This is a genomic window from Rhodanobacter fulvus Jip2, from assembly GCF_000264315.1.
Taxonomy (GTDB): domain Bacteria; phylum Pseudomonadota; class Gammaproteobacteria; order Xanthomonadales; family Rhodanobacteraceae; genus Rhodanobacter; species Rhodanobacter fulvus.
Window position 1 is genome coordinate 1 of the sequence record NZ_AJXU01000027.1, and the last position, 55865, is coordinate 55865.

Sequence of the window (55865 nt, forward strand, 5' to 3'; positions counted from 1 at the left end):
GTCAAACCCGGGCCATCTCAAAGTGACCCCGGACTCTAAACCGCCCCGCTACTCAATGCGGGGGGACGTCGGTAGTGCAACGGTTTCGTGTCTGGCGCCCTCAGCTGCTTGAAAAATGTGTCACCAACATTTTCTTGCGCCTGAGGCCTTTTCCACGACTGCCGCTACAATCGTGCCCCGTCTCTCACGCCAGCTGTGTATCCAATCCCCCATGAAACATCCATTGACTCCCGACAAGCGCTATCTGGTGGTTCGAGGACGGCTGTGGCGTGCGGCCAATCCGGCACTGTCGCCCGAGGTGCGCAAGGCTTGCGTTGATCGACTCATGACGGCGCGCAGGGCGGTGCGCGATGCGCTCCGATCCGCCGACGACGAAGCGCTGGCGCACGCGCGGACCGAGGTCGACCAGGCCAAGGTGGCGCTGGGCGAGCGCGGCCCCGTGTGGTGGACCGACGGGGCGCCCGATCTCAATCGCCAGCATGTGAAAAAAAGCCCGTACGCAGACTGGCTTGAGCGCCACAAGAACGAGCAGGGATAGCTGGCGGACTATTGTGGGGCAGCCTCAAAAAAGTCGACTCTGAACTTAATAGTGGGCCCAGGCTTCGCTCATTTCGCCGGTCTCTGCGAAAGCGTGACCCAGATGGACGAAATCGTTCACGGCGTGCGTGAGCCGTCGCGTGAGTTCCCTATCGATGCCATCGGCGTCACCAATATCCGCAAAGCCACGGGCTTGTCCCAGGCCAAGTGCGCCATGCTCATTGACGTCCAGGTCGCCACGTTGCGGAGCTGGGAGCAGAGGCGACATGAACCTACCGGGCCGGCCAAGGCGTTGTTGCGGGCTATCGGCAAAGATCCCGAGAATATGCTTCAGGCGTTGGCTGGGGGATGATGGGGCGATGAGCTGGATAGGCGAAAGTGCGCTCTGCCCCCGGCTTCGTTCTACCGTGAGTGAAGCTGGATCTCCGCCGCGAAATCCCGGAACGCCTGCGTCACGGCTTCTGGATTTTCGATCCACGGAAAATGGCCGGCACCGGCGATCTCGCAAGCGATGTGGTTGGGCGTGTGGTATGCGGGGTCGCGCCAGCCGTGCTGGCTGACGATGCGGTCACTGCCGCCGTATAGCCGAAGTACGGGGATGTCGGACGGCCACCACCGTGCTTGGTAGGCATGGTCGAAATGCGTGTCCGACCACGTAACCGCGGCGATGTTGTAGGGCAGGCGCGCCAGCAACTTGCGGCCGGCCGTGAGGGCGGACGGAGTGAAGTTCCACGCGGTTGCGGCAACAACCATGGCGGTGAATTTTTCGAGGGTGGGCTGCTGGCTGTAGGCGGCGACCGCAAGGTCGAATTCGGGCAGCGGATGTCGACGCGTCATTGCCACATAGTCCGCATGCCATGCACTGTTCGGTGCGCTGTCGAGCAACGCCAGTCCACGCAGTCTTCCTTGCAGCGCGGGCGTGGCAAGCAGGTACATGCCACCGGTCGAATGACCAACGAAGATGGCTTCCGGTAACGTGTCGACGGCCTCGATCAGCACGTCGGGCCAGTTCGCAAACGGGTCTGGCGAATGTGCGACGGTGTTGGATCCGTCGCCCGGGAGATCGACGAGCCAGATGGAGCCGGGCACATCCAGTGCGTCGGCCAATTCGAGCAGGCTTTCGGAGCCAAGCCCCGGTCCGCCAGGCAACAGCAGCCAGTTGAGCGGGCCTTCGCGCGTTGAGTGCAGTTGAAGTCTGACGCCTGAGGGTGTGTATCGGGTTTGCATGGGGAAGAAGATTACGCCAATGCGTTTTTCCGGATCGGCAAACAAAAAGCGTACGGACGGAATCAAATGGAAATAGTTGCCTCCGTTCCCTTTGTCGGTCGGGATCGCGTGGCTGAGCTTGCGTTGTGTTGTGGTCGCCTTCCTCAAGTCCGAGCACAAGCTGGGTCACGGACACGCCAATGCGCTCGTGGCCTATTTCAGGGCTCGTGGCGGGGCATGAGGAATAAAGGGGACGTGGCAAATTAAATTGTGTCTGGATAAAGGGTGTCGATGCCGACCCTGGCTGACGAATGACTACGTTCGCGCATGTCGATTCACTGCTGCCTCGTTCGTCTGGTAGTCAGGGTCAGGTCAAGTCCGCCGTGGTGGCGGGCGACCTGATCCGACTCAACCGGAGCAGATCGATGGCTATCGTCATTACCGCCTTTGAGAAGTCGCCTGATGGTGGCCTGGGCCTTGCGCGCGATACGCGCGTTCGCTGGGCGCTGGAAGAAGTGAACCAGCCCTACGAGGTCCGTCTTGTTTCGTTCCGGGCGTTGAAGCAACGCGCGCATCTCGCCATCCAGCCGTTTGGCCAGATTCCCACGTATGAGGATGGCGACCTTGTGCTGTTCGAGACCGGTGCGATTGTCTTGCATATCGCCGAGCGTCACCCGGGCCTGTTGCCGGTGGATGCCGGTGCGCGGGCGCGTGCCATCACCTGGATGTTTGCTGCGCTCAATACCGTGGAGCCGCCGATCCTTGAGCTCGTTGTAGTCAAGTTTCTGGAGGGCGACAGGCCATGGAAGGCGGGCCGCTTGCCTTTGGTTGAGGCGCGGATCCGCCATCGGCTGGGCCAGTTATCTGACTGGTTGGGCGATGCCGACTGGCTTGATGGTGCATTTGGCGTGGGCGATCTCATGATGGTGTCGGTGCTGCTCAGGGTGAGGCCATCGGGCCTTCTAGGCGAATATCCGAATCTGGCTGCGTATGTCGCCCGCGGCGAGGCGCGACCTGCGTACAAGCGTGCGTTCGCCGCCCAATGGGCGGTCAACAATCCAGCCTTGCCACCGGCCTGACGGCAGCAACGAAGGTACCACTGCGCGTGCGGGGCGCCGTGTCTGTCGGCGCGGTGTCCGATGTCCGCGAGCAAGTGTCCGCGGACGGCTATTCATTTTTCGGCGATGGGCGAAAACAGCGCGGGAGCGCGGTTTTCAAGGTGTATTGGCGTTGGCACGACGTTTGCCATATCGAGCCTGAAAGCTTCATTCCCTCATTCGATGGAGAGCCGCCATGAACCTCAATCGCGAAACCATGCTGTTGCAGAGCCTGTTCGGCGCCTGCGTCCTGATTTGCACGATGACCCTCGGCAGCATGCTGCTGATGTAGGCGGTCGATCGCGCGAAATGCCGGCTACACGCCGGCGTGGGTCGGCCTCGTCCGTCCCCCGTTTCACAGCCGTGGCCAAACCCCTGGTATGCCCGTGCTTTTTCTCCTCCACAAACCATAGGACATGACCCATGAACAAGATTCTCTCGTTCCGTTCTTCCTTGCATCGCGCCGCCCGTGGTCTGGCGTTGGCCGGTGTGATTGGCGCGTGCGCCGTCGCCGGTATCTCGACGGCCAGCGCACAGGCCACGGCAGGCCGGGTGTTCGGCAAGGCGCCGGCGGGCTACAGCATCACCGTGCACAGCGATGCGACGGGCATTGGCCGAACGGTGAAGTCGGATGCTGACGGCCGCTACTCCGCAGCCCAGCTGCAACCGGGTACGTACACGGTCACGCTGAAGCAGGACGATCAGCCCGTGGCCAAGCATCTCAACGTACCGGTGACGGTAGGCCGCGGCATCGAAGTGGATTTCAAGTGTGGCGAAATCAGGTGCGACCAGCCTGTCGCCACGAAGTGAGTCCTGGCGCACCAAGGCGCGCCTGGTGAAGAAGAGAGGCGCGGGAACCGCCGGGCCTCTTTCCGTTGTCATGCTCAGTACATCTGCACTTCCACCATCGCCTGCGGCGCCTGATAGACATCGGGGAACAGGTCTTTCAGGTGTCGGACCATCGGCGCGTCGTTGTACATGATGTACAGATTGTCCGGATGCCGCTCGGCGTAATGCTGGTGGTAGGCCTCGGCGCGATAGAAGCGTTTCAGCGGCACCACCTGGGTGACGATGGGCGCGGCATACGACCTGGCCGCAGTCAGCTGCGCAATGTAATCGGTGGCGATTTTCTTCTGTTCGGGGCTGTTGTAGAAAATGACCGAACGATACTGCGTGCCGCTGTCCGGGCCCTGCCGATTCAGCTCGGTGGGGTCGAAGGCCACCGAGAAGAACACCTGCAGCAACTGGCCGTAGGTGACCTGGCTGGGGTCGTATTTCACCTGCACCGATTCGGCGTGGCCGGTGCCGCCTCCACTGACGATGTTGTAGCGGGCGGTGTCGGCGCTGCCGCCGGCATAGCCTGCGGTGACCTGGCGCACGCCCTTGACGTGCTCGAACACCGAGGACACGCCCCAGAAGCAGCCACCGGCGATCACGGCGGTGGCCTCGCCGGGAACGGCAGCCTTGCTGGCGTCGACGGTGGGAGCCGGTTGACGGGTGGCGGTGATGGTGGCGGAAGCGCTCTGGCACGCGCTGAGGGCGAGCATCACGGTGGCGGCAAAAGGGGCCAGTCGAAAAGCAGTGCGACGAATCATGGTGAACCTCGCTGGCGGGGAGTCAGGTGGACTTGCTCCGGGCGGAGCACCTCCGTTACCTGTCATTCGTCGCGGCGGTGGTGGTGGTTACGCGTGATCGTGGGAACCCATCCGGAACGTTGCGCCTTGGCTATTGGCTGCGCGGCGGGATAGGCTCGGGATTCCTCCGTTTCCTGTTTGCACATGACTACGACACCACTGCAGTGGGGCATCCTGTCCGCCGGGCACATCGCCCGGAAATTCGCCGTCGATCTTCAATCCTCCCGCAGCAATCGCCTCGTGGCCGTGGCTTCGCGGCATGAGGCCGATGCCGCGGCCTTTGCCGGCGAGTTCGGCGGTGTCCGCGCCCACGGCAGCTATGCGGCGTTGCTGGCCGATCCCGAGGTGCAGGCCGTCTACATCGGCACGCTGCATCCCTGGCATGCCGAGTGGGCGATCGAGGCGGCGCGCGCGGGCAAGCATGTCCTCTGTGAGAAACCGCTGGCGCTGAACCTGGCTGATGCCCAGCGCATGATCGAGGCCGCGCGCGACCACGGCGTGTTGCTGATGGAAGCCTTCATGTACCGGTTCCATCCGCAGACGCTGAAAATCGCGGAGCTGGTGCGGACAGGCCAGGTGGGCGAAGTGCGGGTGATCCGCGCGTCGTTCAATTTTGCCGCCGACTTCGATCCGGGCCATCGCCTGTTCAACAAGGGCCTCGGTGGTGGCGCGATTCTCGATGTCGGCTGTTATCCGATGTCGTTCGCGCGACTCATCGCCGGCCAGGCCAGCGGGCGGACTTTCGCCAACCCGACGACCCTCCACGGGGTGGGCCGGATTCACCCCGTCGCGCAAACGGATGAGTTTGCCTCCGCCGTGGCGCGCTTTCCCGGCGGCGTGCTGGCCGAGCTTTCCTGCGGCACGACGATCCTCGACGACCAGTCCGCGCAGATCTACGGCACCGACGGCTGGATCGATGTACCCACGCCGTTCCTGCCCGGGCAGGGTGGCCGCGACGAGGTGATCTGGCTGCATAAACGGGGCAACGCCGTGCCGGAAAAAATCGCCATCGACCATCTCGCACACGGCCTCTACACCTACGAGGCCGATGCGGTCGCCGAGGCCGTCGCGCGCGGCGCCACTGAAGTCCCGGCGATGACGTGGGCCGACACGCTCGGCAATATCGCCGCCCTGGATACGTGGCGCCAGGCGGTCGGTGTGCGTTACGAGGGGGAATGAAAGCCCGGCCCGGGCTAGATGAAGTTGGCCACGGCCAGCAGCGCCAGGCTGCGTGCCACCTTGTAGCGCTGGCGCACGGAATGCATCAGGAGGCGTTTGGCGAAGCGGCGATGGTGGGTGCGCAGCAGGCACCGGGCCATCCAGTACTGCGCGTCGTTGAGGGCATCCTTGTGCAGGGTCGCATAGGCGGCCAAACGCGCGGGAAAACGTCGCGCCAGCGTCCGCAGGATGTACACGTGGCGTCGCGGCATGGCGGTGGCGGGGCGTGCCCTCGATATCTGATCCACTCGTCCGGCATCGCGCCGGAAGCCGTCGTAGTCGATATAGCCGCCGATGCCCTGCAGGCACATGCGGGCGAAGAATTCCCAGTCGTTGTAAAACCTGAAGTGCTCGGTGAACGGCCCGGCGCGCACGATGGCATCGCGGCGAATGATCAGGCCGCTCAGCAAAAACAGGTCGCCGCGGATGATCGCCGGGAAGTAATCGCCGTAGAGCAGGGTGGCGTTGCGTTGCGGGCCATCCAGGGTCAGCGACTGGTGGACGAGCGCGGTGCTGCGAAAGCCGGCATGCGACCAGCCGGGCGCGTCTTCCGCCACCACGCGTGAGATCAACGGATGCGCCGGTGATGGCAGGGTGCTGCCCTCGATGCTGAGAAAGGCCAGCTCCGGGTGTTCCGCGAAAATCTGTTCGACCACCGTCAGCGTGTGCGCCATCCACAGGTCGTCGGAGTCCAGAAAACAGACCAGTTCACCGCACGACGCCCTGAAGCCGGTGTTGCGCGCGGCGTTGGTGTACTCGCGCGCGGTGGTGATCACGCGGACGCTGTCGTTGCCGGCATGGTGCTGATGGATGGCTTCGGCCAGGCCATCCGTGGAGCCATCGTCGACGACGATGATCTCGATGCGGCGCGGGTGATGCTGTTCAAGGACCGAGTTGATGGCCCGCAGCGCAAGTTCGCGGCGGTTGTGGGCCGGAATGACGACGCTCAGCCAGCACGGCGGCGCCTCTGCGGCATCGGCAGTGGTGGGGGCGGACGTCGTGTGCGTCGTCATGGCTGGTACCTGGCTGGAACTCAACGCGTCATCGTCGATCGGCGTCGCCGACGCCGTGAAAAATGCGAAGCTCGTGCGGTGCCTGTTTCCGCTGGCTGCACTCAGGGGGCCGACACCTGGCGATTCTCTGTTCGCCATGTGGGGTTTCGGGGGTGCACCATCGTACGGATCGTACACCGCAAAAAGTGTTTGTTCGCGCAGACTTAAGCTCTAGAACCGGCATGGCCGAACGACATAGGGCGCCGTTGCGGGGCGACCTGCGGAACGTCCGCGAGCGCGGCAAGCACGAGACGCAACGAATCGGCGAGAATGCCGTTCGCGACTTTTTTTCAGGAAAGGAGAGTGACGTAAATGAAAACCCGGATACTGGGAAACACCGGCTTTGCCGTCAGCGAAGTCGGCCTTGGTTGCTGGCAGTTTGGTGGCGACTTCGGCCCCATCAACGAAGCCACCGTCGACGGGATCATCGACGCCGCGCAGGAAACAGGCATCAATTTCTTCGATACCGCCGACGTCTACGGTGACGGGGCGAGCGAGCGTTTTCTGGGTGAACGATTGGCCTCGAGCAAGCCGCGCCCGTTCATCGCCACCAAGTACGGCCGCGCCGCGGACACCTATCCGAACGGCTATTCGCTCTCCAGCCTGCGCGACCGGATCAGGACCGCGCAGGATCGGTTGCGCTGCGACAGCATCGACCTGCTGCAGTTGCATTGCGTGCCGCTGGCGCTGCTGCAGCGTGGCGAGATCTTCGACTGGCTGCGTACCGTGCAGCAGGAAAAGTTGATCAAGTTCTTTGGTGCCAGCGTCGAGACGGTGGAAGAAGGGCTGGTCTGCGCGCAGCACGACGACGTCAGCTCGCTGCAGGTCATCTTCAATGTGTTCCGGCAGAAGTTGCTGGACGAGTTGCTGCCCAAGGCGCAGGAAAAAAACATCGGCATCATCGTGCGGCTGCCGCTGGCCAGCGGCATGCTGAGCGGCAAGTACAACAGCAAGACCCGCTTCGCGAGCACGGATCACCGCAACTACAACAAGGACGGCCAGGCGTTCAGCGTGGGCGAAACCTTTGCGGGCATCCCGTTCGAGAAAGGCATCCAGCTTGCCGACGCCGTCACGGCGAAAACGCCCGCGGGCTACACCACGGCGCAAATGGCCATGCGCTGGATCCTCGACCATCCCGCCGTCACCACGATCATCCCTGGCGCCAGCCGCGCCGAGCAGGTGCGCGAAAACGCCAAGGTCAGCGCGTTGCCGTCATTGCCGCAGACCTTGCATGACGACCTGGCCGCGTTCTATCGGAACGAGGTGGCGCAGCATATTCGCGGCGCCTATTGATCGGAAAACCCGTGCCGGCGGCTTGAATGCGCATCTTCAAGCCGCCGCCGCTCTGGCCTCGATGTAGGCACGCAAGCGCTGCGCATCTCTCGCCTTCACCGGGTTGAACACGATCATGCCCAGGTCCGGTCGCCCGTCGACGCCAAAGGCGGAAAACTCGAGCTCCAGCAGACCCAGCTCCGCATGGCGCAGGCGCTTTACGCCTTCGCCATAGGCGTGGACATCGTTGGCCAGCCACAGCTTTTCGAATTCGGGGCTGAGCCGGGACATCTCCTCCACGAAACGGGTGATCTCCGCGCCCGCACCGGCGCGGGTCGCATCCGCACGAAAGGCGCCCACGACGAAACGGGCCACGCGTTGCCAGTCCGGCTGCGCGGCGCGTACGCGTGAATCGGAAAAAAGCAGGCGCAGGATATTGCGCTCCGATGGCGGCAGCTTGCTGTAGTCGGTAAGCACAACGGCGGCGGCGCGGTTCCAGGCCACCACATCCCACAGCGCGGTCTTGACGATGGCCGGGCTCACCTCCAGCGCGTCCAGCACGCGTTGCAGGCGCGGCGTCACGCCCGCAGTGGCCTTGTAGCGAACTCCGGGCGGATGGCCGAGGCCGAGCATGAACAGGTGCTCGCGCTCGGACTCGGTCAGCATCAACCCGTCCGCGATGCGGCCCAGCACCTCGGCCGACGGTGCGCCGCCGCGGCCTTGTTCCAGCCAGGTGTACCAGGTGGCGCTGATGTTGGCGCGCTGGGCGACTTCCTCCCGGCGCAGGCCCGGCGTGCGCCGGCGGCCGCCAACAAAGCCGAAGGTGGCCGGGTCGAGGCGGGTGCGCCGATCCTTCAGATAGGTGCCGAGCTGGCTGACGGTGGTGGCGGGCATGGCCGTTCCTGTTGGTTTTTATACCAGGATAATGCAACTACTTTACCCGTATATTTTACGGCATAGGATCGTTCCCACAACTCGACGGGAGACGATTCCATGCGTATTTTCCTCACCGGCGCGACCGGTTTCATCGGCTCCAGGATCGTGCCGGAATTGCTGGCGGCCGGTCACCAGGTGCTGGGCATGACCCGATCGGACGCGGGTGCCAAGGCGCTCGTTGCCGCCGGCGCGGAGGCTCACTTCGGTCTGCTGGAGGACCTGGACAGCGTGCGGCGTGGGGCGGCGGATGCCGACGCGGTGATCCATACCGCGTTCGATCACGATTTCGCCCATTTCGTGGCCAACTGCGAAAAGGACGCGCGGGTGATCAAGGCCCTGGGTTCGGTGCTGGCGGGATCCGCGCGGCCGCTATTGCTGACGTCGGGGACGGGCGCGGGAATCGCGGCCGATGGGCAGCCGGCGATGGAAGATGTCTTCAACCCGGAACATCGCAACCCGCGCATAGCATCGGAACTGGCCGGTGCGGACATGCTGGCCGCTGGCGTGGCCGTGTCCGTGATGCGGTTGCCGCAGGTGCACGACACCAACCGCCAAGGCCTCATCAGCCCGCTGATCGACATTGCCCGCGAGAAGGGTGTCTCGGCGTATGTCGGCGAGGGGTTGAACCGCTGGCCCGCCGCGCATGTGCTCGACGTGGCCAGGCTTTACCGGCTGGCGATCGAGAAATGCCAGCCCGGCGAGCGCTATCACGCCGTTGACGAAGAGGGCGTGTGCGTTCGCGACATTGCGCAGGTGATTGGTGCGGGCCTGAATGTGCCGGTCAAATCGATCGACGCCAGTGAGGCGCCGGATCATTTCGGCTGGTTGGGTGGCTTCATGGACCTCGATCTGACCGCGTCGAGTGCGTGGACGCGTCGCGTGCTGGACTGGCATCCGACCGGGCCGAGCCTGATGGACGACCTCGAGCACATGGACTATTCGCGTCGGGACTGAGCGGCTTCAACGGGTGCAGTCCTCATCCGTGCGCCAGCCGCTTCGCTTGAGAAAGCTGGCCGCATTGTCGTTGTCGACGTTGAGGATGTCCTGGATCGCGCGCGGCTTGTCGCTGGCGTGCGCGTAGTAGGCACGGGCGATGCGGTAACCCACCCAGTAACCGAGGTCGCCCGGCGCTTCGGGCGTACCGGGGCCGTTGTACAGCCAGCGGGACATGTCGGTGTCCATGGCATGCGCCTGGAAATCGCGCTCGATGCGGCAAGCCTTGTCCCGCGTCCAGCGTTGCAGGTGGACGTTCAGGACTTCGCCGGAGGTCAGTTCGCCGACGAACTCGGCGCCGCCTTCCACCAGCGAGGCAAACAGCACGGTGGCGTTCGCCGGCGGGGCCACCTGCGCCGCCGGCTGCTGCACGTGCACGTATTCGTGGGCGATCAGGTGCACCAGCCGCTGGGTGATGTCGGGGGCCAACCAGTTCGATCGGCAGATCACTTCGAGGCCGATCGTGACACCGCTCGCGGTGGTGGTGCCGCCGGTGTTGTTGCGTCCGATGACGATCGTCACCGGCGGAAACGTCGCCTGCGGATCGAGTGTGGTCAACGCGGAAAACACCTGCCGCAGTTGATCGCGTGCCGCCGGGAGCATCGGTACGCAGCGGCGTGCGTTACGGAAATCCTGCGGTGACCTGGCGATGGCATCGGCCAGTTTTTCGGCGGAGGAAATCCGCGCCGTCACAAATTGCTGCAGGCCCGGCGAGCCGCTGTCGAGATAACCCGCCTGGAGCGCGGCAGCCGAGGGTTTGCCGTCGGCCTGGTCGTAGACGGCGTAAAAGCGCGCAACATCGTCGATGCGTACGACGGGTTGCCGCGAGCTGTTGGAGGGTGGTTCGGGCGGGGTCGCGGCCTGTGCAAAGGCGCTGAACAGCGCAAGCAAGAGCATGAGAATCGATCGGCGCACGTGGGGTCCTGGTGGCGGGGATTTATTCGCCGCCATGGTATCCGCAACAAATCCCCACGCTGATTCCTTCCCCCGCGCAGCGGGGGAAGGTGCCGAAGGCGGAAGGGGCTACGCGGCATAGCCGCGCTGCTGCTTTTTGCACCGGCGGAAAAGCGCCCCCATCCGCCCTCCGGGCACCTTCCCCCGCAGGCAGGAATGGCCCTGTTTCAATACGGATGTTGTCGATAGAACAGCTCAAGCTGGCGGTACACCTTGGGCAGATGCTGGCGCAGCGCGGCGGGCGTTTCGAAGAACTGCTCGCTCGCCACCGCGAAGAATTCGGCCGGGTTTTCCAGGGCGTAAGGATCGATCGGCAACTCGGCGCCGTTGCGGTGCTCATCCTTCAGGCGATCCCAGGCGCTGGAGAAGACCTTCCACCACACGCGGTGATCCATCCGCCGATGCATCGGCGGGAAGCCGTTGGCGTCGCCATTGAGCATGTCGAGCTTGTGTGCCATTTCGTGGATGACCACGTTGTGGCCAGGCGTTTCCCCGATGTGCAACACGTCCTCCCACGACAGGATCACCGGGCCGCGGCCCCACGCCTCGCCCAACAGCACGGCATCGGATTGGTGGACCACGCCCGCGTCGTCGGTATGCGAGCGGCGTGGGATGAAGGCGGCCGGGTAAACGATGACGCTGTGCCAGCCGTCGTACCAGTCCAGGCCCAGCTTCAGGATGGGCAGGCATGCGTGCGTCGCCAGCAGCACGCGATCGGCGTCGTCCAGTTCAACCCCTTCGACCGGCTCGATGGATTTGCGGTGCAGAAACAGCGTGGCCAGCACCCGCAGCGTCGCCTGGTCGGAAGCGCCCAGCCGACGCGCCGGCGCACAACGCCGCAGCGCCTTGTGCCAGAGGTCTTCGGCAATCGGACGCTGCGCGACGACGCGCCGCTCGCGCCAGTTTCGGATGAGCTTGAACATGGATACCGCCAACGTGTTCGATCAGACACTCATGGCTTCGGCGCAATGCTTTTGCAAGCCCGCGCACGGATCGCCGCACCCTGACGCCCTGCGTCGAGGATGGAGCCGTGTGTCGTGGTGGAAACGCGATGCGGAGAGTCCGCCTCGGGATGCGTGGCTGGTGCCTCTGCAGCCGATGGTCAGCCGCGCGTGGCGCCGCCTCGCATCCCCCGCATGAAACATGGGGTGAACCGGCTCAGGTCGAGTGGTTCACCGCGTGACGCTAGATCACGCGAAATGCCTGCTGTCGCGCAAGACCATTGCGGTAGACGGGACGGCTGGCGTAGGTGCCCGTGGTGTAGCTGCTGTCGCGCATGCGTGAGCGACGGTGCGGGCGGTGGATGAAAAAGCCCTCGGGCAGGTGGACTGCGCGATTGACGGGTGAATCAGAGGTCGTGCCAGACCGCTTGGCCCGTGGGCTACGGTAGAACAATGACATGATTGAAGTTTTGATGGTGTGCCTCCTTTTTTTCCTTTATTTACAGTTGTTTGCGGCGAGATTGTAACATGTTTGGCCGGCCGGGGCCCGGTTGTCGGGGTGAAACCGCGCGGGTGCGACAAAAGGCCCGAAGCACGGACATGTCAGGTCGGCACCGTGGGGTGGCGAAAAGCGCGCAGCACGCCCGCGACGGCGAAGAACAGCCACACCGCCAGGCTCACATACACGCCCACGTCCGGGATGACCTGCAGGAAATCCAGCTGCAGCGCCTGCGCCAATTCGTAGGTCGCCACGGTGTACATCCCCACCGGGAAAACGATGTCCCAGTCGTCGGCCTCATAGCGCAGCGGCACATGCCGCCAGGCGTAGCGCCAGCCTTCCAGAAGCAGCAGCAACGGTATCCACCACGTGGCGGTCGCCCAGAAGAACAGCGTGAAACCTTTCACGAACGGCAGCAGCTGCGCCAGCGAACCCGATGCCGGGATGTGCTGCACCAACAGGCTGCCGGCCAGCGCAGTGATTGCCAGCGCACCCATGTTGATCCAGTACGGCGGGGTGAAATCGCGGGCGCGCAGGGGGAAGAACACCAGGCGATACACCACCAGCGTGATGATCAACAGGTACAGCGCCGCACCCAGCAGATACAGGCACAGCGCCGTGAACAGCCACGCGGCATTGGGCGGCGACACGCTCGCCGTGCGCAGCACCAGCAACACGGCCAGCGCCTGCGTCGCCACCACGGCCACCAGCCAGCCACCGTTGATGCTGCGGGTGAAGCCGGGCTTGATGCGCGCGGTGATGGTGGCGGCGAGGAACAGGTAGACAAGACCGACCCAGCTCACTGCACCCGCCAGCAGCAAGCCATCGGCAAGCCGGCGCAGCGGCACCACCAGCAGGCATTGGCTGCCGAGTACGCAGGTGCCCGCCGCCAGGGTGAGAAAACCCGCGCCCCGGCCGGGGCTGACGAAATCGGCCAGCAGCTCGCGCGGAAAGTGCAGCAGGCGCAGCGTCGTCATCACCAGCAACACGGCATACGCCAGCAGATTCAGGCCGAACAACGCCTGCGCCAGCAACGTCATGCCGTGCTGGCTGACGTCGATCGACACGATGCCGGTCGCCATCACCAGCGCGAAGCAGCCGGGATTCAGATGGCGGATTCGCGAGCGCACGATCATCGACAACGCATTCTGATGCATGGGCTTCTGTGCCATGGGGCCGGGCAGGTCGATCGGGAAAGCCGTTCCACGATGCCACGGTCTTCTTCAACGTGGCGCGATGGAGACCCCACGGCTCGACGGTGCCCATGATCCGTCTTGACATGGTAACGTTATCTACCGTGATCGCGGCGGAAGGTGGTTGGGGTTGGGCCGTCGGGCGATCGCACAAGCGCTGCTACCTTTTGCAGGCTCTTGATCGGGCCGGCGCCGACTTTCTGGGGAATGTTCCATGTCTTTCTTCCTGCGATTCCTGTGGCTGGTCGTCCTTGGCGGCTGCATCGTGCCGGCCGCGCTGGCCGCTGACGGAACGGTGGTTTTCCAGCAGCCCGGTTTTCCCGCGGCCGATACGTCGCCGGTTTCGTCCGCGGCGCTGGCGGCGGGATTTCCCGACGCACGCATGGTGAATGCGGCGCAGCTCGATGCGGCGCTCGGCTCGGCGCAGACGAAGTTGCTGGTGCTGCCTTATGGCTCGACCTATCCCGAGGCGGCTTGGCCGTCCATCCTGCGTTACCTCGACCGTGGCGGAAACCTGATCGTGCTGGGCGGCAAGCCGTTCACGCGGGCGGCGTATCGCGACGGCAACACGTGGCGGTTGCGCGAGTCCAGCGTGGCCGCATCGCTGGAGCTTTTCATCCAGGGTTGGCAGGCCACGCCCGGCTCGAAGACGCTGCAGTTCGAGCCGAATGCGGATGTGGCGCCGACGCTGCCTGCGTTCGGCTGGACGCAGGCGTGGAGCCCGGTGATCCGGCTTTCGGTGGTGATGGACCCCAAGGACACGGCGGCCAACAATGGCAGTGAGGATGCTTTCCTGACCACGCTGGCCTGGGGCACGCGCGATGGCCACAAGCTGGCCGCGCCGGCGGTGCTGGTCGATCACGTGCAGCATCGTTTCGTGGGCGGGCGCTGGATCTTCCTGGCCTGCGATCCGGACGGCAACGCCTTTGCCAATCCCCCCTTGCTGCAGCGGCTGCAGGCGCTGGCGTTGCGCCAGCACGACCGCTTCACCTTCCGCCCGCGGATGCCGCTGTTCGTGCAGGGCGAGGCACTGCAGTTCCGGTTCGAGCCCGCGCGCGGGACCACGGTCGAGGCTGGCGATACGCTCAAGGTCAGCGTGCACGCGGACACCGGCGCCGCGCAGCACTACAGCTTCAAGGCCGATCCCACGCAGCCGGTGACCCTGCCGAAACAGGCGGCCGAAGGTTCCGGCCTGCATGTGGTCGAGGCCACGCTGGAGCGCAACGGCGCGCCGGCGTGGACGTATCGCTCAGGCTTCTGGATGCGCGACCTGGCGTATCTGCGCAGCGGCCCGAAGCTCACCGTCAACGGCGACTATTTCCAGCTCGACGGCAAGCCGCTGCCGGTGGTCGGCACCACCTACATGGCCGGTGATGTCGATCGCGACTACCTGCGCAAGCCCAACGTGTGGGTGTGGGACCGGGACCTGAAGCAGATCCGCGCCGGCGGGTTGAACATGATCCGCACCGGCATCTGGTCGGCCTGGAACCGGCTGGTCGACCCCGACAAGTCGGCCAGCGAGGCGACCTTGCGCGCGGTCGAGGCGATGCTGATGACGGCGCGGCGTAATGACCTCCCCGTGCAGTTCAACCTGTTCGCGTTTCTTCCCGAGACATTCGGCGCCGGTAACGCCTATCTCGATCCAGCCGCCTTGGCGATGCAGGATCGCTTCGTGCATTCGCTGGTGCAGCGCTTCCACGACGTGCCGTTCCTGCTGTGGGATCTGATCAACGAACCCAGCGCCAATACGAATCTGTGGAAGACGCTGCCGCAGGGCGACGCGCTGGAGCAGCAGGCGTGGCGGCGCTGGCTGAAGCAACGTTATCCCGACCAGGCTGCGCTGCTGGCGGCGTGGTCGGAGCCATCGTTCGGCAAGGGGCGGGCGCTGCAGTCGAAGCCGGATGTGGCGCCGCCCGAGGCCGGTGCGGCCGATCCGTTTGCCTTGCCCGTCGCCGGCGCATTCGATCCGGATGGCGTGCGTGCCGGCGCCAATCCGCTGAAGGTCTACGACTATTACCTGTTCACCCAATCCGTCTTCAACGACTGGGTGAAACACATGCGCGCCACGCTCCGCGACGCCGGCTCCGACCAGTTGGTGGTTGTGGGTCAGGAGGAGGGCGGCGTGGCGACGCGGCTGTCGCCGGCGTTCTTCTCGCCGCTGGTGGACTTCACCACCACGCATCTGTGGTGGGATTTCGACAGCGCGCTGTGGGCGGGCTTGTCGGCAAAGATGCCGGGCCAGCCGATGCTGATCCAGGAACTGGGCGAGCAACGGCGGCTGGACCAGCGCGACCGCCTGCGCTTTTCGCCGCAAATAGAGGGCTGGCAACTCGAGCGCAAGATGGCGATCTCGTTCGCCCAGGGCGCGGGCGGCATCGAGTGGGTGTGGAACGTCAACGCCCGCATGGCCAACGACAACGAGACGCCGATCGGCGCCATCCGCGTGGATGGCACCGAGAAGCCCGAGGCACGGGTGCTGGCAGGATTCGCGCATTTTGTGGCGACCAGCCCGGCCAGCTTCACCCGCATCGAAGCGCCTGCCGTCACCATGGTGACGTCGCAGTCGCTGATCTACAGCGGCATGCGCGACCTGGCCATGGCCACCCAGAAAAAGTCGCTGCGTGCCTTGGCCTATGACACCCACACGCCCGCGCGATTGCTGCCGGAGAATCGGCTGACCGAACTCGGCCAGCCGAAGCTGGTGATCCTGCCGGCGGCGCAGGCGCTGACCGACGACGCGTGGCAACACCTGCTCGACTACGTGGCCAACGGTGGCTGCCTGCTGGTGTCCGGGCCGGTGCAGCGCAACGAGCATTGGCAGGCGGTCGACCGGCTCACGCCACTGAAGCTGAAGGCGGACGTGTTTCCCATCGCGGTACGGCAATCCACGCTGAGCTTGCCGGGCCACGAGCATCCGCTGCAGGTCAGCTACCCCGCCGGCGTGCAGCAGGCGCCGATCGAGAGCATGCGATTCGATGACGGCGCGTCACTGAAGGTTGTTCGCCACGGCAAGGGCAAGCTGATCTGGGTGGCCGATCCGGTGGCGTTTGCCGAGGGCTACGACACGCAGGCGGCGTTGTATGCGTGGGCGCTGGCGCAGGCCGGCGTCGCCCCCGCCTTCACCCAACTGCAGCCGCTGTCGCCGGGCGTGCTGGCGTTTCCCACCGTGCTCGACGACGCCGTGCTGTACAGCTTTGCTTCCGATTCGCTGCAGGACCAGACCGTCGACATCAAGGACACCGTCACCGGTGCCACCATCCATTTCACCCTCGGTGCGCAGCGTGGCGCCATGGTGTTGCTCGATCGGGCGAGTGGTGCGGTGCTGGCTTCCTATAACGCGGGAACGCAAAAGCCCGCTGCCGCAGCAGCGAGGTAGGACGCGGCGGATTCTGGTGTCGCCCGTACTCATCGCTACGTCTGGCACGTGAAGCTTGCGGGCGGCACCATGTAACCTTGTCGACGGCGGCCGATCCCTGCCGCCGTCACCTTGTGCCCGAACCGTCCCCATGCCTCCGCTCCATCGTCTGCCTGTCTTGCGGGCACGCCATGCTCACGGGTCTGATGCTTTCGTTCGTCGGCGGCGTTCGCCGTGCGTTCGCGGCGCGGGTTTCATCGGGTTGAACGGTGGGCACGCGCCAATGGAGTTGTCAGGCACGCAATGAACCGCATGTTCCACTCGTTGAGGAATTACAACTACCGGCTGTGGGCCGCTGGCGCGCTGGTGTCCAACGTGGGCACCTGGATGCAGCGCATCGGGCAGGACTGGCTGGTGCTTACCGTGCTCACCCAGCACAACGCCACGGCGGTGGGTACGGTGATGGCGTTGCAGTTCGGGCCGCCCTTGCTGCTGTTGCCGTTGTCCGGTTTTGCGGCCGACCACATGGACCGGCGCAAGCTGCTGATGCTCACCCAGGGCGCGGCCGGCCTGCTGGCGCTGGGCCTGGGGCTGGTCACCCTCACTGGTGTGGTGCAGCTGTGGCATGTGTACGGCTTTGCGCTGTTGCTCGGTTGCGTGACGGCGTTCGATGCGCCGGCGCGGCAGGCATTCGTATCGGATCTGGTCGACGACGACGACCTCGCCAATGCGGTGGCGCTGAACTCGGCCTCGTTCAACGCGGCGCGCATGCTCGGCCCCGCCGTGGCGGGCGTGTTGATCGCCGCGGTGGGCGAGGGCTGGCTGTTCGTGGTCAACGCCGTTTCGTACGGCGCGGTGCTGGTCTCGCTGGGGTTTCTTCGCTTGCACGAATTGCTGATCGAGCCGCGGCCACCACGCACGCGCGGCAGCCTGCTGGCCGGCTTTCGCTACGTGGGGCAGCGTCCGGACCTGATCGCGGTGCTGGTGATGCTGTTGCTGCTGGGCACGTTCGGTTTCAACTTCGCCATCTTCATTTCCACCATGTCGGTCACCGTGTTCCATGGCGATGCCGGGCAGTACGGCTTGCTGACCTCGGCGATGGCCGCGGGCACCATGTGCGGCGCCTTGTTCTCCGCCAGCCGCCCGTTTCCCGGCATGGTGCTGATGGCCGTGTCCGCGGGCGCGTTCGGCATCGCCGTGGCGGTGGCGGCCGTGATGCCCAGCCCGTTGTTGTTCGCGATCGTGCTGTTCTTCGTGGGCCTGGCCGCGCTCACTTTCATGACCGCCAGCAACTCGATGATGCAGCTCACCACCGAGCGCACCATGCGCGGCCGGGTGCTGGCGCTGCGCATTGCCGTAGTGATGGGCGGCACGCCGATCGGGGCGCCGCTGGTTGGCTGGGTGGTCGACCGTTTCGGTGCGCGCTGGGCGTTGGGAGTCGGCGCGCTGGCGGGGCTGGCGGCGGCTGCGGTGGCCATCACCTATCTGGTCCGGCATCGGCGCTTGCGCTTGTCGGTGGCGGGCGGGCGCCTGCGTTTGACCATCCATCCGACACCGGCGGATGTGTATGCCGTTCGCGTGGCGGCGGGCGAACGCGTGACCTGAGCGCCGTGTCGTCGCGTTGGCCTTCCCGGTCCATGCCCTTACAGTAGGGGGCGGTTTTTAGTGTGACGGAAGGGCTTGATGGATGATTTGAGGATCTTGTTGGCGCCAGCGTGGGTGCATACGGTGTTGGGCGGCGTGGCGCTGCTGGCGGTGGCCTGGTTGGTGGCGTGGCTGGTGCGTCATGTGCTTGTGCGGGTGATGACGACTGTCAGTCGACGCACGGCCTGGCACTGGGATGATGCACTGATAAAACGCGGCGTTTTCCGCCGGCTGGCGCAGGTGGCGCCGATGCTGGTCCTGCATCGCGGCATCGGCTGGGTACCGGGCGTCCCCGTGCTGGTGGATACCCTGGTGTCGACGCTGACGATGGCGCTGGTCGTGCTGTATGTGGTGCTGGCGCTCAACGCCGCGCTGTCGGCACTGGAGGATCTGTACCAGGCCAGCCCGCGCGGGCGCGAGCGCTCGATCAAGGGCTATGTGCAACTGGTCAAGATTTTCGTGTGGTTGATCGGCATCATCGTGATCATCGCGGTGCTGGTCGATCGCTCGGCGCTGTCGCTGCTGGCCGGGCTGGGCGCGGTGTCGGCGGTGCTGCTGCTGATTTTCAAGGACACGATCATGTCGGTGGTGGCCAGCATCCAGCTGAGCTCCAACGACATGCTGAAAGTGGGCGACTGGATTTCGCTGCCCGACGACAACGTGGACGGCGACGTGGTGGAGATCGCCTTGCATACGATCAAGGTGGTCAACTGGGACAAGACCATCAGCACCGTGCCCACCTGGCACCTGATCTCCAAGTCGTATCGCAATTACCGCCACATGTACGCCACCGGGCGACGGATCCGGCGGGCGCTCAACATCGATCTGACCAGCGTGCGGTTCTTGAAGCCCGAGGAGATCGAGCACCTGCGCCGGTTCAAATTGCTGGACGGCTATTTCGAGCGCAAGCAGGAGGAAATCGCGCAGTGGAATGCCGCTGAAGGCGAGCCCGGCAAGCTGCCCATCAACCAGCGCCGGCTCAGCAACATGGGCAGTTTCCGCGCTTACATGCAGGCCTATGTGCTGGCCCATCCCGGGGTGAACACCGATCTGTTCTGGGCGGTACGGCAACTGGACCCCGGCCCCACCGGTATCCCGCTGCAGATCTACGGCTATACGGTGGACACCGGTTTTGTGGCGCACCACAACGTGCAGGGCGACATCTTCGATCACCTGATCGCGATCCTGCCCGAGTTCGGCCTGTCGCTGTTCCAGCAGCCGACCGGCGCGGACATGCGCGCCGGCCTGCGTCGCGCGGACGCGGAAGATACGGCCGTCACCGCGTAGCAACAACGGATGCCGACGCGCTACGCGAGGCCGGCGATTTTCGCGTCCGCCTATGCGTCGGAACCGTCGTGCAGCCCGGCGAGCAGGCGCTCGCGCAACCAGCGATGAGCGGGATCGTCCTGCATGCGCGGATGCCAGGCCATCGCGTAGTCGAAGGCGTCGAGCGCAAACGGCAGGGGATCGATGCGCAGCGGAAAGCCCAGGCTGCGCAGGAACGCGCTGGGCAGCGTCGCCACGGCGTCGGAACTGGCCACCATGCTGGCCGCTTGCGTATACGTGGCCACCGTCATGGCCACGCGGCGCTTCTGCTGCAGCTTGGCCAGCGCGTCGTCGATGATGCTGGAGAACTGGCCGGCGGGTGAGATCAGCACGTGCGGGCGCGACGTATAGACGGCCATGTCCATGGGGGCCGGATCGTCATGGCGGCGTGCCACGCGGAAGTCGTCGCGAAGCAGCAGCCGTTGCTTCAACGAGGGCGCCACCATGCGCGCCGCACCGAGGTAGAGATCCACGTCGCCGCGCTCCATGCGCGGCGCCATGTCGGCGTAATCCGGCGCGATGCAGCGCAGGCGGATGCCCGGCGCCTCGCGCAACACCGCTTGCGCCAGCGGTCGTACCAGTGCCGAAAAGGCATTGTCGTTGGCGGCGATGGTGAAGGTGCGGGCGTCGTGCCGCGGGTCGAACGCGTTCGCTGCGATGGCGTCGTTCAAGGTCTGGAGGGCAGCGCGAAGCGGCCCCTGCAAGGCCTCGGCGCGCGGCGTCAGGACCATGCCACGACCATTGCCCGACGGCATCAGCAACGGGTCGCCGAACCATTCCCGCAATCGCGCAAGCTGGCTGCTCATCGCCGACTGGCTGAGGTTCAATCGGTTGGCGGCGCGGCTGACGTGCCGCTCGTCGAGCAGCACGTCCAGCGACAACAGCAGGCCGATATCGGCGCGTTTCATATCCATGGGGTGGATACCGGGTATGCAAGCGGGGCGCTAACGCTCATCGCGCGCGGGACCCCATCGTAGTGCACTCCCTCGCGCGGATGCCGCCATGACGACCGAAAGCACGATCTATCGCGTGGGCAACGCCCACATCACCCGCATCACCGATCGCCTGCTGACCACGCTGCCCGGCTCGACGGTATTCCCCGACTGGAGCGAAGCCGCCGTCGCCCCGTGGCGCGACGCCATGCACCCGGAAATGCTCGCCGATGACGACCAGACCCTGATCATGAGCGTGCACAGCTGGCTGATCCGCATCGACGGGTTGATCGTGCTGGTCGATACCGGCATTGGCAACGGCAAGTCGCGGCCATTCAACCGTGTCTTCGACCGGCTCAACACCGGCTATCTGCAGCGGCTGGCCAATGCCGGCGTGCGCCCGCAGGATGTCGACCTCGTGCTGCTCACGCATCTGCACGTCGATCACGTCGGCTGGAACACGCGCCTCGTCGACGGTCGCTGGCAACCGACGTTCCCGAACGCGCGCTACGTGTATGCGCAGGCGGAAGAGGATTTCTACGCCACGCCGGCCGCCGCGTCCCGTCGCATGATCTTCGACGACAGCGTGCAACCGCTCATCGAGGCGGGGCTGGTGCAGCGCATGGGCGATCGTGGTGGCGAGATCGAAGCGGGCTTCCGCTTTCATCCCACGCCTGGCCACAGCGTGGGCCACATGTCGATCGGCCTGACCTCCGGTGGCGAGAGCGCCTTGTTCGGTGGCGACGTGATGCACCACCCGCTGCAACTCCACCATCCCCACTGGAACTCCGTGTTCTGCGCCGATGGCGAGCAGGCGCGCCAGTCACGCGCCTGGGCGCTTGATGCCATCCGCGATGGCAGCCTGTATTTCAGCTCGCATTTCCCCGGCACCTCGGTGGTGCGGGCCGATGCGCATGTCGAAGGTGGTTGGGCGTTCGTCTGATCGCGATGTTTCATCGCGGTTTTTCGCGCTAGTCTCGACGCTTCGATCCCACATCATGCCCGGAGCCTTGCGATGAATCTGCGCCACTGGTTTGCGCTGCTGGCCTGCGTGGCAATGCTTGGCATGGCCGATACGAGCGCCGCCGCCGAGGCGCCGCTGAAGGTCATGACGTTCAACGTGCGCGTGCCGGTTGATACCGGCATGAATGCCTGGGCGAACCGGCGCGAACTGATGGTGAAGGTGATCCTGGCGGAGCATCCGGATGTGCTGGGCACGCAGGAGCTGACTGAGGAGCAGGGCGAATACCTGGCTGCGCATCTGCCGGGCTACGCCTGGTTCGGGCAGGGGCGTGATGGTGGCAGCAAGGGCGAGCACATGGGCGTGTTCTATCGCACGGACCGCTTGCAGGTGGAGCGCTCCGGCGATTTCTGGCTTTCCGACACGCCCGGCGTGCCCGGCAGCAAGACCTGGGGCCAGCCTTATCCGCGCATGGTCACCTGGGCACGGTTCCGCTTTCGCGATGGCGGCGGCAGCTTCGCGTATTTCAATACGCATTTCCCGTATCGGCTGGAGGATGTGCATGCGCGGATGCTGAGCGCCGACATGATCCTGCAGCGCGTCGCCGGGCTTCCCGCCGGCGAACGCGTGATCCTCACCGGCGATTTCAATTGCGGGCCGGAGACGCCGGTGCATCGGGAGCTGACCCGCACGCTGCAGGATGCCTGGCTGGCGTCGCCACGCCGCGCCGGCCCGGACAAGACCTTCCACGACTTCACCGGCACGCCGGACCGGCGCATCGACTGGATATTGAGCCGTGGCTTCAGGGTTTTGGACGTCCAGACGGTGGACGCGCATGAAGGCCCGCGCTATCCCTCCGACCATTTTCCGGTGATGGCGCAGTTCGGCCGCTGACCGGCGGCGTGGCGCCGGTCTTTTCATAATCTCCACATCGCTCGTGGTGTCTTGTCGCCGTTGCCCATGGGCCGCGCGTGTATGCGCTCCCCGGTGGCCGGCGACGGAACGGCAGCTCCGCCACGTTCGCCGGCATGCCGGATGCGGGACGCGAAGCCGTGCGCAACAGGTGCCGCGCGCCAGGTCTGCTTGACGCCGCTGACAAGGTCCACCACCAAGAAGGGCGCCATCATGAAGTCGCGTTGTGCATTGCAGGGATCCCTGGCGCATGCCCGTTTCCGTCCATTGGCCGTTGCCTGTGCAGCGGCCCTGCTCGCCATCACCGGCATGGAAAGCGCATCGGCGCAGACGACGTCGAGTACACCGCCGACGGCGAGCACAGGCACCAGCACACCGGCGCCGCAGAAAGCCGGCGATGCGAAGACCGGCGACACCGGCACCGCGTCCGGAAAGCCTGTGAAGAAGCCCGCGAAAGCGGTGACCGATCTGAGCCAGGTGGTGGTCACCGGCATCAGCGGCAGCATCGCCAGTTCGATGAAGACCAAGGAGGATTCGAACAACATCGTGGAGGCCATCTCGGCCGAGGACATCGGCAAGCTGCCCGACGTCAGCATTGCCGACAGCCTCGCGCGCGTTCCCGGCCTGGCCACGCAGCGCGCCGATGGCCAGGCCAATGCCATTTCCATCCGCGGCCTGTCGCCGGATTTCGCCGGCACCACGCTGGATGGACGCGAGCAGGCCACAGTGGGCGAGAACCGCGGCGTGGAGTACGACCAGTACCCGGCCGAGCTGATCAACGGCGTGACCATCTACAAGACGCCGGATGCCAGCCTGGTCGGGCAGGGGTTGTCGGGCACGGTGGATCTGCACACCATCAATCCGCTGGATTTGTCGAAGCGGACTTTCGTGTTCAACCTGCGCGGTGCGCACAACAGCAACGGCTCGATGAATCCCGGCACGGGAACGGGGACCAGTGGCCACCGCGCCAGCTTTTCGTACGTCGACCAGTTTTTCAACCACACCCTGGGTATTGCGCTGGGCGTGTCCGTGGTCGACCAGCCGATCCAGGAGCGGCAGTACCAGGCGTGGTGGTGGAGCGCCAACAACGGCAGCGCCGGCATCGACCAGAATTGGGGCGGCCCGCATACGCCGGGCATGCCGGACAACGTGGTCTCGCAGGAAGGCATGCAACTGCGCGCGCAGTCACAGAAGCAGAAGCGCAACGGCGTGATGGCCGTTTTGGAGTGGGCACCGAACGACGTGTACTACTCCAAGCTGGACATGTACTACTCCACCTTCAGCAAGCGCCGCTACACCAACGGCGCGCAATGGTCGAGCAGCCCGTATGACCACGTTTCCTACGACAACGTGCAGACCTCGCCGGGTGAGCCGCTGCCGATCGTCACTTCCGGCACGATCCTCGGCGTGGCGCCGATCCTGCAGAACGAATACACGCGGGAGCACGACAAGCTCTATTCCATCGGCTGGAACAACAAGCTGTTCCTGGGCGACTGGACCTTGATGGCCGACCTGTCCTCATCCAGCGCGCGGGTGAAACTGCACGACGCCTACCTGTTCAGCGGATTGGCTGATGGCGGCTTCACCACCGTGGGTTTCAACACGCCGGCCGCGTTCGGCTATCCGCATTTCACCCCGGGCGTCGACCTGGCCGATCCGGCCACGATGGTGTTTACCGACCCCGGCAGCCCCTGGAGCGATCCGCCAGGCTACGGCTACAACGGCCGCGACGAGTTCGACCATCAGGACGACACCATCCACGCGTTCCGGCTGCAAGCCAGCCATCCATTGGGCTGGATCTTCAGCGACATGGACGTGGGCCTGGCCTGGTCGGACCGCACCAAGACCAAGCATGCGGACGTCTATTTCGCCTACCTCAACGGCAACGGCTCCACCAAGGATACGTACCAGCCACATCTCAGCGCGCCGGTGGATCCGTCGATGCTGTATCGCCCCACGTCGCTGGGCTATGGCGGCATCGACGGCATTCTCAATTACGACGTGCTGGGCGCGTTGTACGGCGGCCAGTTCTATCGGGTGCGGAAGAACGGGCAGGGCGACTGGAGCCGCAACTACACCGTCGAGGAAAAAGTGCCGCTGGCTTATGTGAAGTTCAATCTCGACACGCATCTGGGCAGTGTGCCGCTGCGCGGCAACGTGGGCGTGCAGTTCGTGCGCACCAAGCAGTCGTCGCGTGCATTGCAGACCAATGGCGATGCACTGGTCGGGAACATCAGCGATGGCGCCTCGTACAACAACGTGCTGCCCAGCCTGAACCTGGTGGCCGAGATCGGCGAGCGCCAGTACCTGCGCCTGGGACTGGCCAAGAGCATGGCGCGCGGCCGCATCGACGACGAGAAGGTGGCCACCTCGGCCAGCGTGTCGCAGATCACCAACGGCCCCGGCGCGGGCCAGGTGTTGTGGTCGGGCCGCGGCGGCAACCCGCAGCTGCGCCCGTACGTGGCGGTGGGCACCGACCTGTCGTGGGAGAAGTATTTCGGCAAGGCCAGCTACGTGGCGGCGGCGGTGTTCCACAAGAACCTGCTGAACTACATCTACAACCAGACCGTGCTCGATTACGATTTTTCCCACTACACCAACGACACCCCGACCCTGGTGCCAACCAGCAATACCGGCTCGTTCACCACGCCGCAGAACGGCACGGGTGGCAAGATGGATGGGCTGGAATTGTCAGGCGCGCTGGAGGGCGGCCTGCTCACGAGCGCGCTGGAAGGGTTCGGCGCGCAGGCCAATTTCTCGCTGACCAACAGCTCGATCCCGCTGTCGTCCATCTCGTCCGTTCCCGGTGGCCCGAAGACCTTGCCCGGGTTGTCGCGCAAGGTGGCCAACCTTGCGTTGTTCTATGAACGCTACGGCTTCTCGATACGCGTGGCCGAGCGCTACCGCTCGTCCTTCACCGGCGAAGCGGTGGCGCTGTTCGACCAGTTGGGCTACACCAAGATCCAGGCCAACCGGCAGACCGACCTGCAGTTGGGCTACGCGTTCACCGACGGCAGTCTCAACGGCTTGTCGCTGCTGCTGCAGGTCACCAACCTCACCAATTCGGCGGATTCGACGGTGCAGGTCGCCACCCTGGCCAACAACGCGCCGCTCACCCGCCCGCTGGAATATGACACCTGGGGGCGCACCATCCTGTTCGGCATCAACTACAAGCTGTAGGCTGGCGGGCTTGCACGCGAGTTCTTGACGGGTCGAAATGAGAGTCCCCAATGATCGGTGCCTGGTACGGGGGGTCGACCGTCGCGGGCATCGGAAACATGATGGATGCGGTGTACGGCGAAATCAGGGGCCGCTGACTGCCGACGGCGCCGAGTGGCGCCAGGCAGCCATCGGCCGTGGTGAGTGCGCCGTCCATGGATGAAAACCAGGGGGTGGGGCGCTGGACGCCGTTCCTGTCGATGATCCTGTTGACGCTGCTGGCCATGTCGGCCCTGCACTGGCCGCGCCCGCCGCTGTTCGTGAACATCACCGCCGGTGTGTTGCAACCGACTGGCGTCATGGTGCATGTGTGGGTGAGCACCGCTGATCGCCGCCTGCGCCTGGCGCGGCAGTTCGATGTAATGGCCGGTGACAACGATGCCAAGGCGGCGCCGGCCGACGTGATCATCGACCCCACCCGCAAGTACCAGACCATGGTCGGTTTCGGCGCGGCGCTGACGGATTCGTCGGCCTGGCTGATCCGGAATGCGATGAGTGCCTCGCAGCGGAGCGCATTGTTGCAGGAGCTTTTCGGCCCGCCGCCGGAGCTCAACTTCCGGATGCTGCGCATCACCATCGGCGCGTCGGATTTCTCGCTGCAGCACTACACCCTGGACGACATGCCCGCCGGTGAGGTCGACCTCGACTTGCAGCATTTCAACGTGGTGCCGAACCAGGCCTATCTCATCCCGGCGTTGCAGGAGATCGTGGCGCTGCGGCCCGATGTGCAGATCATCGCTTCGCCGTGGAGCGCGCCGGCGTGGATGAAGAGCAGCAGCAACCTGATCGGCGGCGCCTTGCTGGAGCAGTACGAATCGGTCTTTGCCGATTACCTGGTGCGTTTCGTCGATGCCTTCCAGGGCTACGGCATCCCCATTTTCGCGCTGACCGTGCAGAACGAGCCGGCGTTCCTGCCATTGACCTACCCGGGGATGGAACTGACCGCCGCCGCGCGCGCGCGCCTCATCGGCCAGTACCTCGGCCCCGCGTTGGCGCAGCGGAAGAACGCGCCGGTGATTCTGGGCTGGGATCACAACTGGGATACGCCCGGCGAATCACTGAGCGTGCTGGCCGACCCCGATGCCCGGCGCCATATGGCCGGCATTGCCTGGCATTGCTATCGCGGCAACCCCAGCGCGCAATCCACCGTGCATGACGCCTACCCGCAAATGGACGCCTATCTCACCGAGTGCTCGGGCGGCGACTGGCCGTCGGCGCGCAAGGGTGAACTGATGTTGTTTGCGCGCAATATCGTGATGGAGAGCGTGCGCAACTGGGCACGCGGCGTCGTCTACTGGAACCTGGCGCTGGACGAGAACCACGGTCCCCATGCCGGTGGCTGCGATGAATGCAAGGGCGTGGTCACCATCGACTCGGCCACCGGCGAAGTCAGCCGCAATGACGAGTACTACGCGTTCGGCCACTTCAGCCGGTTCGTGTTGCCGGGCGCCGCGCGGGTGAAGTCGGGCAACACCAATGCCGGCATCCACCAGCTGGCGTTCCAGAATCCGGACGATGGCTCGGTGGTGCTGGTGGCGGTGAACGACAAGGCCGAGATCAACCACCTGACCGTAAGCCAGGGCTCGCTCCGCTTCGCTTACGACATGCCGCCGAGCAGCGTCGCCACGTTTGTGTGGCCGGCGGCGGCCATGAGTGTCCCGCCGGCGCAACCTGCCGCCCGATAGCTTTGCGTGTGCTGGCTGCAGCGACTCAGCCGACTGGATACATCGGTACCGGCAGACGTTCTTCCGCGGCGGCGGGTTGCGGCTTCTGCGGATGGGTACGGCCAAGCGTGATGTTCTTGCTGGCCCGCACCTCACGGTTGGCGAACGTCCAGATTTCCCCGGTGGCCGTGATGAACACGGTCCAGTAGAGATCCGACTCGGGCCCGTAATCGATCAGGATGTGGGCGAAGCCCTCGCCTTTGGGGGTGTTCAGTGGAAGCGGTGGATTGAGTTGCAACATGAGGATGCGCCCGCTGCAGTGTCGGAGTTTGCAGCGCGATGATGGCATTCCCCCGCGTGAGCGCTCCGCAAAGGTCGTCGGATTCCCAGACGGCGCATGCCGGTCCATCCTGCGCGATCTGTCGGCGGGATGGACCGGACTTTCAGGCTTTCAGACGTACGTATCGATCAGGCGATCGCCGCCGTAATCACGATCTCGACTTTCCAGCCGGGGCTGGCGAGCTTCGCCTGTACGGTGGCGCGCGCAGGCGTGGCGCCTTGCGGCACCCAGCGACCCCAGGCTTCGTTCATGCCGGCGAAATCGGCCATGTCGGCCAGGAAGATTTCCGCCCGCAGGATGTTGCGCTTGTCGGTCCCGGCCTGCGCCAGCAGGGCGTCGATGGCCGCAAGCACCTGTTCGGTCTGACCGACGATGTCGGCGCCGGCGTCCTCGGCCACCTGGCCGGCGAGGTACGCCACGCCGTTGTGGACGGTCATTTCGGACATGCGCGGACCGGTATCGAAACGCTGGATCATGGGGCGGTTTCCTGTGGAGTGATCGCGCATTGTCGCTGGATTGCGCCGCCGGTAGAAGCTCGATGGGAGCCATCGCCGGATGACCGGTTTGGCCATCCGGCGCGTTGCCGCGCATCACGGCATCTGCGGCAGCTCCTGCGGGCGCAGATCGAACACCAGTACCTCGGCGTTCTCGCCCTTGCCCAGTTGCAGCGTGCGCGGGTTGCGCAAACGCACGCCGTCGCCCGCTTCCAGCTTCACGCCGTTGAGCTCGATGCTGCCGCGGGCCACGTGCACGTAGGCATGGCGGTTGTCGTCCAGTGTCAGCGTGGCGCTTTCATCGCCGTGGAACAGGCCGGCGTAGACCGACGCGTCCTGCTGGATGCGCAGCGACTCGTCGCCGCCGTCCGGCGAGATGATCAGGCGCAGTTGGCCGCGCTTGTCGGCCTCGGCGAAGTGGCGTTGCTGGTAGACCGGTTCGCCGCCGGCCTCTGCCGGTGCGATCCAGATCTGCAGGAAGTGCACCGGCGCCTCGTCGGAGCCGTTGAACTCGCTGTGGGTCACGCCGCTGCCGGCGCTCATCAATTGCACGTCGCCGGGCTTGATCGCCGAGCCGGTGCCCATGCTGTCGCTGTGCGCCAGCGCGCCTTCCAGCACGTAGGAGAAGATCTCCATGTCGCGGTGCGGGTGTTTGCCGAAGCCCTGGCCCGGCGCCACGCGATCCTCGTTGATCACGCGCAGGTCGGAAAACCCCATCTGCGCGCGGTCCATGTAGCTGGCGAACGAGAAAGTGTGGCGCGAGCTGAGCCAGCCGTGTTCCGCCACGCCGCGCTCGGAAGCCTTGCGTACTTGCATCATGGTGCTCTCCTCGTTGATGAGTGGCAGCGTGGGTCGCCCGCTCCGGCGCGCCGCGGAATCCGGCGCGGAAGCGGGCGGTTGCTGCGTCTGAAGTGGAATATTAGAGTCGCCATTCGATTCAATAAAGATGATGAATTGCTTAATACTGTCAACTTGAGGACGACAATGTGAACCAGCTTGAGGACATGCGGATCTTTGTCGAAACCGTCGATGCGCAAAGCTTCACGGCGGCGGCGGATCGGCTGGGGCTGTCCAAGCAGTTCGTCAGCAAGCGGATTGCCGCGCTGGAGAAGCGGTTAGGTGCGCGCTTACTGGTGCGCTCCACCCGGCAGCTGCGCGTCACCGATCTGGGCCTGGCGTACCACGAGCGCGCCCAGCGCATCCTGGAAGAGGTGGATGCCGCCGAGCAGTTGATCACCAGCCAGACTGCGGCGCCGCGCGGGCTGTTGCGGCTGAGCGCGCCGATGACGTTTGCCACGCTGCACCTGGGGGCGGTCATCGCCGCGTTCATGCAGCGCCATCCCGAGGTGGTGGTCGAGCTGGAGCTCAACGACCGCATGGTCGACCTGATCGGCGAGGGCTACGACATGGCCGTGCGCATCGGCGCGCTGGCCGACTCCAGCCTGGTTGCGCGCCGCATCGCCGCGGTGCCATTGATCACCAGCGCCAGCCCCGACTACCTGCGCCGTCGCGGCACGCCATCGGCGCCCGGCGAACTGGCGTCGCATGCCTGCCTGACCTACGGGCGTGCGCGTCGCGGCGAATGGACGTTTCGCGTGGAGGGGCGCGTGCGCAAGGTTTCCGTGAGCGGGCCGATGCGCGCCAACAACGGCGAGATGTTGCGCGACGCGGCGATGGCCGGCCTGGGCATCGTCAGCCTGCCGGACTTCATCGTCGCCGCTGCGCTGGCCGATCGCCGGCTGGTGCCCGTGCTGGACAAGTTTCGACCCGAGGACATCAACGTATATGTGGTTTACCCGCAGCATCGCCAGTCCTCGCTGCTGGTACGTGCCTTCAGCGATTTCCTGGCGGAGCGTTTCAGCGCCACGGGTGCGTGACATGGCAGGCTGCGATGAATGCGTTCGCCGGGCGGTTGATCCTGGTCAGGGGAAAGCGCGGGGGTTTTGAGCATCATGGCGAGCCATTGAACGCGACCCCTTACGGAGCAGACCATGCAATACCAACTGTCCACCTGTCATCACGACGCCGACGCCTTCACCACCGCGCTGCGCCCGCTCGACCCCCACGTGCAGATTGCCCTGGATGCCCCGCGCGGCCGCCTGGAAGTCCTGGCCAACGCCACCGGCAACCAGGTGCTGGACGTGCTGCGCACCCTGGATTGCGACGCCGTGCCGCTGGAAACCGAAGTGCATATCAGCGGCGGCAGCACCTGCTGCGGCAGTTGCGGCTGATTCCGGCCGATCGACCTCCAGTGGGAGCGGTTTCAGCCGCGATGCTCTTGCCGTGAGGCTCCAAAGCAAGGGCGTCGCGGCTGAAGTCGCTCCCAGGGGCGTGGTCCGCGCAACGCCTTTCGAGCGTTACTCTACCGTTGCCAGTTCGCATCACTCGAGCTCTGCGACGCTCACCGGCGTGGCGCCGCTCCGCAACGTCGAGCCCGGCACGGGTATGCCTTCCTTGTCGAGCAGGTCGCCCGTGCCCGCATGCGCAACGACGCGGTTGCGGCCAGCACCCTTGGCGCGATAAAGCGCCGCGTCCGCCTCCTTGCACAGCCGCTGCAAGTCATGGCCGGATACTTCGGTGGACGCCAGGCCGACGCTGGCGGAAATCGTTATCACGCAATCGTCGTGTCCCATCGGTGTGGCGTCGATCGCGATCCGGATGCGGTTGGCAATCTCCAATCCTTGATGGCGGGAACATCCGGCCAGCAGGATGCCGAACTCCTCGCCGCCCAGACGGCCAAACAGATCGGCGGGTCGCAGCTCCTGCTGGCAGATCGCCACCGTCTGCTTCAGCACGGCGTCGCCCATGGCGTGGCCGTGGGTATCGTTGACCTGCTTGAAGTAATCGAGGTCGATGGAAATCAGACAGGCCTGCTCTTTCTTTTTCTTCGATGCCTGCAATACACGGGCCGCTTCGCCGATGAAATGCTGGTGGTTGAAGATGCCGGTGAGGCCATCGTGGTGCGACAGCCGTTTGAAGCGCAGCTGCGAACGCTTGAGGCGATAGAGCCAGGAAGCGATGAATGCGACGATCAGCAGCAGCATCAGGATGTAGAGCCGGCCGGTTTCCACCGCCTTGGCGTCCAGCGCCCGTTGCAGGCGCAGCATCGCGTTCTGCCTGCTGAGCTTCTCGGTTTCCAGTTTCCCGGTCAGCAGGTGCTGCTGCACGGTCTGGTAGGCCAGCGCGCGGGCGCTGACGTCGTTGAGATAGCCCTTGTCCTGCACTGTGTAACGCTCGAAATACGACAAGGCGACGGCCGTGTCGCCGCGTTCCTTCTCCACCTTGTAGAGCACCTCGTAAACGGCCTTGAGCGCCTCGCTGATCTCATTGGGATCACTCAGCGAAAGTGCCGCCAGAGCGGCCGTTCGGGCGTCGGCAAGACGGCCCAGCGCCAGCAGGGCCCTTGCCCGGAATACGGCGGTCGACTCGATGTGCGCGTAAAGCCCGTTGCGCTTGATGCCCGGTTCGATCCGGTCGAGCAGCGCGAGTGCCTTCGCCGGCTGGTTTTCCCGCAGATACGTATCCACCATGACAAGCCGCAACGTGTTGACGTAAACCGGCTGTCCTGCCGCCTTGCATGTCTCGATGGCCTGATGAAACTCCGGGCTGGAGGAGGTGAGCGTGGGGCTGTCGTACCGGATGGTGATCTGCAGCGAGCGGGGAGGGCAGAGGGTCGCGCCGGGAGGGAGATTGCTTTCGATCATCCGTGCATAGTTGAGCGCCAGGTCACGCTTGTCGGCCAACAACATCGATTGCGCCAGATTGAACAGCACTTGAAAGCGTGCGAGCGGATCCTTGATGTTGGGAAGGTCGGTCGCCAGGCGGTCGGCCAGGGCAAAGGCTTCCTCGTACCGGCGGGTGAAACCCAGTCCGGTCAGGCGCATGGCTGAAGCCCTGGCGGCCAGCGTGGCATCGCCGGCGTGCTCGGCGACGGCGCGCAGCTGCGCGTCGGCCTTGGTGTAGTCACCCTGGTAAGCGGTTTGCCACGCATCGAGATAGCGCAGGTGCCATTGCTCGGCAGGGTTAAGGCGAGGCGCCTCGCGGTGGATCTGCGCCAGCATGCGCACGAATCGCGGGTGATCGCTGGTGCGTACGCTGTCGATCTGGGCAAGGAATGCCGCCGGGTCGGGTATCGCCGCGCTGGCCCGGGTCATTCCCGCGATCGCGCAGAGGGCCAGACCCACGCAGGCGGGCCATGAGCGGTAGCGGACCGGCAGACGAAGCATGCGCATGTCTCGCCTGGTGTCAGGGATTGGTCTGGCCGGGGACTGGCATCGGCGCTGGTTCGAGCTCGCCTTGCTCGACTTCATCGTCCTCGTGGCCGGGCGTGTGCGTAACCTGCGGCTGCTGCATCGGCATGTGTCCCAGCTCCGCGTAGAGCGCGGCGCTGTCGCCAGTCGAGACGGCGGCCGTGAGCGCGTCGGAGGCACCCAGCTGTTGCAGCCACTCCGCCAGTTCGTGCCTCGATGCATGCCGCAGCGACGCATCGGTGCCGATGGCCTCCAGAAGTTCGATCGTATTCGACATGTCGTCCCCTGCTTTCGATGGTGTTGAGCATCTGTTTCGAACGCATCGCGCAGCGCTATTCCGCATCAGGCCATGGTCGTTTCCCGGTCCAATGCTGCCAGTCGCTCGCGCATGGCCAGGTTCAGTTTGAGCGGCGCGGCGGGTGGCAGCACCACGGTGTGTTCTGTCGTCAGTTCGGCGGCGGGCAGCTCACGCAATGCGATACGGCGTATTTCCGGCCTCTGTATCGGGAGCGTCGCGGCGCGATAGATGATGACCTCGTGGTCCAGCGGATAGTCCTGACTCAGCAGATCCACCAGTACCTGCCGGTACGCTGCGCCGGTGGAAAAGCGCTTTAGTGACAGATCGCCCACCAAGCCGACCTGCCACAACACCAGATAGCCGGTGGGATCGATCTTGCGTTCATAGAAAAGCAGTTGGCTGGCCTCGAAATGCTGGCACCCGAAACGGCCCGGGTCGATGCCCAGGTCGGCATAGAGACAATCCTCGGCGGAAATGCCCGGTTCCATATGCGCGTCGAAACCTTCGGCACGCGCCACCTCGATGGCCTTGTGCGGCGACCAGGCGAAGATGCCGGGATGGCCATAAAACACCCCGCAAACCCGCTTGCCTGCACGCACCTCGGTCATCATCAACTCGACCCATTGCCGGTAGGTCTGCATGCGCGACTTGCCTTCCGCGTAATACGGCTGGAGGCTGCGTACGTCTGGATGCATCCGCTGCAGCCACATCTCCACGGCCCCATCGGAAAGGCCCGCGAACACCACGTCGGCCTGCTCGATGTGGCTGCGTGCCAGCGGCGTGAGGTGGGAGCCCAGCGTCATACCCATGCCAACGCACGCCAGCTTGCCGCGGCGGGACTCGGTCAATGGGGGATGGGCGGCGGTCATCGCCAGAGGATAGGGCAGTCGAGCCCGGAACGAGGGCCGGATGCGCTTGTGACGGCGGCTTGCGATCGGTGCATGGCTCGAACTCCGAACGGCGTCATTCCAGCATGGCGGCGGTTGATCCGGCACATGTGCACCGGCGATCAGAAGCCATCCCAATATGGCGGCTCGCCGAACGAATTCTTGAGGTGGTCGATAAAAAGCTTCGCCTTCGCCGCGTGCGAGCGGCCGGGCATGCGCACGGCGTGAATGGCTGATCGGGCCATCTTCGATGGGACGCGCCGATCAGGGAACAGCACGACCAGCTTCCCGGCACGAACCAGATCCCCCACCAGCCAGCTGGCCAGGTGGACGATGCCGATGCCGGCGGCGGCGGCGCCCAGCAAGGCCTCGGCGTCGTCGGTGCGCAATGATCCGCGGACGGCAAGCGCGGCTTCCCGGTTGATGCCGGAGAAGCACCACCACTCAGGGGGCGGCGTGGACGCGAAGGTAAGGCAGTTGTGCTCCAGCAGTTGCTCGGGCGTTGCGGGATAACCGCGGCGGGCAAGGTAGTCGGGGCTCGCGCAGACCATGCGCCGGGACGGTGCCAGCCGCGTGGCGACCAGGTCGCTGTCGGGCAGCGTGCCCATGCGGATCGCCACGTCGACCCGCTGGGTCAGCAGGTCGACGCGCTGGTCGCTGAGGTGCAGGTCGATCTCGATCGCCGGGTAGCGCTTCAGGAAATCGGTCATCGCGGGAATGACGTGCAGCCGGCCGAATGCGGCCGGCGCCGTTACCGTCAACAGGCCACGGGGGTCGGCCTGCAGATCCGCCAGGCCGTGTTTGGCGTCATCCATCTCCGCAACGATGTGGCGGGCGCGCGGCAGAAACTGCTCGCCGGCGTCCGTCAACATCAGCGCGCGCGAATGCCGGGCCAGCAGCTTCGCGCCCAGCTCGGCTTCCAGCGCGTCGACCTTGCGCGTGATCGACGACACGGCCACGTCGCGACGCTTCGCCACGGCGGTGAAGCTGCGTTCGGTGGCCACATCGATAAAGGTTCTGATGGCGTCGAGCATGGTGTCCCGTGTTGCTGAAAATGCAAGCCTGCCTTGCACATTTACTGATTGTAGTGAAATACGCAAATGCTCAACATGGCGCCACCTTCAACCACCAAGGCGAAAACATGCGTACCCACCTCCGCGGCAACATCCTCCGTGCCACCACCGCAGCCATCCTTCTGGGGCTCACGGCGTCCAGCGCCTTCGCCGCGGCGCCGATGGCCCAGACATCGGCGCCGGGCTATTACCGCTTCATGCTGGGCAATTTCGAGGTCACCGCGCTCAGCGATGGCACGGTGGATCTGCCGGTGGACCAGTTGCTGCACGAGCCGGCCGCGAAAACGGTGGCTGCGCTGAACCACGCCTTCCTGAAGACGCCGCAGGAAACCTCCGACAACGCCTACCTGGTCAACACCGGCAAGCGCCTGATCCTGATCGATACCGGCGCCGGCGACCTGTTCGGACCGACGCTCGGCAAGTTGATGAGCAACCTGAAGGCTTCCGGCTATAGCGCCGCCGACGTCGACGACATTCTGCTGACCCACATGCATCCGGACCACGTCGGCGGCCTGGTGAAGAACAAGGTGATCCAGTTTCCCAACGCCATCGTCCATGCGGAGCGTGACGAGGGCGATTACTGGCTGAGCGAAACGAACCTGGCCAAGGCGCCGGATGCCTCGAAGGCCTTCTTCAATGACGCCATGGCCGAGCTCGACCCGTACGTGAAGGCCGGGAAATTCCGTCCGTTCAAGGGCGACGTGGCGCTGCTGCCGGGCGTGAGTTCGTATACCAGCTTCGGGCATACGGCGGGACATACTTCGTACATGATCGAAAGCCAGGGGCATAAGCTGCTGCTGATGGGCGACCTCATTCACGTCCCCGCCGTCCAGCTCGATCATCCGAACGTGACCATCTCCTTCGACAGCGATCCGAAGGAAGCGGCGGCGTCGCGCATCCGCGTATTCAATGCGATGGCGAAGGACAGGACGCTGGTTGCCGGCGCGCATATCCCGTTCCCCGGCGTTGGCCATCTGCGCACGGCCGGCGCGTCCTATCAGTGGGTGCCGGTCAACTTCAGCCGGATGCGTCAGAACGGGGATTGAGCATCTTCGGGAGTCGAAGTCGAAAAGCAGCGGTTCATCGCTGCTTTTCGCTTTCAGCGCCGCACCGCCACCACGCCGTCCAGCGCCAATTGCGCCTTGAAGCCGGCTTTCTCCAGTCGCTTTTCCACTTCGCGCGGTACGTCGCGGCCGCTGGTGAGCTTGTTCGGGCTGCCGGTGTAATGGAACAGCCGCCCGCCGCGGCGCAGCACGCGGGCGAGCTGGTCGTAGAACGCCTGCGAGTAGAGTTCGCCCGCGATGCCGAAGCGCGGTGGATCGTGCAGCGCCGCGTCGACCGAGGCGTCGGCGAATGAGGTGATCGCCTGCGATACGTCGGCATGGGTGAGCAACAGACGACCGCCGCTGGTGTCGGCATCCGGGTCGGGCGACCACGGGTTCAGCGTGCGCAGCCACAGCACGTCGGCGTTTTTCTCGAACGAATGGATACGCGCCACGCCGGCTTCCAGGCAGCAGGCCGCGAAGTAGCCCAGGCCACCGCAGGTGTCGAGCACCACCTTGCCGGCCGGTTCGACCAGCGCCACCTTGCGCCGCGCATCCTCGAACGGCGACTCCTTCGCCGTGGGCAGCATCTTGATGCCGTCGATCTCGAACGTGGGTGCGCCCCATTCGGTGGGCACCAGCTTGATCAGCGAGCCGGAGAAACGCGCCACCGGCGCGTAGTCGTCGCCATCACGGTAGTAGATGGTGCGGTCCTTCAGCTTGCCGGGGTAGGGATGGCGCTGGCCGCGCCACTCCCAGTCTTGCGTCGACAACCGCGCGTGATCGCGGGTGAAACCCAGCGTCAGCGAGCCGTGCCATGCGTCGGCGCCGGCGTCGCGCGCCGTGGCCAGCGATTCGGCCACGGGGCGCGTGAGCAGGGGGCCGGAATAATGCGGCACGTGGGTGGACTCCTTGGGTTAGCGGGGGCGGCCGCTGCTGGCGCAGGGCGCCGGCAGGATAACGTGGAGTGGGTCGAACCGCTCCGTCGGTGCGCAAGGGGAAAGATCAAAAGCGAACCCCTCCCGCTCCCTCCCCTGCAAGCAGGGGAGGGAGCGGGAGGGTTTTCTCCCAATTCAGGGAAGGTGTCGATGATCGTTTCCACGCCCACCGCGGGCAGCGAAAAGTGCGGGGCTGTACGATGGCGCGCTGTCGATTCTGCCGGCAAGGCCACAGCCATCAACGTTTTCACCCGTCAACCGATGGATCGCGAGATCCTGCGTCTGGCCTTGCCGGCGTTCGGTGCGCTGGTGGCCGAGCCGATGTTTCTGCTGGCGGATTCGGCCATGGTCGGCCACCTGGGCGAGGAGCCGCTGGCGGGTCTGGGGCTGGCCGGCGCGATTCTCCAGACGATCATCGGCTTGATGGTTTTCCTGGCCTACAACACCACGCCGGCGGTGGCTCGCTGGCTGGGCGCGGGGGAGGGTCGTCGTGCCGTGGCGGTGGGTATCGACGGGCTCTGGTTTGCGCTCGGCCTCGGTATCGTTCTGGCCGGTGCGGGTTGGGTGGCGACGCCCGCACTGGTGGCCGCGTTCGGTGCGAATGCCGCGGTATCCACAGCGGCCGTCACTTATCTGGGCATATCGATGGCGGGCATTCCGGCCATGCTGCTGGTGTTCGCGGCCAGTGGCTTGCTTCGCGGTCTGCAGGACACCCGCACGCCGCTGGTCGTGGCGGGCGCGGGCTTTGCCGTCAATATCGTGCTCAATTTCTGGTTCATCTACGGATGGGGGCAGGGCATCGCCGGTTCCGCGGCCGGTTCGGTCGTGGCGCAATGGCTGATGGTGGCGGCTTACCTTGTAGTGGTGAGCGGCCACGCGCGGAGCGAGGGTGCCAGTCTTTGGCCGCGCCGCGCCGGCATGCTGTTGGGCGCGACCGCGGGTGGCTGGCTTTTCCTGCGCACGCTGACGATGCGCATCGCCATGGTGCTTGCGGTCTACGTGGCGACCGGGTTGGGTTCGTCGCAATTGGCGGCTTTCCAGATCGTGATGACGCTGTTCGCCACGCTGGCGTTTGCGCTGGATGCGCTGGCGATCGCCGCCCAGGCGCTGGTCGGCCGTCATCTTGGGGCGGGCGACCGCGCCAGCGTCAAGGCCGTGTTGCGCCGGTGTCTGGAATGGGGCGTGCTGGCGGGCTTGTTGTCCGGCGCGTTGGTGGTGTTCGGCAGTGGCGTGCTGGGTCGTCTGTTCACCAACGCAACCAGCGTGCTGGCGTTGTTGCCGCCCAGCCTGGTCATGCTCGGCCTTTCGGTTCCCGTCGGCGCCGTGGTGTGGGTGCTCGATGGTGTGCTGATCGGCGCGGGCGATCTTCGCTATCTTGCCGTCGCCGGGGTGATCAACCTGGTCGTCTTCGTGCCGCTGGCCGTCGCCATTCTCATCATCGCACCCGCAGGGACGGCGGGGCTTGGCTGGCTCACCGCCGCCTTTGTCTTCGGCTTTCTGGGAGCGCGCTTCGCCACGCTCGGCTGGCGCGTTCGCCATGATCGGTGGATGGTTGTCGGTCCCGATCGATCACGCCACTAGGGCGGCGAAGTCTGTCTGCCAGCGGTGCCATCGGCCGACAACTGCGGGGACCGCAACGCATCAGTTTTCGTCGGGCGAGGTTTTGCTCTCGGTATCGGCGGCGGCTTTTTCCGCTTCGCGCGCCTGACGTTTGCGCTCGTCCTTTTCTTCCTGCTGTTTCTTCTTGGCGAGTTCGCGCTGTCGTTTTTCGAATGAATAATTGGGCTTGGCCAAGAGCATCTCTCCGTAAGGACGGCCATTGTAATACCGCGCGGCCGACGTGGGGGCGCGGCGACGGGGGACGCGCAGGCGTATCGCCATCGCGGTCATGGATTATCCTCGACGACCCATCGACAAAGCACCGCTGAGCCGCGTGCTGCGCGTGGCAAGAGGCGAAGGACGACCATGTCGCAACAAGCATCATTCCCCGGGTTTGCGCAGCCCGTGGCCACCGACCGCCTGTTTCTGGCGATATTCCCGGCTCGCGATACCGCCGAAAGGCTCGCCGCCTTCGCGGCCGCGCAGTGTGCCCACTACGGTTTGCGCGGCAAACCGCTGGCGACTGACCGGTTCCACGTCACGCTGTTTCATCTGGGCGATTCGGTGGGCTTGCGCCCGGATGTGGTCGAGGCGGCCCGTGCCGCGGCGGCGCAGGTCAGGGCGGCCCCGTTCGATGTGGTTTTCGACCAGGTCACCAGTTTCGACGCGCATCGGGAAAAGTCGCCCTTCGTGTTGACGGCCGATCACGGCAACGAGCCGTTGCACGCTTTTCAGACCGAGCTTGGCGCGCGATTGCGCGAGGCCGGGTTGGGCCGCTGCGTAGCCGCGGGTTTCAGGCCGCACCTTACGCTGGCGTACGACCGCCGGGTGATCGCTCCCGAATCGTTGGCCCCGATTGCGTGGCGGGCGGAGGAGTTCGTGCTGGTGCACAGCCTGCTGGGCCAGACGCGTCACATCCCGCTGGCGCGTTGGCCGCTCGGGTAGTTCAACCGTCGACGCGACATGCCGCGCATCGGTGCGTTCGCGTGCGGTAGTCGGCGTGAGTCCGGTGATCGACGCCGGTCTGGCGTTGCGCTGGTCGTGCCAACGGTTCTTCACGCAGGCTGCGGCAAGCTTTGATCTTCCCACAGGAGGTTGCTTGCCGATGATCGAAAAACGCAGCTTGATTCTCGCGGCGTTGCTTGCGGCCGTGGCTGCGCCGACGCTTGCTGCCGAGCAGGGTGCAGCGCCGGTCCTGCTCGATGCCGCGGCAGTCAACAATGCCGCATTGGCTGCGCCGGTGCGGGCTGGCGACAAGGGCGCCGCCGTGTTGCGCGCGCAGATCCTGCTGGATCGCGCCCATTTCTCGCCGGGGGAGATCGACGGCGCGTACGGCGCCAACCTGCGCCAGGCGATTGCCGGGTTCCAGGCCAGTCGCGGGGTGGGTGTCACCGGTGAAATGGACGCGCCCACCTGGGCGGCGCTGGATCAGGATCGTGCGCCAGCGCTGATCGAGGTCACCCTTGGCTCCGACGACGTTGCCGGCCCGTTCCGCCCGGTACCCGAAGACACGGCGGCGAAGGCCAGGATGGATGCGCTGGGCTACACCTCGCCGCTGGAGGCGCTGGGCGAGAAGTTCCACGCCAGTCCCGCGCTGCTTCAGCAATTGAACCCCGGCAAGGATTTCAGCCGGGCCGGCGAATCGCTGGTGGTACCGAACGTGCAAAGCGCGACGCCGCTGCCGGTCGTGGCGAAGGTGGTGGTGGACAAATCCGACGCCACCGTTTCGCTGGTGGATGCGGCGGGCAAGACCGTGGCGCAGTACCCCGCGTCCACCGGCAGCAGGCACGACCCACTGCCCATCGGCGACTGGAAGATCGAGGGCGTGGCGAAAGACCCTGTCTTCCACTACAACCCCAAGCTGTTCTGGGATGCCGACGCGGGCGATTCCAGGGCCATCCTGCCTGCGGGCCCCAACAATCCGGTCGGCGTGGTGTGGATCGACCTGTCCAAGCCCCACTACGGTATCCACGGCACGCCGGAGCCGTCGAAAGTGGGCAAGACCGAATCGCACGGTTGCATCCGGCTCACCAACTGGAGCGCGCGGGAAGTGGCCCAGGCGGTGAAGCCCGGCATGACCGCCACCTTGAAGAACTGACATGAAAGTGCTGATCGGTTTTGTGCTGGGTGCGGTGTGCGCCGTAGTAGCCATGCTGAACCTCGGGGCGCGGGGGCCGGTTCCCGCCGTCGTGCAGGACGATCCTCCGCGGGCCATAAGCACCGCCGCCGCCATGGACGCGCCACCACCGCCGGTGGCGGCAGCCACCGTCCCGCCGGTCGCCGCGACCACGGCGATCGTGCGCGACGAGACCGCGCCTGCCGCGCCGGCGTCCGCCATCGAAGCTGCGCCGGATATTTCGGGCCTGCCCGCCAGCGCCATATCGGGCTTGCTGATGCCGGTGGTGGGCGTCAAGACCGCCGACCTGGTGGATACCTACACCCAGGCGCGCCAGGGGCGGGGCGTGCATGACGCGATCGACATCATGGCCGCCCGCGGCACGCCGGTGGTGGCGGTGAACGACGGTGAAGTGGTGAAGCTGTTCGACAGCGTGCGCGGTGGGCTCACCGTCTATCAGTTCGGACCGCAGCAAAGAGTCGTCTACTACTACGCCCATCTGGACCGCTACGCGCCGGGGCTGGCCGAGGGGCAAATGCTGCACAGGGGCGACCCGATCGGCTTCGTGGGGAGCACCGGCAACGCCAGCGCCGACGCGCCGCACCTGCATTTCGAGATTGGCGTGCTCGGGCCGGAAAAACACTGGTGGCAGAGCAGGCCGATCAATCCCTACGGCCGGATAATCGGGCCATAGTGCCGGGATTCGGTGTCGCCCTCATGCGTCCATATTTGGCTTGAACGGTGGGACAGGCAGTCTGCTGTTCTGTCGACTACGGCCCAACATATGGTTAACCCGCATCCGCTAGACTGCGCCCCATGTCGTTGAAAACCTTCATGTCGGCGCTGATGCTGGCGTTCGCTGTGTGTGCGTGCGGCGTCGCGTTGGCAGCTGCGCGGCCTGGTGCCGTCGATCAGATCATGCCGCCCGCCGCGATGCCGCTGACCGCGGCGCAACGTCTGGCGCGCGAGGCGCCCGCGATCGATCCGCAGGTGCTGTCGCTGGCCCTGGCGGCCGTGCAATGCGCGCGGGCCGGTGGCGTGGGGATGACGGCAGAGCGCCTGGCGGTGATCGATTACAGCATGCCGTCGCTGCAGCGTCGGTTGTGGGTGTTCGACCTGCGCAGCCATGAGCTCCTGTACCGCGAATGGGTAGCGCACGGCAGCGGCTCGGGCGGCAACCTGCCCACGCACTTTTCAAATGAGGACGGCAGCCACGCCTCCAGTGTGGGCCTGTTCGTCACCGGCGCCACCTACACCGGCCGCAACGGTTACTCGTTGCGCATGGATGGGCTGGAGCCTGGCTTCAACGATGCCGCCATGGATCGCGCCATCGTGATGCACGGGGCCGATTACGTGAACGTGGCGGCCGACAAGGGAATCGGTCGGTTGGGGCGCAGCTGGGGTTGCCCTGCGCTGCGCAGCGCGGTGGCGCGTCCCATCATCGACGTGATGAAGGATGGCCAGTTCGTGTTTGCCTATTACCCCGAACAGGCCTGGTTGGCGCGCTCCGCGTTGCTGCATTGCCCGGCCGCACAACTGGCGTCGCAAACGGCGGCGGCGCCTTCACGCTGATGCACGACCCGACGGTGGGCCAACCTCGCTTGGCATGGCGCGCCGCGGAGCAGGGTGCAGGCTCCGCCCCGACACGGACCAGCCGATAGCGCTGCCACGGATCATCGGCGCCGCCGCTGATGCAGACTGGCGCGCTTCGCCCATTTCCCTTGTCGCCGGGTTTCTTCTATGTTTGCGCATCCTGAACGCCAGAGACGCGCTGCATGACCGCATTGACGGAGCATCCCGATCACCTGAGGCGCAGCCTGTCGAACCGGCACCTGCAATTGATCGCCATCGGCGGCGCCATCGGCACCGGGTTGTTCATGGGGTCGGGCAAGACGATCAGCCTGGCCGGGCCGTCGATCGTGCTGGTCTACCTGATCATCGGCGTGATGCTGTTCTTCGTGATGCGGGCGATGGGCGAGCTGCTGCTCTCGGACCTGTGCTACAAATCCTTCATCGACTTTTCCACCGACCTGCTGGGGCCGTGGGCGGGATTCTTCTGCGGCTGGACGTACTGGTTCTGCTGGATCATCACCGCGATCGCGGACGTGATCGCCATTGCCGCCTATGCCCAATACTGGTTTCCGGGGTTGGCGCCGTGGATTCCGGCCGTACTGTGTGTGCTGTTGCTGCTGACATTGAACCTCACCACGGTGCGCCTGTTCGGCGAGATGGAATTCTGGTTCGCGCTGATCAAGATCGTGGCCATCTGCGCATTGATCGTCACGGGTTTTGCGCTGGTGGCGTGGGGCTTCGAGTCGCCGAGCGGCAACAAGGCAACGCTGGCCAATCTGTGGAATGACGGCGGCGTTTTCCCGAAAGGGTTGGGCGGGTTTTTCGCGGGGTTCCAGATCGCGGTGTTCGCTTTCGTGGGCATTGAGCTGGTGGGCACCACCGCCGCCGAAACGGCCGATCCCGAGCGCAACCTGCCCAAGGCGATCAACTCGATCCCCGTGCGCATCATCATCTTCTACGTGATGGCGCTGCTGGCGATCATGGTGGTGACGCCGTGGCACCTGGTGGAGCCGGGCAAGAGCCCGTTCGTGGAGTTGTTCGTGCTGGCCGGCATCCCCGCCGCTGCCAGCCTGATCAATTTCGTGGTGCTGACCTCGGCCACGTCATCGGCCAACAGCGGCATTTTCTCAACCAGCCGCATGCTCTATGGCCTGGCGCAGGAAGACCATGCACCCGGCATTTTCGCGCGGCTTTCGCGCGCCGCGGTGCCGTCGCTGGGCCTGCTGTTTTCCTGCTTCTGCCTGTTGCTGGGCGCCACGCTGGTCTACGTGATCCCCGACGTGATCACCGCCTTTACGCTGGTGACCACGCTGGCGGCGGTGCTTTTCATGTTCGTGTGGTCGCTGATCCTGTGCGCCTACATCGCGTACCGGCGCAAGCGACCGCAGCTGCATCAGGCGTCGAAATACAAGATGCCCGGCGGCGTGCTGATGTGCTGGGTATGCCTGGCGTTCTTCGGCTTCGTCATCGTGTTGCTGACCTTGCAGACCGACACCCGCGAAGCGCTGTTCGCGAGCCCGGTGTGGTTTCTGCTGCTGGGCGCAAGCTACGCATGGAAGCGCCGCAGCGCGGCCCGCGTCCGCTAGCGATGCCCGGCACCAGGCTGGCCACGGTGGTCGGCCCGGTCGGTTCGCGGGGACGGGTGCGCCTCAGCTATCCGGGTTCACCAGCTTGAAGAAGGTGCTGTCGTCGCCGTTGGCCTTTTCCTTCTGGTACAGGAACGCCACGCCGGTGGCATCGAATTTCTCGAACCACTGTTCCCAGCTGACATGCTTCAGCTCGTCTTCGCCGGCTCCGCCGGGAAAATCGATGCGCAGGATACCGATGTCGTGCTCGGAGCCGGTGCCGCGTACGCAGGCAGGCTGACCGTCGTGCTGCTCAACCCATTGGCGGATCTCGTCGTGGTCGGTGGTGGTGGTTGACTGCATGTTTGTGTCTCCTGCGTAAGGGGCGATTCGGACGCGCCGTGGTAGGGCGCCAAGCGGGCACCGTCGCATTCGTGGCGTGTTCCAGGTGTCGAAGGCCTCGGCGCCGTTAGCGGTTCTTGTCCTGCTTGCCTGCATCAGGCAGCGGCTGCTTGTTCAAGGCCTGCGCCATGGCCAGGTGGGTCTGCAACGCAGGCAGCTCCTTGCGCGCAAAGGCGCGCAGGTCGTCGTTCTCGCCCTGGTCGGCTTCTTTGGAGAACAGCTCGATGGCGTCGTGGTGGTCGTTCACCATGGCGCCGGCAAACGCGCGATCGAAGGCGTCGCCGTCGAGCCGGCCCAGGTCGTTCTGCAATTGCTCGGAGCGTTTTACGGGTACCGGCGTGGACTCGTGGGTCGTGCTGTGGCGCGTGGCGATGCGGGCCAGTTCGTTGTTCATCCGCGTGTGATCGGTGGTGATCCGCTGCGCCAGTTCGCGCACCGCGGAGGTTTGCGATTTCTGCAGCGCAAGCCGCGCCATGGCGATCTGGAAGCCATTGTCACCGGTCGCCTTGGCGACGAAATCCTGGTCGGCGCGCGTCAATGCGGGGTGGCTGGAATCCGCCTGCAACGACGTGGTGCCGGTGGCGGGCGCGGTCACGGCGGAGGCGGGCGTGCTGCCGGATGTCGCAGCTGGCTGGTCGCGCCCGCAGCCGGCCATGGCGAGCGAGAGGCAGGCGGTGCCGGCGGCGTACAAGGCGAAACGTTTCATGCGGGTCTCCATGCGGTCGGGGAACGGACGGCTGCTCGCGGAGGGTCGGGCGCCGCAGGACGTTACCCTGGACCGTCACGATGCAAGGTGGCGTGCACCGATCGTGAAAACGCTATCGCTGCGGCAGGGCGCCAACATCCATTTGTTCACACCCCGTTCGTTCGTACCCGATTTGTTCACGCCCGATCGCCGCGGCATTCATCCGCGCGCGGTTATGCTCGGTACCCCTGATCAGGAGAGGTACTCATGGCGACTGGCTGGGCGGGCGATGGCGCAGTGCAGGATCAGATCGATGCCACGGTCGACGATGCCGTGTCGCGTGCGCGCCGCCAGCTGCGCACAGGCCCGGGCTTGATCCGCTGCGAGGAATGCGACGTGGAGATCCCCGAGGCCCGGCGCAAGGCCGTGCCGGGAGTTCGCCTGTGCGTGGCCTGCCAGGAAATCCAGGATCGGGAACACGCCAGCGCGGCCATCTTCAATCGCCGCGGCAGCAAGGACAGTCAATTGCGCTGAATGGGGTGCCGGTGTTCGCGCGAACGATGGGCGGCCCCTGCGGCCGCTGGCGCAGCGGACCTACTTCGCCACCGCCTGTCCCCGCTCCAGCATCTGCTTCGCATGAGCGCGCGTTTCGCGGGTAATCTCCACGCCGCCCAGCATGCGGGCCAGTTCATCGCGACGGCCGGCGGCATCCAGCGTCTCGATGTGGGTATAGGTCGCGTCGCCCTCGCTGCGCTTGCTGACGCGCAAATGCGCATGACCCTGAGCGGCCACCTGCGGCAGGTGGGTAACGCACAACACCTGTCGCTGCACGCCCAGTGCACGCAGCTTCTGGCCGACCACCTCGGCAACCGCGCCGCCGATGCCGCTGTCGACCTCGTCGAACACCATGGTGCCGACGGCGTCGTTGCCCAGGGTGGCTACTTCGATGGCGAGGCTGATGCGTGCCAGTTCGCCGCCCGAGGCCACCTTGCGCAGCGGTCGCGGCGGCTGGCCGGGATTGGCGCTGACCAGCAGCTCGCAGCGCTCCTGGCCCAGCGGGTCCGGATCGACGCTGGCGACCGGTTCCAGTTCGATGCGCAGCACGCCACCAGCCATGCCCAGTTCGCCCATCAGTGAGCCCACTTCCTGGCCAAGTCGCACGGCCGCGTCGGCGCGCGAGCGGCTGAGCTGTCCGGCGGCCTCGGTGTATTCGCGCTGCAACTGGTGGCGCTGTGCATCGAGCTTGTCCAGCGCATCGCCTGCGCCTTCGAGCTCGATCAGTTCGGCCTGCATCGCGGCCAGCTTGTCGTGCAACTCGGCCACGGGCAGCCGGTGCTTGCGCGAGAGTTCGTGCAGGCGGGCGATATGGGTATCGACTTCGGCGTAGCGGTCCGGGTCCAGGTCGACGTCCTGCGCGTAGCGACCCAACCCGTCGACGGCCTCGCCCAGCTGGATCTCCGCGTTGTCGAGCAGTTCCAGCAGCGGCGTCAGCCGTTCGTCGAGGGTGGCGAGTTTGCCCAGTTCCGCCTGGGCCCGGCCCAGCGCCCGGCGCAGCGCGAATTCGCCGTCGCCATCGAGCAGGTCCACCACGCCGGATGCGCCTTCGGCCAGTCGGCCGGCATTGGCCAGCCGCTTGTGGCTGGTTTCGAGATCGGCCAGCGCGGCGGCGGGCAGGGCCCACTTTTCCAGTTCGCCGATTTCATGGCGCAGCAGTTCGATGCGGTGATCGCGGTCTTCACCGCCGCTGAGGCGGCGCACGCGCGCACCCAGTTCGCGCCACTGCATGGCCCGGTCGCGCACCTGCGCCAGCAGTGCGTCGTGGCCGGCGTAGGCATCGAGCAAGGCCATCTGGTGGTTGCGCGAAAGCAGCGCCTGATGCTCGTGCTGGCCGTGGATCTCGACCAGCAACTCCGTAATCTCGCCCAGCTGCCGGGCGTTGGCGGGGCGGCCATTGATCCACGCCCGCGAGCTGCCCTCGGCGCGCAATACGCGGCGCAGCTGGCAAACACCGTCCTCGTCCAGTTCTTCGCGCTGCAGCCATTCGCGCGCCAGCGGCAGTGACGACAGATCGAATTCCGCCGCCAGCTCCGCGCGATCACTGCCGGCGCGAACCATGCCGCTGTCGGCGCGGGCACCGGCCAGCAACATCAACGCGTCGACCAGCAGCGACTTGCCGGCGCCAGTCTCGCCACTGACCACCGTCAGGCCGGGGCCGAATGCGATCTCGGCTTTTTCGACGACAGCGAACTGGCGGACATAGAGCGAGGTGAGCATAAGCCAAGCCGTAGGGGGATCAGGCGATTGTAAAGGGAGCCAGCCTGCAAACGACTCCCTTGGGGTCGCTTGCCCGGCCATTCTTGCAATGCGCGGGCGCAGACCTTATTTCTATGCGGTCTCAGGGACTGCAACAGCACATGATCAATCCTTACGGTCACGACCTCGATGCGCGTGCGCGGCGGCTGCTGCGCACGCTGATTGCGCAATACCTCGTCGACGGCGAACCGGTGGGGTCGCGTACGCTGTCGCGGTCGTCCGGGCTGGACGTGAGCCCGGCGACCATCCGCAACATCATGGCTGACCTGGAGGACGCCGGGCTGGTGGCCTCGCCGCATACCTCGGCCGGCCGCGTGCCGACGCCGCGGGGACTGCGCCTGTTCGTCGACAGCCTGATCGAACTGCAGCCGCTGCCGCACGAGGACATGATCCGCCTGCAGCGCGAACTGCCGCCCGGGCCGACCACCACGCGCGACCTGCTCGGCAACGTGTCGACCCTGCTGTCGGCGATGACCCGTTTCGCCGGCGTGGTCAGCGTGCCGCGGCAGGCCGATTTCCCGCTGCGGCACATCGATTTCGTGCCGTTGCCGGATGCGCGGGTGCTGGTGATCCTGGTGTTTACCGACAATCAGGTGCAGAACCGCATCGTGCAGCTGGCCAAACCGCTGGCCAGCCATGAGCTCGAGCAGGCGGCCAATTACCTCAACAGCCAGTTCGCCGGCCTGCGGCTGGACGACATCCGCACCCATCTGCTGATCGAATTGCGCGAGACCAGCAGCGAGCTCAACCGCCTGCTGGCCAGTTCGGTGGAATTGGCCGCCGCATCCTTCGCGCCACAGGCGGGCGGCGACGACGTGCTGGTCAGTGGCCAGACCAACCTGATGGCATACTCCGAACTCGCCGATCTGCAGCGCTTGCGCGAACTGTTCGACGCGTTCCAGCAGAAGAACGAGTTGCTGCAATTGATGGAAGTGTGCGCCCGCGCGCCGGGCGTGCGGCTGTTCATCGGCGAGGAATCCGGTTTTTCCGCACTGGACGGGTGCAGCGTGGTCACCGCCAGTTACGGCGCGCAGGGGCGCGTATTGGGGGCGGTCGGTGTCATCGGCCCGACCCGGATGGCGTATGAACGGGTGATCCCGGTGGTAAAGGCCACGGCCGGATTGCTCAGTGACGCCTTGAATCGCGCTGCCACGACCTTATAACCGCTGCGGGACGGAGTTTTCCGCGAATTCACTGACGGCTGGCCGCCACGCCGGCCACGGCCAAGGCTTTGGAGTTTCCTAAATGCACAACAACGACCCGCACGCACCCAACGACGCGCAGGGCGAAAATCCCGATATCGAGGCCGGCAATCTCGAGATCGAGACGCTGAAACTGCAATTGAGCGAGCAGCGGGCGCTCAATGCCGAATTGCGCGAAGCCAACCTGCGCGATCATGCCGAGCTGGATAACCAGCGCCGTCGCATGCAGCGCGATCTGGACCAGGCGCGCCGTTTCGCCAATGAGAAACTGCTGAATGAGTTGCTGCCGGTTTACGACGGCCTGGAGCGCGGCCTGGCGGTGGAAACCGGCGATGTGGCGTCGGTGCGCGAAGGCATCAGCCTCACGTTGAAATCGTTGTTGAAGATCGCCGAGAACAATGGCCTGGTGCAAGTCGACCCACTGGGCCAGACGCTCGACCCGGAGCGCCACCACGCCGTCAGCATGGTCGACGCCCCGGGCGCGGTGCCGAATACCGTGGTGAGCGTGCTGCAGAAGGGTTATGTGCTCAATGACCGGCTGCTGCGGCCCGCGCTGGTCGCCGTGGCCAAGGGCGAATAACCAGCCAGATCAATCGTCAACACCCCACATCCGGGAATGCAGCCGCCATTGAATCGGCAGGCTGCAACCCCATTCTGAAAACCAGTCGCGGCGGACCGCCGAAAAATTTGGAGCGTAGTTATGGGCAAGATCATCGGTATCGACTTGGGCACCACCAATTCGTGTGTGTCTGTCATGGACGGCGGCACCGCCAAAGTCATCGAAAACTCGGAAGGTGACCGCACCACGCCATCGATCGTCGCTTTCACCAAGGACGGCGAAGTGCTCGTGGGTGCCTCGGCCAAGCGCCAGAGCGTCACCAACCCGAAAAACACCTTCTACGCGGTGAAGCGCCTGATCGGCCGCAAGTTCACCGACGCGGAAGTGCAGAAAGACCTGCACGTCGTGCCGTACGGCATCTTGGCCCACGACAATGGCGACGCCTGGGTGCAGACGTCCGACGGCAAGAAAATGGCGCCGCAGGAAATCGCCGCCAAAGTGCTGATGAAGATGAAGAAGACCGCCGAGGATTATCTCGGCGAGACGATTACCGAGGCGGTGATCACGGTGCCGGCGTACTTCAACGACAGCCAGCGCCAGGCCACCAAGGATGCCGGCAAGATCGCCGGCCTCGAAGTAAAGCGCATCATCAACGAACCCACCGCGGCCGCGCTGGCTTACGGTCTGGACAAGACCGGCGGCGACCGCAAGATCGCCGTGTACGACCTGGGCGGCGGTACCTTCGACGTGTCGATCATCGAGATCGCCGAAGTCGACGGCGAGAAGCAGTTCGAAGTGCTGGCCACCAACGGCGACACCTTCCTGGGTGGCGAAGACTTCGACATGCGCGTCATCGACTACCTCGTCGACGAATTCAACAAGGAGCAGGGCATCGACCTGCGCAAGGATCCGCTGGCGCTGCAGCGCCTGAAGGATGCGGCCGAGCGCGCCAAGATCGAGCTGTCCTCCAACCACCAGACCGACGTCAACCTGCCGTACGTCACCGCCGATGCCTCCGGCCCGAAGCATCTGAACATCAAGCTGACCCGCGCCAAGCTGGAGTCGCTGGTGGAGGAGCTGGTCAAGCGCACCATCGAGCCGTGCCGTACCGCGTTGAACGACGCCGGCCTGCGCGTGTCCGACATCAACGACGTGATCCTGGTCGGTGGCCAGACCCGCATGCCGAAGGTGCAGGAGGCGGTGAAGGATTTCTTCGGCAAGGACCCGCGCAAGGACGTCAACCCGGACGAGGCCGTCGCCGTGGGCGCGGCGATCCAGGGCGGCGTGCTGGGCGGCACCGTCAAGGACGTGCTGCTGCTGGACGTGACCCCGCTGTCGCTCGGCATCGAGACGATGGGCGGCGTGATGACCAAGCTGATCGAGAAGAACACCACGGTGCCGACCAAGGCCTCGCAGACCTTCTCCACCGCCGACGACAACCAGACCGCCGTGACCGTGCATGTGCTGCAGGGCGAGCGCGAGCGCGCCAACGCCAACAAGTCGCTGGGCAAGTTCGACCTGCAGGGCATCGACCCCGCACCGCGCGGCATGCCGCAGATCGAGGTCACGTTCGACATCGATGCCAACGGCATCCTGCATGTGTCGGCCAAGGACAAGAAAACCGGCAAGGAACAGAAGATCGAGATCAAGGCCGGCTCCGGCTTGTCCGATGAAGAGGTCGCGCGGATGGTCGCCGACGCCGAGGCCAACAAGGAAGAGGACCGCAAGTTCCACGAGCTGGTCGCCACCCGCAACAAGGCCGATCAACTGGTGCACGCCACCCGCAGTGCGCTGAAAGAGCATGGCGGCAAGGTGCCGGCGGATCAGCTCAGCAGCATCGAGGGTGCGCTGTCCGATCTGGAGAAGGCCAAGGACGGTGACGACAAGGCCGCGATCGAATCGAAGATCGAGAAGCTGGAGCAGGCGTCGCAGGCGCTGCAGGCCGCCGCGCAGGGTGGCGGTGCGGCCGACGATGGCGCCCAGACGGCTCCGGGCGGTGGTTCCGCCCAGCCCGACGACGTGGTGGATGCCGAGTTCACCGAGGTCAAGGACGACGAGAAGAAGTGATCGTCAGCTAGTCGGCGCCGCCGATTGACGCAGCCCGCGCCGCAGGAATTCCCGCGGTGCGGGCTGTTTGCTGAGAGGGACATGGTCCGCGGTGGGCGGGCCATCGCAAGGTCAACAGGTTGTGGGTAGATGAATGAGCAAGCGTGATTACTACGAGGTCCTGGGTGTCGAGCGCACGGTCGCCGAAGGCGATCTGAAGAAATCCTTTCGTCGCCTGGCGATGAAGTACCACCCGGACCGCTGTCCGGATGATCCGTCGGCACAGGAGAAATTCAAGGAGGCCAAGGAGGCCTACGAAGTGCTGTCGGACGCACAGAAACGGGCGATGTACGACCAGCACGGCCATGCGGCCTTCGAGGGTGGCATGGGCGGTCGCGGCGGTGCCGGCTTCGGCGACGTGGGCGATATTTTCGGGGACATCTTCGGCGACATCTTCGGTGGTGGCGGCCGTGGCCGCCCGCGGCGCGGCTCGGATCTGCGCTACATCATGGAGCTCGACCTGGAGGAAGCCGTCTTCGGCGTGAACCGCAAGATCGAGGTGCCCACCCAGGTCAACTGCCACCACTGCAATGGCACGGGGTCGGAAGACGGCAAGGTCAGCCAGTGCAAGACCTGTCGCGGCCACGGCAGGGTACGCATGCAGAACGGCATCTTCTCGATCCAGCAGGCGTGCCCGCATTGCGGCGGCACCGGCCAGGCGATCGAAAAGCCGTGCAAGCGCTGCCATGGCGAGGGCCGCCTGGAAGAGACCCGCACGTTGTCGGTGCAAATCCCGGCGGGCGTCGACAACGGCGATCGCATCCGCCTCACCGGGCAGGGCGAAGCCGGCCCCGCCGGCGCTGCCGCCGGCGACCTGTACGTGGAAGTACACGTGCGCGAGCACGCCATTTTCCAGCGCGACGGCAACGACCTGTATTGCGAATTGCCGATCCGGTTCTCGCATGCGGCGCTGGGCGCCGAGCTGCCCGTACCCACACTGGAAGGCGAAGTGCCGATCAGCATTCCGCCCGAAACACAGACCGGGCAGGAATTCCGCCTGCGTGGCCGCGGGGTCAAATCCGTGCGCAGCGGCCGCCATGGCGATCTCATCTGCAAGGTCGTCGTCGAGACGCCGATACGTTTGACGCGCCAGCAGCGTGAGCTGCTGGAGCAGTTGGAGGCCAGCTTCGACGACGGCGATGGCGAGAAGCACATGCCCCGCGCCAAGACCTGGGTCGACGGCGTGCGTCAGTTCTGGTCGCGGGTTACCTCGTAGTCGCGTTCACCGCAACGGCGCCGTGTTGCGCCTCATCCCATCCCATTCATGCCAAGGACGTTCGCCATGACGACGCCACCGATCCGCCTCGCCATCAACGGCGCTTCCGGCCGCATGGGCAGTGCGCTGCTCGCGCTGCTTCGCGATGATCCGCGGTTCGAACTGGTGCATGCGGTGGTGGCACCCGGCTCAGTGGATGACGGGCAGCCGATCCATCACGGCGCCGCGCTGCGCTTTGCGCACGACTGGTCCGGCGCACCGGCGCTGGACGTGGTGATCGACTTCAGCGGGCCGGCCGCGCTGGAGGGCGCGCTCACCCATTGCCTGGCTCATGGCATCGCCCTGGTCAGCGGCACCACCGGTCTCGACGCGGCCATGGAGGCGCGGCTGGACCAGGCCGGCCAGCGCATCGCGTTGCTGCGCGCCGCCAATTTCAGCCTGGGGGTGGCGGTACTGACACGCTTGTTGCGCAATGCCGCCGCGGCGTTGCCGGGCTGGGACCTGGAGATTGTGGAAGCCCACCACAACCGCAAGCAGGACGCGCCTTCGGGCACCGCGTTGGCGCTGGGCCACGCTGCCGCCGAAGCGCGCAAGACCACGCTCGACCACGCCGCCGTCTACAGCCGCGAAGGCCAGACCGGTCCGCGCGCCGAAGGCAGCATCGGTTTTGCGGTGGTGCGTGGCGGCGACATCGTGGGTGAACACACGGCCTTGCTGATCGGCCAGGGCGAGCGGGTGGAGCTGGGCCATCGCGCCACGGACCGTTCGATTTTTGCGCGCGGTGCGTTGCAGGCCGCGCATTGGCTGAGCAGCCGTCCGGCGGGCCATTGGCGGATCGACGACGTGATCGCTACGCCGCGCCAGGTATCTGCGCATCACGAGTGAGCGCGCTGTGACATGCGGTGGCTTGTGGCTTCCGGCCGCTACCGCTAGCATGCGCGCGTTGTCATTGGGGAGTAGCCAGCCTCGTTCCCCCTGAGGCGTTCGCATCAACAGACTTGGTCGCCGTGTTCTCCGGCGCCATGGTGCGAACAGCCACCGACGTCGTCAGGCGCCGGTGTTGCCCGGCGAGACCTTTGGCCATCGACATGCTCACCCGGCCGGGCGAGCGGTGTCGTTGCGCCATCGGTATTCCGCTCGCCCGGCTTTTCGTTGGTACCCATGCTGCTTACCTGTGTGCTGTTTTTCGGATCAGCGCTGGCCATCTATCTGGCCTGCGAATACTTCGTCAACGGCGTGGAATGGTTCGGGCGCAAGCTTGACCTGAGTGCGACGGCCACCGGCACGGTGCTGGCGGCCTTCGGTACCGCGTTGCCGGAAAGTGCGGTCACGTTCGTCGCCGTGATATTCGGCAAGACGCCATCGGCGCGTGATATCGGCGTCGGCGCCGCCATGGGCGGGCCGCTGGTGCTGGCCACGATCGCCTATGCCGTCGTTGGCGTGGCGTTGTGGTGCAACCGGCACCGGTTGCGGCGGACTGACCGGATCATCCGGGTCGACCATCAACGCCTGGCGCGCGACCAGTCATGGTTTCTGGCGATCTTCGTGGTCAAGGTTGGCCTGGGTTTGGTGGCGTTCGCCTTCAAGCCGGCGCTCGGCGTGCTGTTTCTGGTGGCCTACGCGTTGTACGTATGGCGGGAAGTGCGCAGCGAAGACAGCGCCCCGGAAGACGAATCCCTCGAACCCCTGAAATTCCGCCCGCACCACGCCGAGCCGGCCCTGCGCTGGGTGGTGGCGCAGACGGTGGCGGCGCTGGTGGTGATTGCGGCGGCGGCGCGCGTGTTTGTCAGCCAGCTGGAATCGATCGGCGCGGCGTTCGGCCTGCCGCCGCATCTCGTGGCGCTGGTGCTGAGTCCGGTGGCGACCGAATTGCCGGAAACCGTTAATGCGCTGATCTGGGTGCGCCAGGGCAAGGAGCGCCTGGCGTTGGCGAATATTTCCGGCGCCATGATGATCCAGGCCACCATCCCCAGCGCGCTGGCGATATTTGCGACGCCCTGGCTTTTCGATACACCGCTGATGGTGTCTGGCGCGCTGACGGCCGTTGCGATCATCTACCTGTGGTGGCTGTTCCGTCGCGGCGGGGTGGATGCCCGCTGGCTATGGCCGGTGGGGCTGCTTTATGGCGTATTCGCTGCGTACGTGGCCTGGCATTTCGCCAGCGCATGAGGCCGGCGGTGCTCAATCCGGATGCGAGGCGTTGCGATCGCGTCCGGCGCCGAGGCGCGTATCGAGTTCCCCGAAAATTTTCTTGAACATGCGGGAGAACTTTCCGCGCCGCGTCTTGCGCTGCTTTTCCTCTTCGCTGGTAAGCCAGGAAACCTGGATCACCCGGCGCTCGCCTTCATAGGGCAGGTGGCCGTGGAATGAATTGTCGCAGCGCTTGAACGCGGCGAATTCGCCGTACAGCGGCGGCAACTCCGGTGCCACCATCGCGTCGATGTCGTCGATCTTGTGCAGGAACCGCAGGCAGCCGTTGCTGGTATCGGGCCAGCTGTGGTTGAGATAAAGCAGCGCCGTGACCACTTTCGAGCGGCTGTCGGTATGGATGGTGCCGTGGCGCTTGTTCAGCAGCCGGCAAACTGTCACCAGGGTCGGGTAGTGCTCCAGCCCGTCGATGCCCAGTCGGCGACCGACGACACTGGCGAAAGAGGGGGCCGTCATGTGCTCCACCAGCGCATTGACGGACGGCCCGCAGTCACCCGGGTCGTAGGGAAAGAAACCCGCGCTGGGGTAGCGTGGAAAATCGCGCTCCAGTTCCCCGCGGGCTTCGTCCGGCAGCTGGCCATGGGCCAGCAGGAAGGGGAATGGCTGCAGATGCACCGTGGTGTCCGGGCGATCAAGACGCGCGGGATCAAGCAGGACAGCGGTGTGCATACGTCATTCAACTCCATGTAATCGCGGCAAGTGTACCTGCGATCACGGCCATGCCGAAGACGTGGATGGCGAGTCATTCATGCGTCGTAAGGTGGACAGAACCCCCTGTCGCCACCTATCATTTCCAGCCGCCCCAATACCTTTCTTTCCACTGTTCACAAGCCAGCACCCCCGCGGCTTGCGGACTTTGCTGCATCTAAAAGGCGGATACCGTATGCCCATTCCCGCTCTGCTTGCCCTCGAAGACGGCAGCCTGTTTCATGGTCATGCCGCCGGCACCAACGGTGAAACCGTTGGCGAAGTGGTGTTCAACACGGCGATGACGGGTTACCAGGAGATCCTCACCGATCCCTCCTATGCGCGGCAAATGGTCACCCTGACCTACCCGCATGTGGGCAACACCGGCGTGAATGCCGAAGACGCCGAATCCCGCAAGGTGCAAGCGGCCGGCTTGATCGTGCGCGACGTGCCGCGTCGCGCCAGTAACTGGCGCTGTACCGAAAGCTTGTCCGATTACCTGAAGCGCCACGACGTCGTGGCCATTGCCGGCATCGACACGCGCCGTCTCACCCGCATCCTGCGCGTCAAGGGCGCACTGTCCGGTTGCATCGTGGCGGGCGAACAGATCGACGCGGAGGCGGCACTGGCCAGCGCGCGCGGGTTTGCCGGCCTGAACGGCATGGACCTGGCCAAGGTGGTGAGCACGCGTGAATCGTATGTGTGGAACGAGGGCATTTACGACCTCGATCGCACCGCCTTCAACCAGCCGGCCAAGCGCTTCAAGG

At 65.4% G+C, this 55865-nt stretch carries 53 protein-coding genes, 1 pseudogene and 1 riboswitch (1 of these 55 running past the window's edge); of the genes and pseudogenes, 32 read left to right on the forward strand and 22 right to left on the reverse strand.

What is annotated here, in order from left to right:
• Positions 1–211: 211 nt before the first annotated feature.
• The gene (locus UU9_RS05085; protein WP_040670325.1) at positions 212–538 is read left to right on the forward strand and encodes a hypothetical protein; all 327 of its coding nucleotides are present in this window, start codon (positions 212–214) and stop codon (positions 536–538) included.
• A gap of 102 nt (positions 539–640) precedes the next feature.
• Complete coding sequence (locus UU9_RS05090) at positions 641–889, forward strand: helix-turn-helix domain-containing protein (RefSeq protein ID WP_007080652.1); 249 nt, start codon at positions 641–643, stop codon at positions 887–889.
• A gap of 50 nt (positions 890–939) precedes the next feature.
• On the opposite strand, the gene UU9_RS05095 is transcribed toward UU9_RS05090, so the two are convergent.
• Positions 940–1764: an alpha/beta fold hydrolase gene (locus tag UU9_RS05095; protein WP_040670332.1), complete on the reverse strand. Its 825-nt coding sequence runs from the start codon at positions 1762–1764 to the stop codon at positions 940–942.
• A 130-nt stretch (positions 1765–1894) separates the two neighbouring features.
• Between UU9_RS05095 and UU9_RS18365 the strand changes: the two are divergent.
• The 3 genes and pseudogenes from UU9_RS18365 to UU9_RS05105 form a co-directional block, all read left to right on the forward strand.
• A pseudogene (locus UU9_RS18365) lies at positions 1895–1984 on the forward strand (DUF4287 domain-containing protein); the annotation flags it as partial.
• 184 nt (positions 1985–2168) lie between these two features.
• Positions 2169–2822 carry a glutathione S-transferase family protein gene (locus UU9_RS05100; RefSeq protein ID WP_007080654.1) on the forward strand — a complete coding sequence of 218 codons (654 nt, stop codon included), beginning with the start codon at positions 2169–2171 and terminating at the stop codon, positions 2820–2822.
• A gap of 441 nt (positions 2823–3263) precedes the next feature.
• Entirely contained in the window at positions 3264–3650 is a 387-nt protein-coding gene (locus tag UU9_RS05105) for a carboxypeptidase-like regulatory domain-containing protein (protein ID WP_007080655.1), read from the forward strand.
• Positions 3651–3724: 74 nt separating this feature from the next.
• On the opposite strand, the gene msrA is transcribed toward UU9_RS05105, so the two are convergent.
• A complete protein-coding gene (gene msrA / locus UU9_RS05110) occupies positions 3725–4435 on the reverse strand; it encodes a peptide-methionine (S)-S-oxide reductase MsrA (protein ID WP_007080656.1) in 711 nt (236 codons plus the stop codon).
• A gap of 183 nt (positions 4436–4618) precedes the next feature.
• On the opposite strand from msrA, the gene UU9_RS05115 reads away from it, so the two are divergent.
• The gene (locus UU9_RS05115) at positions 4619–5653 is read left to right on the forward strand and encodes a Gfo/Idh/MocA family protein (protein WP_007080657.1); all 1035 of its coding nucleotides are present in this window, start codon (positions 4619–4621) and stop codon (positions 5651–5653) included.
• Positions 5654–5667: 14 nt separating this feature from the next.
• On the opposite strand, the gene UU9_RS17270 is transcribed toward UU9_RS05115, so the two are convergent.
• Positions 5668–6705, reverse strand: a complete 1038-nt coding sequence (locus UU9_RS17270; RefSeq protein WP_007080658.1) for a glycosyltransferase — start codon at positions 6703–6705, stop codon at positions 5668–5670.
• 351 nt (positions 6706–7056) lie between these two features.
• Here UU9_RS17270 and UU9_RS05125 point away from each other — a divergent pair, with 351 nt between their 5' ends.
• Positions 7057–8037: an aldo/keto reductase gene (locus UU9_RS05125; protein WP_007080659.1), complete on the forward strand. Its 981-nt coding sequence runs from the start codon at positions 7057–7059 to the stop codon at positions 8035–8037.
• Between the two features lie 36 nt (positions 8038–8073).
• Here UU9_RS05125 and UU9_RS05130 read toward each other — a convergent pair whose 3' ends face one another.
• The gene (locus UU9_RS05130; protein ID WP_007080660.1) at positions 8074–8910 is read right to left on the reverse strand and encodes a helix-turn-helix transcriptional regulator; all 837 of its coding nucleotides are present in this window, start codon (positions 8908–8910) and stop codon (positions 8074–8076) included.
• 99 nt (positions 8911–9009) lie between these two features.
• On the opposite strand from UU9_RS05130, the gene UU9_RS05135 reads away from it, so the two are divergent.
• Positions 9010–9906 carry an SDR family oxidoreductase gene (locus tag UU9_RS05135; RefSeq protein WP_007080661.1) on the forward strand — a complete coding sequence of 299 codons (897 nt, stop codon included), beginning with the start codon at positions 9010–9012 and terminating at the stop codon, positions 9904–9906.
• A gap of 6 nt (positions 9907–9912) precedes the next feature.
• Here the strand turns inward: UU9_RS05135 and UU9_RS05140 are convergent, their stop codons facing one another.
• From UU9_RS05140 to UU9_RS05150, 3 genes are all read right to left on the reverse strand, one after another.
• The gene (locus UU9_RS05140) at positions 9913–10842 is read right to left on the reverse strand and encodes a DUF2268 domain-containing putative Zn-dependent protease (protein ID WP_007080662.1); all 930 of its coding nucleotides are present in this window, start codon (positions 10840–10842) and stop codon (positions 9913–9915) included.
• A gap of 224 nt (positions 10843–11066) precedes the next feature.
• A complete protein-coding gene (locus UU9_RS05145) occupies positions 11067–11822 on the reverse strand; it encodes a M90 family metallopeptidase (protein WP_007080663.1) in 756 nt (251 codons plus the stop codon).
• Between the two features lie 621 nt (positions 11823–12443).
• Positions 12444–13496 (reverse strand): tellurite resistance/C4-dicarboxylate transporter family protein, encoded by a 1053-nt coding sequence (locus UU9_RS05150; protein ID WP_156804196.1) that lies wholly within the window; start codon positions 13494–13496, stop codon positions 12444–12446.
• 250 nt (positions 13497–13746) lie between these two features.
• Here UU9_RS05150 and UU9_RS05155 point away from each other — a divergent pair, with 250 nt between their 5' ends.
• The 3 genes from UU9_RS05155 to UU9_RS05165 all read left to right on the forward strand — a co-directional run bounded on the left by UU9_RS05155 (position 13747) and on the right by UU9_RS05165 (position 19818).
• Entirely contained in the window at positions 13747–16908 is a 3162-nt protein-coding gene (locus tag UU9_RS05155) for a cellulase family glycosylhydrolase (RefSeq protein WP_007080665.1), read from the forward strand.
• A gap of 282 nt (positions 16909–17190) precedes the next feature.
• Positions 17191–18492: an MFS transporter gene (locus tag UU9_RS05160; RefSeq protein ID WP_007080666.1), complete on the forward strand. Its 1302-nt coding sequence runs from the start codon at positions 17191–17193 to the stop codon at positions 18490–18492.
• Between the two features lie 78 nt (positions 18493–18570).
• Positions 18571–19818 (forward strand): mechanosensitive ion channel family protein, encoded by a 1248-nt coding sequence (locus UU9_RS05165; RefSeq protein ID WP_007080667.1) that lies wholly within the window; start codon positions 18571–18573, stop codon positions 19816–19818.
• Between the two features lie 50 nt (positions 19819–19868).
• Here UU9_RS05165 and UU9_RS05170 read toward each other — a convergent pair whose 3' ends face one another.
• Positions 19869–20771 carry a LysR family transcriptional regulator gene (locus tag UU9_RS05170; protein ID WP_007080668.1) on the reverse strand — a complete coding sequence of 301 codons (903 nt, stop codon included), beginning with the start codon at positions 20769–20771 and terminating at the stop codon, positions 19869–19871.
• Between the two features lie 88 nt (positions 20772–20859).
• Here UU9_RS05170 and UU9_RS05175 point away from each other — a divergent pair, with 88 nt between their 5' ends.
• Both UU9_RS05175 and UU9_RS05180 read left to right on the forward strand, forming a co-directional pair.
• Complete coding sequence (locus UU9_RS05175) at positions 20860–21732, forward strand: MBL fold metallo-hydrolase (RefSeq protein ID WP_007080669.1); 873 nt, start codon at positions 20860–20862, stop codon at positions 21730–21732.
• 72 nt (positions 21733–21804) lie between these two features.
• Positions 21805–22644: an endonuclease/exonuclease/phosphatase family protein gene (locus UU9_RS05180; protein WP_007080670.1), complete on the forward strand. Its 840-nt coding sequence runs from the start codon at positions 21805–21807 to the stop codon at positions 22642–22644.
• Positions 22645–22667: 23 nt separating this feature from the next.
• Here UU9_RS05180 and UU9_RS18370 read toward each other — a convergent pair whose 3' ends face one another.
• Positions 22668–23189 (reverse strand): hypothetical protein, encoded by a 522-nt coding sequence (locus tag UU9_RS18370; protein WP_237710219.1) that lies wholly within the window; start codon positions 23187–23189, stop codon positions 22668–22670.
• Between UU9_RS18370 and UU9_RS05185 the strand changes: the two genes are divergently transcribed.
• Complete coding sequence (locus UU9_RS05185; RefSeq protein WP_237710220.1) at positions 23122–25842, forward strand: TonB-dependent receptor; 2721 nt, start codon at positions 23122–23124, stop codon at positions 25840–25842. The genes UU9_RS18370 and UU9_RS05185 overlap by 68 nt on opposite strands.
• A 194-nt stretch (positions 25843–26036) precedes the next feature.
• Positions 26037–27566 (forward strand): glycoside hydrolase family 30 protein, encoded by a 1530-nt coding sequence (locus UU9_RS05190; RefSeq protein WP_007080672.1) that lies wholly within the window; start codon positions 26037–26039, stop codon positions 27564–27566.
• Between the two features lie 25 nt (positions 27567–27591).
• Here UU9_RS05190 and UU9_RS05195 read toward each other — a convergent pair whose 3' ends face one another.
• The 3 genes from UU9_RS05195 to UU9_RS05205 form a co-directional block, all read right to left on the reverse strand.
• On the reverse strand, positions 27592–27846 hold the full coding sequence (locus UU9_RS05195) for a hypothetical protein (protein ID WP_007080673.1): 255 nt from the start codon (positions 27844–27846) through the stop codon (positions 27592–27594).
• A gap of 167 nt (positions 27847–28013) precedes the next feature.
• Positions 28014–28361 carry a RidA family protein gene (locus UU9_RS05200; RefSeq protein WP_007080674.1) on the reverse strand — a complete coding sequence of 116 codons (348 nt, stop codon included), beginning with the start codon at positions 28359–28361 and terminating at the stop codon, positions 28014–28016.
• A gap of 114 nt (positions 28362–28475) precedes the next feature.
• Positions 28476–29198, reverse strand: a complete 723-nt coding sequence (locus UU9_RS05205) for a pirin family protein (protein WP_007080675.1) — start codon at positions 29196–29198, stop codon at positions 28476–28478.
• Positions 29199–29365: 167 nt separating this feature from the next.
• Between UU9_RS05205 and UU9_RS05210 the strand changes: the two genes are divergently transcribed.
• Together UU9_RS05210 and UU9_RS05215 are read left to right on the forward strand one after the other, a co-directional pair.
• On the forward strand, positions 29366–30256 hold the full coding sequence (locus tag UU9_RS05210) for a LysR family transcriptional regulator (protein WP_156804197.1): 891 nt from the start codon (positions 29366–29368) through the stop codon (positions 30254–30256).
• 114 nt (positions 30257–30370) lie between these two features.
• The gene (locus tag UU9_RS05215; RefSeq protein ID WP_007080677.1) at positions 30371–30610 is read left to right on the forward strand and encodes a hypothetical protein; all 240 of its coding nucleotides are present in this window, start codon (positions 30371–30373) and stop codon (positions 30608–30610) included.
• A 150-nt stretch (positions 30611–30760) separates the two neighbouring features.
• Here UU9_RS05215 and UU9_RS05220 read toward each other — a convergent pair whose 3' ends face one another.
• The 4 genes from UU9_RS05220 to UU9_RS05235 form a co-directional block, all read right to left on the reverse strand.
• Positions 30761–32689 carry a GGDEF domain-containing protein gene (locus UU9_RS05220; protein ID WP_237710221.1) on the reverse strand — a complete coding sequence of 643 codons (1929 nt, stop codon included), beginning with the start codon at positions 32687–32689 and terminating at the stop codon, positions 30761–30763.
• Positions 32625–32906, reverse strand: coding sequence for a hypothetical protein (locus UU9_RS05225; protein WP_007080679.1), 282 nt, complete (start codon positions 32904–32906; stop codon positions 32625–32627). The genes UU9_RS05220 and UU9_RS05225 overlap by 65 nt, the downstream gene beginning before the upstream one ends.
• 65 nt (positions 32907–32971) lie before the next feature.
• Positions 32972–33952: an SAM-dependent methyltransferase gene (locus UU9_RS05230; protein ID WP_237710222.1), complete on the reverse strand. Its 981-nt coding sequence runs from the start codon at positions 33950–33952 to the stop codon at positions 32972–32974.
• On the reverse strand, positions 33937–34848 hold the full coding sequence (locus UU9_RS05235; RefSeq protein ID WP_007080681.1) for a LysR family transcriptional regulator: 912 nt from the start codon (positions 34846–34848) through the stop codon (positions 33937–33939). The genes UU9_RS05230 and UU9_RS05235 overlap by 16 nt, the downstream gene beginning before the upstream one ends.
• A gap of 107 nt (positions 34849–34955) precedes the next feature.
• On the opposite strand from UU9_RS05235, the gene UU9_RS05240 reads away from it, so the two are divergent.
• Positions 34956–35933, forward strand: a complete 978-nt coding sequence (locus UU9_RS05240) for an MBL fold metallo-hydrolase (protein ID WP_050982389.1) — start codon at positions 34956–34958, stop codon at positions 35931–35933.
• Positions 35934–35986: 53 nt separating this feature from the next.
• Here the strand turns inward: UU9_RS05240 and UU9_RS05245 are convergent, their stop codons facing one another.
• Entirely contained in the window at positions 35987–36829 is an 843-nt protein-coding gene (locus UU9_RS05245; protein WP_007080683.1) for a class I SAM-dependent methyltransferase, read from the reverse strand.
• A gap of 189 nt (positions 36830–37018) precedes the next feature.
• Here UU9_RS05245 and UU9_RS05250 point away from each other — a divergent pair, with 189 nt between their 5' ends.
• Complete coding sequence (locus tag UU9_RS05250; RefSeq protein ID WP_007080684.1) at positions 37019–38449, forward strand: MATE family efflux transporter; 1431 nt, start codon at positions 37019–37021, stop codon at positions 38447–38449.
• A gap of 60 nt (positions 38450–38509) precedes the next feature.
• On the opposite strand, the gene UU9_RS17830 is transcribed toward UU9_RS05250, so the two are convergent.
• Entirely contained in the window at positions 38510–38758 is a 249-nt protein-coding gene (locus UU9_RS17830) for a hypothetical protein (RefSeq protein ID WP_156804198.1), read from the reverse strand.
• 75 nt (positions 38759–38833) lie between these two features.
• On the opposite strand from UU9_RS17830, the gene thpR reads away from it, so the two are divergent.
• The 5 genes from thpR to cycA all read left to right on the forward strand — a co-directional run bounded on the left by thpR (position 38834) and on the right by cycA (position 43741).
• On the forward strand, positions 38834–39412 hold the full coding sequence (gene thpR / locus UU9_RS05255) for an RNA 2',3'-cyclic phosphodiesterase (RefSeq protein ID WP_007080686.1): 579 nt from the start codon (positions 38834–38836) through the stop codon (positions 39410–39412).
• Between the two features lie 160 nt (positions 39413–39572).
• Positions 39573–40565, forward strand: a complete 993-nt coding sequence (locus tag UU9_RS05260) for a L,D-transpeptidase family protein (protein WP_007080687.1) — start codon at positions 39573–39575, stop codon at positions 40563–40565.
• A 1-nt stretch (position 40566) separates the two neighbouring features.
• Complete coding sequence (locus UU9_RS05265) at positions 40567–41277, forward strand: M23 family metallopeptidase (protein ID WP_007080688.1); 711 nt, start codon at positions 40567–40569, stop codon at positions 41275–41277.
• A 140-nt stretch (positions 41278–41417) separates the two neighbouring features.
• Entirely contained in the window at positions 41418–42155 is a 738-nt protein-coding gene (locus UU9_RS05270; protein ID WP_050982391.1) for a murein L,D-transpeptidase catalytic domain family protein, read from the forward strand.
• A 203-nt stretch (positions 42156–42358) separates the two neighbouring features.
• Complete coding sequence (gene cycA, locus UU9_RS05275; RefSeq protein WP_007080690.1) at positions 42359–43741, forward strand: D-serine/D-alanine/glycine transporter; 1383 nt, start codon at positions 42359–42361, stop codon at positions 43739–43741.
• 63 nt (positions 43742–43804) lie between these two features.
• On the opposite strand, the gene UU9_RS05280 is transcribed toward cycA, so the two are convergent.
• Positions 43805–44083, reverse strand: a complete 279-nt coding sequence (locus tag UU9_RS05280; RefSeq protein ID WP_007080691.1) for a hypothetical protein — start codon at positions 44081–44083, stop codon at positions 43805–43807.
• Positions 44084–44189: 106 nt separating this feature from the next.
• Positions 44190–44828 carry a DUF4142 domain-containing protein gene (locus UU9_RS05285; RefSeq protein WP_007080692.1) on the reverse strand — a complete coding sequence of 213 codons (639 nt, stop codon included), beginning with the start codon at positions 44826–44828 and terminating at the stop codon, positions 44190–44192.
• A 246-nt stretch (positions 44829–45074) separates the two neighbouring features.
• Between UU9_RS05285 and UU9_RS05290 the strand changes: the two genes are divergently transcribed.
• Positions 45075–45341 carry a DksA/TraR family C4-type zinc finger protein gene (locus UU9_RS05290; protein ID WP_007080693.1) on the forward strand — a complete coding sequence of 89 codons (267 nt, stop codon included), beginning with the start codon at positions 45075–45077 and terminating at the stop codon, positions 45339–45341.
• Between the two features lie 60 nt (positions 45342–45401).
• Here the strand turns inward: UU9_RS05290 and recN are convergent, their stop codons facing one another.
• Entirely contained in the window at positions 45402–47081 is a 1680-nt protein-coding gene (gene recN, locus UU9_RS05295; protein WP_007080694.1) for a DNA repair protein RecN, read from the reverse strand.
• 140 nt (positions 47082–47221) lie between these two features.
• On the opposite strand from recN, the gene hrcA reads away from it, so the two are divergent.
• The 6 genes from hrcA (at position 47222) to UU9_RS05325 (ending at position 54372) form a co-directional block, all read left to right on the forward strand.
• Positions 47222–48283 (forward strand): heat-inducible transcriptional repressor HrcA, encoded by a 1062-nt coding sequence (gene hrcA / locus UU9_RS05300; RefSeq protein ID WP_007080695.1) that lies wholly within the window; start codon positions 47222–47224, stop codon positions 48281–48283.
• Between the two features lie 82 nt (positions 48284–48365).
• A complete protein-coding gene (gene grpE / locus UU9_RS05305; RefSeq protein ID WP_007080696.1) occupies positions 48366–48902 on the forward strand; it encodes a nucleotide exchange factor GrpE in 537 nt (178 codons plus the stop codon).
• A gap of 120 nt (positions 48903–49022) precedes the next feature.
• The gene (gene dnaK / locus UU9_RS05310; protein WP_007080697.1) at positions 49023–50948 is read left to right on the forward strand and encodes a molecular chaperone DnaK; all 1926 of its coding nucleotides are present in this window, start codon (positions 49023–49025) and stop codon (positions 50946–50948) included.
• 133 nt (positions 50949–51081) lie between these two features.
• Positions 51082–52203: a molecular chaperone DnaJ gene (gene dnaJ, locus UU9_RS05315; RefSeq protein WP_007080698.1), complete on the forward strand. Its 1122-nt coding sequence runs from the start codon at positions 51082–51084 to the stop codon at positions 52201–52203.
• A gap of 66 nt (positions 52204–52269) precedes the next feature.
• Positions 52270–53088, forward strand: coding sequence for a 4-hydroxy-tetrahydrodipicolinate reductase (dapB, locus tag UU9_RS05320; protein WP_007080699.1), 819 nt, complete (start codon positions 52270–52272; stop codon positions 53086–53088).
• A 54-nt stretch (positions 53089–53142) separates the two neighbouring features.
• Positions 53143–53264, forward strand: a riboswitch (yybP-ykoY riboswitch).
• Positions 53265–53364: 100 nt separating this feature from the next.
• Positions 53365–54372 (forward strand): sodium:calcium antiporter, encoded by a 1008-nt coding sequence (locus UU9_RS05325; protein ID WP_007080700.1) that lies wholly within the window; start codon positions 53365–53367, stop codon positions 54370–54372.
• Positions 54373–54384: 12 nt separating this feature from the next.
• Here UU9_RS05325 and UU9_RS05330 read toward each other — a convergent pair whose 3' ends face one another.
• Positions 54385–55080, reverse strand: a complete 696-nt coding sequence (locus UU9_RS05330) for a 2OG-Fe(II) oxygenase (RefSeq protein WP_007080701.1) — start codon at positions 55078–55080, stop codon at positions 54385–54387.
• Positions 55081–55294: 214 nt separating this feature from the next.
• Here UU9_RS05330 and carA point away from each other — a divergent pair, with 214 nt between their 5' ends.
• Positions 55295–55865 carry the 5' portion of a glutamine-hydrolyzing carbamoyl-phosphate synthase small subunit gene (carA, locus tag UU9_RS05335; protein WP_007080702.1) on the forward strand. The gene runs 557 nt beyond the window's last position, so the window shows 571 of its 1128 coding nt (coding positions 1–571); it begins with the start codon at positions 55295–55297; its stop codon lies off the right edge, out of view.

Excerpts from the sequence above, each read along its gene's own strand:
- UU9_RS05085 (WP_040670325.1), top strand. The coding sequence starts at position 212 with ATGAAACATCCATTGACTCCCGACAAGCGCTATCTGGTGGTTCGAGGA.
- UU9_RS05090 (WP_007080652.1), top strand. The coding sequence starts at position 641 with ATGGACGAAATCGTTCACGGCGTGCGTGAGCCGTCGCGTGAGTTCCCT.
- UU9_RS05095 (WP_040670332.1), bottom strand. The coding sequence starts at position 1,764 with ATGCAAACCCGATACACACCCTCAGGCGTCAGACTTCAACTGCACTCA.
- UU9_RS05100 (WP_007080654.1), top strand. The coding sequence starts at position 2,169 with ATGGCTATCGTCATTACCGCCTTTGAGAAGTCGCCTGATGGTGGCCTG.
- UU9_RS05105 (WP_007080655.1), top strand. The coding sequence starts at position 3,264 with ATGAACAAGATTCTCTCGTTCCGTTCTTCCTTGCATCGCGCCGCCCGT.
- msrA (WP_007080656.1), bottom strand. The coding sequence starts at position 4,435 with ATGATTCGTCGCACTGCTTTTCGACTGGCCCCTTTTGCCGCCACCGTG.
- UU9_RS05115 (WP_007080657.1), top strand. The coding sequence starts at position 4,619 with ATGACTACGACACCACTGCAGTGGGGCATCCTGTCCGCCGGGCACATC.
- UU9_RS17270 (WP_007080658.1), bottom strand. The coding sequence starts at position 6,705 with ATGACGACGCACACGACGTCCGCCCCCACCACTGCCGATGCCGCAGAG.
- UU9_RS05125 (WP_007080659.1), top strand. The coding sequence starts at position 7,057 with ATGAAAACCCGGATACTGGGAAACACCGGCTTTGCCGTCAGCGAAGTC.
- UU9_RS05130 (WP_007080660.1), bottom strand. The coding sequence starts at position 8,910 with ATGCCCGCCACCACCGTCAGCCAGCTCGGCACCTATCTGAAGGATCGG.
- UU9_RS05135 (WP_007080661.1), top strand. The coding sequence starts at position 9,010 with ATGCGTATTTTCCTCACCGGCGCGACCGGTTTCATCGGCTCCAGGATC.
- UU9_RS05140 (WP_007080662.1), bottom strand. The coding sequence starts at position 10,842 with ATGCTCTTGCTTGCGCTGTTCAGCGCCTTTGCACAGGCCGCGACCCCG.
- UU9_RS05145 (WP_007080663.1), bottom strand. The coding sequence starts at position 11,822 with ATGTTCAAGCTCATCCGAAACTGGCGCGAGCGGCGCGTCGTCGCGCAG.
- UU9_RS05150 (WP_156804196.1), bottom strand. The coding sequence starts at position 13,496 with ATGCATCAGAATGCGTTGTCGATGATCGTGCGCTCGCGAATCCGCCAT.
- UU9_RS05155 (WP_007080665.1), top strand. The coding sequence starts at position 13,747 with ATGTCTTTCTTCCTGCGATTCCTGTGGCTGGTCGTCCTTGGCGGCTGC.
- UU9_RS05160 (WP_007080666.1), top strand. The coding sequence starts at position 17,191 with ATGAACCGCATGTTCCACTCGTTGAGGAATTACAACTACCGGCTGTGG.
- UU9_RS05165 (WP_007080667.1), top strand. The coding sequence starts at position 18,571 with ATGGATGATTTGAGGATCTTGTTGGCGCCAGCGTGGGTGCATACGGTG.
- UU9_RS05170 (WP_007080668.1), bottom strand. The coding sequence starts at position 20,771 with ATGGATATGAAACGCGCCGATATCGGCCTGCTGTTGTCGCTGGACGTG.
- UU9_RS05175 (WP_007080669.1), top strand. The coding sequence starts at position 20,860 with ATGACGACCGAAAGCACGATCTATCGCGTGGGCAACGCCCACATCACC.
- UU9_RS05180 (WP_007080670.1), top strand. The coding sequence starts at position 21,805 with ATGAATCTGCGCCACTGGTTTGCGCTGCTGGCCTGCGTGGCAATGCTT.
- UU9_RS05190 (WP_007080672.1), top strand. The coding sequence starts at position 26,037 with ATGGATGAAAACCAGGGGGTGGGGCGCTGGACGCCGTTCCTGTCGATG.
- UU9_RS05195 (WP_007080673.1), bottom strand. The coding sequence starts at position 27,846 with ATGTTGCAACTCAATCCACCGCTTCCACTGAACACCCCCAAAGGCGAG.
- UU9_RS05200 (WP_007080674.1), bottom strand. The coding sequence starts at position 28,361 with ATGATCCAGCGTTTCGATACCGGTCCGCGCATGTCCGAAATGACCGTC.
- UU9_RS05205 (WP_007080675.1), bottom strand. The coding sequence starts at position 29,198 with ATGATGCAAGTACGCAAGGCTTCCGAGCGCGGCGTGGCGGAACACGGC.
- UU9_RS05215 (WP_007080677.1), top strand. The coding sequence starts at position 30,371 with ATGCAATACCAACTGTCCACCTGTCATCACGACGCCGACGCCTTCACC.
- UU9_RS05220 (WP_237710221.1), bottom strand. The coding sequence starts at position 32,689 with ATGAAGTCGAGCAAGGCGAGCTCGAACCAGCGCCGATGCCAGTCCCCG.
- UU9_RS05225 (WP_007080679.1), bottom strand. The coding sequence starts at position 32,906 with ATGTCGAATACGATCGAACTTCTGGAGGCCATCGGCACCGATGCGTCG.
- UU9_RS05235 (WP_007080681.1), bottom strand. The coding sequence starts at position 34,848 with ATGCTCGACGCCATCAGAACCTTTATCGATGTGGCCACCGAACGCAGC.
- UU9_RS05240 (WP_050982389.1), top strand. The coding sequence starts at position 34,956 with ATGCGTACCCACCTCCGCGGCAACATCCTCCGTGCCACCACCGCAGCC.
- UU9_RS05250 (WP_007080684.1), top strand. The coding sequence starts at position 37,019 with ATGATCGTTTCCACGCCCACCGCGGGCAGCGAAAAGTGCGGGGCTGTA.
- UU9_RS17830 (WP_156804198.1), bottom strand. The coding sequence starts at position 38,758 with ATGACCGCGATGGCGATACGCCTGCGCGTCCCCCGTCGCCGCGCCCCC.
- thpR (WP_007080686.1), top strand. The coding sequence starts at position 38,834 with ATGTCGCAACAAGCATCATTCCCCGGGTTTGCGCAGCCCGTGGCCACC.
- UU9_RS05260 (WP_007080687.1), top strand. The coding sequence starts at position 39,573 with ATGATCGAAAAACGCAGCTTGATTCTCGCGGCGTTGCTTGCGGCCGTG.
- UU9_RS05265 (WP_007080688.1), top strand. The coding sequence starts at position 40,567 with ATGAAAGTGCTGATCGGTTTTGTGCTGGGTGCGGTGTGCGCCGTAGTA.
- UU9_RS05270 (WP_050982391.1), top strand. The coding sequence starts at position 41,418 with ATGTCGGCGCTGATGCTGGCGTTCGCTGTGTGTGCGTGCGGCGTCGCG.
- cycA (WP_007080690.1), top strand. The coding sequence starts at position 42,359 with ATGACCGCATTGACGGAGCATCCCGATCACCTGAGGCGCAGCCTGTCG.
- UU9_RS05280 (WP_007080691.1), bottom strand. The coding sequence starts at position 44,083 with ATGCAGTCAACCACCACCACCGACCACGACGAGATCCGCCAATGGGTT.
- UU9_RS05285 (WP_007080692.1), bottom strand. The coding sequence starts at position 44,828 with ATGAAACGTTTCGCCTTGTACGCCGCCGGCACCGCCTGCCTCTCGCTC.
- UU9_RS05290 (WP_007080693.1), top strand. The coding sequence starts at position 45,075 with ATGGCGACTGGCTGGGCGGGCGATGGCGCAGTGCAGGATCAGATCGAT.
- recN (WP_007080694.1), bottom strand. The coding sequence starts at position 47,081 with ATGCTCACCTCGCTCTATGTCCGCCAGTTCGCTGTCGTCGAAAAAGCC.
- hrcA (WP_007080695.1), top strand. The coding sequence starts at position 47,222 with ATGATCAATCCTTACGGTCACGACCTCGATGCGCGTGCGCGGCGGCTG.
- grpE (WP_007080696.1), top strand. The coding sequence starts at position 48,366 with ATGCACAACAACGACCCGCACGCACCCAACGACGCGCAGGGCGAAAAT.
- dnaK (WP_007080697.1), top strand. The coding sequence starts at position 49,023 with ATGGGCAAGATCATCGGTATCGACTTGGGCACCACCAATTCGTGTGTG.
- dnaJ (WP_007080698.1), top strand. The coding sequence starts at position 51,082 with ATGAGCAAGCGTGATTACTACGAGGTCCTGGGTGTCGAGCGCACGGTC.
- dapB (WP_007080699.1), top strand. The coding sequence starts at position 52,270 with ATGACGACGCCACCGATCCGCCTCGCCATCAACGGCGCTTCCGGCCGC.
- UU9_RS05325 (WP_007080700.1), top strand. The coding sequence starts at position 53,365 with ATGCTGCTTACCTGTGTGCTGTTTTTCGGATCAGCGCTGGCCATCTAT.
- UU9_RS05330 (WP_007080701.1), bottom strand. The coding sequence starts at position 55,080 with ATGCACACCGCTGTCCTGCTTGATCCCGCGCGTCTTGATCGCCCGGAC.